Source organism: Klebsiella terrigena (assembly GCF_012029655.1).
Lineage (GTDB): Bacteria > Pseudomonadota > Gammaproteobacteria > Enterobacterales > Enterobacteriaceae > Klebsiella > Klebsiella terrigena.
The window spans coordinates 4515694-4573364 of the sequence record NZ_CP050508.1; the positions used below are offsets into that span (position 1 = coordinate 4515694).

Annotated in this window: 52 protein-coding genes, 1 tRNA gene and 2 pseudogenes (1 of these 55 running past the window's edge); 25 read left to right on the forward strand and 30 right to left on the reverse strand. The window is 52.6% G+C overall.

Annotation, left to right across the window (positions count from 1 at the left end; all coding sequences use genetic code 11):
• The 3 genes in view from HCK03_RS21190 to HCK03_RS21200 are tightly spaced (at most 11 nt apart) and all read right to left on the reverse strand, a layout consistent with a single transcriptional unit that may run on beyond the window.
• On the reverse strand, nt 1-810 hold the 5' portion of the coding sequence (locus HCK03_RS21190) for an aryl-sulfate sulfotransferase (protein WP_167692145.1). 981 nt of this gene lie to the left of the window's left edge; the window shows 810 of its 1791 coding nt (coding positions 1-810); its start codon is at nt 808-810; its stop codon lies off the left edge, out of view.
• Between the two features lie 11 nt (nt 811-821).
• Nucleotides 822-1580 carry an ABC transporter ATP-binding protein gene (locus HCK03_RS21195; RefSeq protein ID WP_167692146.1) on the reverse strand — a complete coding sequence of 253 codons (759 nt, stop codon included), beginning with the start codon at nt 1578-1580 and terminating at the stop codon, nt 822-824.
• Entirely contained in the window at nt 1577-3145 is a 1569-nt protein-coding gene (locus HCK03_RS21200) for an ABC transporter permease (RefSeq protein ID WP_167692147.1), read from the reverse strand. Before HCK03_RS21200 ends, HCK03_RS21195 begins: the two co-directional genes overlap by 4 nt.
• Nucleotides 3146-3368: 223 nt before the next feature.
• Between HCK03_RS21200 and HCK03_RS21205 the strand changes: the two genes are divergently transcribed.
• Nucleotides 3369-4436: an ABC transporter substrate-binding protein gene (locus HCK03_RS21205; protein ID WP_143717154.1), complete on the forward strand. Its 1068-nt coding sequence runs from the start codon at nt 3369-3371 to the stop codon at nt 4434-4436.
• On the opposite strand, the gene HCK03_RS21210 is transcribed toward HCK03_RS21205, so the two are convergent.
• Nucleotides 4433-5377 carry a LysR family transcriptional regulator gene (locus tag HCK03_RS21210; protein WP_076944608.1) on the reverse strand — a complete coding sequence of 315 codons (945 nt, stop codon included), beginning with the start codon at nt 5375-5377 and terminating at the stop codon, nt 4433-4435. The genes HCK03_RS21205 and HCK03_RS21210 overlap by 4 nt on opposite strands.
• A gap of 327 nt (nt 5378-5704) precedes the next feature.
• Here HCK03_RS21210 and HCK03_RS21215 point away from each other — a divergent pair, with 327 nt between their 5' ends.
• On the forward strand, nt 5705-6268 hold the full coding sequence (locus HCK03_RS21215; protein WP_041144216.1) for a C40 family peptidase: 564 nt from the start codon (nt 5705-5707) through the stop codon (nt 6266-6268).
• 86 nt (nt 6269-6354) lie between these two features.
• Here the strand turns inward: HCK03_RS21215 and phoE are convergent, their stop codons facing one another.
• A complete protein-coding gene (gene phoE / locus HCK03_RS21220; RefSeq protein WP_041144215.1) occupies nt 6355-7407 on the reverse strand; it encodes a phosphoporin PhoE in 1053 nt (350 codons plus the stop codon).
• 288 nt (nt 7408-7695) lie between these two features.
• Here phoE and proB point away from each other — a divergent pair, with 288 nt between their 5' ends.
• From proB to ptuB, 7 genes are all read left to right on the forward strand, one after another.
• Nucleotides 7696-8799 (forward strand): glutamate 5-kinase, encoded by a 1104-nt coding sequence (gene proB, locus HCK03_RS21225; RefSeq protein WP_041144214.1) that lies wholly within the window; start codon nt 7696-7698, stop codon nt 8797-8799.
• A 10-nt stretch (nt 8800-8809) separates the two neighbouring features.
• Entirely contained in the window at nt 8810-10063 is a 1254-nt protein-coding gene (gene proA / locus HCK03_RS21230) for a glutamate-5-semialdehyde dehydrogenase (protein WP_167692148.1), read from the forward strand.
• A gap of 115 nt (nt 10064-10178) precedes the next feature.
• Nucleotides 10179-10254: transfer RNA gene (locus tag HCK03_RS21235), tRNA-Thr, on the forward strand.
• Between the two features lie 163 nt (nt 10255-10417).
• Nucleotides 10418-11638: a tyrosine-type recombinase/integrase gene (locus tag HCK03_RS21240; protein ID WP_167692149.1), complete on the forward strand. Its 1221-nt coding sequence runs from the start codon at nt 10418-10420 to the stop codon at nt 11636-11638.
• Nucleotides 11639-11932: 294 nt separating this feature from the next.
• Nucleotides 11933-12946, forward strand: coding sequence for a retron St85 family RNA-directed DNA polymerase (locus HCK03_RS21245; protein WP_167692150.1), 1014 nt, complete (start codon nt 11933-11935; stop codon nt 12944-12946).
• The gene (gene ptuA / locus HCK03_RS21250) at nt 12939-14585 is read left to right on the forward strand and encodes a retron Ec78 anti-phage system effector ATPase PtuA (protein WP_167692151.1); all 1647 of its coding nucleotides are present in this window, start codon (nt 12939-12941) and stop codon (nt 14583-14585) included. The genes HCK03_RS21245 and ptuA overlap by 8 nt, the downstream gene beginning before the upstream one ends.
• Nucleotides 14582-15376 (forward strand): retron Ec78 anti-phage system effector HNH endonuclease PtuB, encoded by a 795-nt coding sequence (gene ptuB / locus HCK03_RS21255; RefSeq protein WP_167692152.1) that lies wholly within the window; start codon nt 14582-14584, stop codon nt 15374-15376. Before ptuA ends, ptuB begins: the two co-directional genes overlap by 4 nt.
• 261 nt (nt 15377-15637) lie before the next feature.
• On the opposite strand, the gene HCK03_RS21260 is transcribed toward ptuB, so the two are convergent.
• Together HCK03_RS21260 and HCK03_RS21265 are read right to left on the reverse strand one after the other, a co-directional pair.
• Entirely contained in the window at nt 15638-18118 is a 2481-nt protein-coding gene (locus HCK03_RS21260; RefSeq protein ID WP_167692153.1) for a DEAD/DEAH box helicase, read from the reverse strand.
• Between the two features lie 3 nt (nt 18119-18121).
• The gene (locus HCK03_RS21265) at nt 18122-19003 is read right to left on the reverse strand and encodes a HamA C-terminal domain-containing protein (RefSeq protein ID WP_167692154.1); all 882 of its coding nucleotides are present in this window, start codon (nt 19001-19003) and stop codon (nt 18122-18124) included.
• A gap of 241 nt (nt 19004-19244) precedes the next feature.
• Here HCK03_RS21265 and arsR point away from each other — a divergent pair, with 241 nt between their 5' ends.
• Both arsR and HCK03_RS21275 read left to right on the forward strand, forming a co-directional pair.
• Nucleotides 19245-19595 (forward strand): As(III)-sensing metalloregulatory transcriptional repressor ArsR, encoded by a 351-nt coding sequence (gene arsR, locus HCK03_RS21270; protein ID WP_131010185.1) that lies wholly within the window; start codon nt 19245-19247, stop codon nt 19593-19595.
• Nucleotides 19596-19642: 47 nt separating this feature from the next.
• Nucleotides 19643-19765, forward strand: a pseudogene (locus HCK03_RS21275) (arsenic metallochaperone ArsD family protein); the annotation flags it as partial.
• Nucleotides 19766-20164: 399 nt separating this feature from the next.
• On the opposite strand, the gene HCK03_RS21280 reads toward HCK03_RS21275, so the two are convergent.
• Complete coding sequence (locus HCK03_RS21280; RefSeq protein ID WP_167692155.1) at nt 20165-21124, reverse strand: NAD-dependent epimerase/dehydratase family protein; 960 nt, start codon at nt 21122-21124, stop codon at nt 20165-20167.
• A gap of 96 nt (nt 21125-21220) precedes the next feature.
• On the opposite strand from HCK03_RS21280, the gene HCK03_RS21285 reads away from it, so the two are divergent.
• Together HCK03_RS21285 and HCK03_RS21290 are read left to right on the forward strand one after the other, a co-directional pair.
• On the forward strand, nt 21221-22132 hold the full coding sequence (locus HCK03_RS21285) for a LysR family transcriptional regulator (RefSeq protein ID WP_134528398.1): 912 nt from the start codon (nt 21221-21223) through the stop codon (nt 22130-22132).
• A gap of 191 nt (nt 22133-22323) precedes the next feature.
• Complete coding sequence (locus HCK03_RS21290) at nt 22324-22815, forward strand: DinB family protein (protein WP_134525291.1); 492 nt, start codon at nt 22324-22326, stop codon at nt 22813-22815.
• Between the two features lie 208 nt (nt 22816-23023).
• Here the strand turns inward: HCK03_RS21290 and HCK03_RS21295 are convergent, their stop codons facing one another.
• Complete coding sequence (locus HCK03_RS21295) at nt 23024-23953, reverse strand: ketopantoate reductase family protein (protein WP_143717160.1); 930 nt, start codon at nt 23951-23953, stop codon at nt 23024-23026.
• An 842-nt stretch (nt 23954-24795) separates the two neighbouring features.
• On the opposite strand from HCK03_RS21295, the gene HCK03_RS21300 reads away from it, so the two are divergent.
• The gene (locus HCK03_RS21300) at nt 24796-25143 is read left to right on the forward strand and encodes a helix-turn-helix domain-containing protein (protein WP_167692156.1); all 348 of its coding nucleotides are present in this window, start codon (nt 24796-24798) and stop codon (nt 25141-25143) included.
• A 785-nt stretch (nt 25144-25928) separates the two neighbouring features.
• Here HCK03_RS21300 and HCK03_RS21305 read toward each other — a convergent pair.
• The 3 genes from HCK03_RS21305 to HCK03_RS21315 form a co-directional block, all read right to left on the reverse strand.
• Nucleotides 25929-29018: an efflux RND transporter permease subunit gene (locus HCK03_RS21305; protein ID WP_167692157.1), complete on the reverse strand. Its 3090-nt coding sequence runs from the start codon at nt 29016-29018 to the stop codon at nt 25929-25931.
• Entirely contained in the window at nt 29015-30121 is a 1107-nt protein-coding gene (locus tag HCK03_RS21310) for an efflux RND transporter periplasmic adaptor subunit (RefSeq protein ID WP_167692158.1), read from the reverse strand. Before HCK03_RS21310 ends, HCK03_RS21305 begins: the two co-directional genes overlap by 4 nt.
• Nucleotides 30122-30195: 74 nt before the next feature.
• Nucleotides 30196-30810, reverse strand: a complete 615-nt coding sequence (locus tag HCK03_RS21315; protein WP_041144206.1) for a TetR/AcrR family transcriptional regulator — start codon at nt 30808-30810, stop codon at nt 30196-30198.
• An 88-nt stretch (nt 30811-30898) separates the two neighbouring features.
• On the opposite strand from HCK03_RS21315, the gene HCK03_RS21320 reads away from it, so the two are divergent.
• From HCK03_RS21320 to HCK03_RS21330, 3 genes are all read left to right on the forward strand, one after another.
• On the forward strand, nt 30899-32356 hold the full coding sequence (locus HCK03_RS21320; RefSeq protein ID WP_041144205.1) for an efflux transporter outer membrane subunit: 1458 nt from the start codon (nt 30899-30901) through the stop codon (nt 32354-32356).
• A gap of 88 nt (nt 32357-32444) precedes the next feature.
• The gene (locus HCK03_RS21325) at nt 32445-32930 is read left to right on the forward strand and encodes an NAD(P)-binding domain-containing protein (protein ID WP_167692159.1); all 486 of its coding nucleotides are present in this window, start codon (nt 32445-32447) and stop codon (nt 32928-32930) included.
• 126 nt (nt 32931-33056) lie between these two features.
• Nucleotides 33057-33842, forward strand: a complete 786-nt coding sequence (locus HCK03_RS21330; protein WP_167692160.1) for an SDR family NAD(P)-dependent oxidoreductase — start codon at nt 33057-33059, stop codon at nt 33840-33842.
• A 209-nt stretch (nt 33843-34051) separates the two neighbouring features.
• Here the strand turns inward: HCK03_RS21330 and HCK03_RS21335 are convergent, their stop codons facing one another.
• Complete coding sequence (locus HCK03_RS21335; protein ID WP_143992457.1) at nt 34052-34285, reverse strand: FCD domain-containing protein; 234 nt, start codon at nt 34283-34285, stop codon at nt 34052-34054.
• 38 nt (nt 34286-34323) lie between these two features.
• Nucleotides 34324-34494: a hypothetical protein gene (locus HCK03_RS21340; RefSeq protein ID WP_167692161.1), complete on the reverse strand. Its 171-nt coding sequence runs from the start codon at nt 34492-34494 to the stop codon at nt 34324-34326.
• Nucleotides 34495-34857: 363 nt separating this feature from the next.
• On the opposite strand from HCK03_RS21340, the gene HCK03_RS21345 reads away from it, so the two are divergent.
• Together HCK03_RS21345 and HCK03_RS21350 are read left to right on the forward strand one after the other, a co-directional pair.
• A complete protein-coding gene (locus tag HCK03_RS21345) occupies nt 34858-36291 on the forward strand; it encodes a glycoside-pentoside-hexuronide (GPH):cation symporter (RefSeq protein WP_167692162.1) in 1434 nt (477 codons plus the stop codon).
• A gap of 67 nt (nt 36292-36358) precedes the next feature.
• Entirely contained in the window at nt 36359-37714 is a 1356-nt protein-coding gene (locus HCK03_RS21350) for a NosD domain-containing protein (protein ID WP_167692163.1), read from the forward strand.
• Nucleotides 37715-37935: 221 nt separating this feature from the next.
• Here the strand turns inward: HCK03_RS21350 and HCK03_RS21355 are convergent, their stop codons facing one another.
• From HCK03_RS21355 to HCK03_RS21375, 6 genes and pseudogenes are all read right to left on the reverse strand, one after another.
• A complete protein-coding gene (locus tag HCK03_RS21355; protein ID WP_041144200.1) occupies nt 37936-38946 on the reverse strand; it encodes a LacI family DNA-binding transcriptional regulator in 1011 nt (336 codons plus the stop codon).
• Nucleotides 38947-39106: 160 nt separating this feature from the next.
• Nucleotides 39107-39325 (reverse strand): DUF7661 family protein, encoded by a 219-nt coding sequence (locus HCK03_RS21360; RefSeq protein ID WP_167692164.1) that lies wholly within the window; start codon nt 39323-39325, stop codon nt 39107-39109.
• 254 nt (nt 39326-39579) lie between these two features.
• Nucleotides 39580-40101 carry an anti-virulence regulator CigR family protein gene (locus tag HCK03_RS21365; RefSeq protein WP_123550950.1) on the reverse strand — a complete coding sequence of 174 codons (522 nt, stop codon included), beginning with the start codon at nt 40099-40101 and terminating at the stop codon, nt 39580-39582.
• A gap of 107 nt (nt 40102-40208) precedes the next feature.
• A pseudogene (locus HCK03_RS26455) lies at nt 40209-40351 on the reverse strand (Bcr/CflA family drug resistance efflux transporter); the annotation flags it as partial.
• Nucleotides 40352-40465: 114 nt separating this feature from the next.
• Entirely contained in the window at nt 40466-40801 is a 336-nt protein-coding gene (locus tag HCK03_RS21370) for a DUF1294 domain-containing protein (protein ID WP_167692165.1), read from the reverse strand.
• Nucleotides 40802-41085: 284 nt separating this feature from the next.
• Nucleotides 41086-41478, reverse strand: a complete 393-nt coding sequence (locus HCK03_RS21375; RefSeq protein ID WP_167692166.1) for a nuclear transport factor 2 family protein — start codon at nt 41476-41478, stop codon at nt 41086-41088.
• Between the two features lie 112 nt (nt 41479-41590).
• Here HCK03_RS21375 and HCK03_RS21380 point away from each other — a divergent pair, with 112 nt between their 5' ends.
• Both HCK03_RS21380 and HCK03_RS21385 read left to right on the forward strand, forming a co-directional pair.
• The gene (locus HCK03_RS21380) at nt 41591-42346 is read left to right on the forward strand and encodes a helix-turn-helix domain-containing protein (protein WP_228283754.1); all 756 of its coding nucleotides are present in this window, start codon (nt 41591-41593) and stop codon (nt 42344-42346) included.
• A 191-nt stretch (nt 42347-42537) separates the two neighbouring features.
• Entirely contained in the window at nt 42538-43587 is a 1050-nt protein-coding gene (locus tag HCK03_RS21385; protein WP_041144194.1) for a LacI family DNA-binding transcriptional regulator, read from the forward strand.
• Nucleotides 43588-43641: 54 nt separating this feature from the next.
• On the opposite strand, the gene HCK03_RS21390 is transcribed toward HCK03_RS21385, so the two are convergent.
• The 5 genes from HCK03_RS21390 to HCK03_RS21410 all read right to left on the reverse strand — a co-directional run bounded on the left by HCK03_RS21390 (nt 43642) and on the right by HCK03_RS21410 (nt 48770).
• The gene (locus tag HCK03_RS21390; RefSeq protein ID WP_041144193.1) at nt 43642-44061 is read right to left on the reverse strand and encodes an RbsD/FucU family protein; all 420 of its coding nucleotides are present in this window, start codon (nt 44059-44061) and stop codon (nt 43642-43644) included.
• A 46-nt stretch (nt 44062-44107) separates the two neighbouring features.
• Nucleotides 44108-44872 carry an SDR family NAD(P)-dependent oxidoreductase gene (locus HCK03_RS21395; RefSeq protein WP_041144192.1) on the reverse strand — a complete coding sequence of 255 codons (765 nt, stop codon included), beginning with the start codon at nt 44870-44872 and terminating at the stop codon, nt 44108-44110.
• A 171-nt stretch (nt 44873-45043) separates the two neighbouring features.
• Nucleotides 45044-46918, reverse strand: a complete 1875-nt coding sequence (locus HCK03_RS21400) for a TRAP transporter large permease (RefSeq protein ID WP_041144191.1) — start codon at nt 46916-46918, stop codon at nt 45044-45046.
• A gap of 74 nt (nt 46919-46992) precedes the next feature.
• Entirely contained in the window at nt 46993-48036 is a 1044-nt protein-coding gene (locus HCK03_RS21405) for a TRAP transporter substrate-binding protein (RefSeq protein WP_041144190.1), read from the reverse strand.
• Between the two features lie 401 nt (nt 48037-48437).
• A complete protein-coding gene (locus HCK03_RS21410; protein ID WP_041144189.1) occupies nt 48438-48770 on the reverse strand; it encodes a nuclear transport factor 2 family protein in 333 nt (110 codons plus the stop codon).
• Between the two features lie 273 nt (nt 48771-49043).
• Between HCK03_RS21410 and glaH the strand changes: the two genes are divergently transcribed.
• The 4 genes from glaH to csiR all read left to right on the forward strand — a co-directional run bounded on the left by glaH (nt 49044) and on the right by csiR (nt 53571).
• Nucleotides 49044-50021: a glutarate dioxygenase GlaH gene (glaH, locus tag HCK03_RS21415; protein ID WP_041144188.1), complete on the forward strand. Its 978-nt coding sequence runs from the start codon at nt 49044-49046 to the stop codon at nt 50019-50021.
• 27 nt (nt 50022-50048) lie between these two features.
• Nucleotides 50049-51317 (forward strand): L-2-hydroxyglutarate oxidase, encoded by a 1269-nt coding sequence (gene lhgO, locus HCK03_RS21420; protein ID WP_167692167.1) that lies wholly within the window; start codon nt 50049-50051, stop codon nt 51315-51317.
• A 23-nt stretch (nt 51318-51340) separates the two neighbouring features.
• Nucleotides 51341-52789: an NADP-dependent succinate-semialdehyde dehydrogenase gene (gabD, locus tag HCK03_RS21425; protein ID WP_167692168.1), complete on the forward strand. Its 1449-nt coding sequence runs from the start codon at nt 51341-51343 to the stop codon at nt 52787-52789.
• Nucleotides 52790-52878: 89 nt separating this feature from the next.
• A complete protein-coding gene (gene csiR / locus HCK03_RS21430) occupies nt 52879-53571 on the forward strand; it encodes a DNA-binding transcriptional regulator CsiR (RefSeq protein WP_115193516.1) in 693 nt (230 codons plus the stop codon).
• A gap of 19 nt (nt 53572-53590) precedes the next feature.
• Here csiR and HCK03_RS21435 read toward each other — a convergent pair whose 3' ends face one another.
• The 5 genes from HCK03_RS21435 to gpt form a co-directional block, all read right to left on the reverse strand.
• Nucleotides 53591-53893, reverse strand: coding sequence for a hypothetical protein (locus HCK03_RS21435; protein ID WP_227503271.1), 303 nt, complete (start codon nt 53891-53893; stop codon nt 53591-53593).
• 255 nt (nt 53894-54148) lie between these two features.
• Nucleotides 54149-54703 carry a type I-F CRISPR-associated endoribonuclease Cas6/Csy4 gene (cas6f, locus tag HCK03_RS21440; protein WP_041144183.1) on the reverse strand — a complete coding sequence of 185 codons (555 nt, stop codon included), beginning with the start codon at nt 54701-54703 and terminating at the stop codon, nt 54149-54151.
• 650 nt (nt 54704-55353) lie between these two features.
• A complete protein-coding gene (crl, locus tag HCK03_RS21445; protein ID WP_041144182.1) occupies nt 55354-55752 on the reverse strand; it encodes a sigma factor-binding protein Crl in 399 nt (132 codons plus the stop codon).
• 57 nt (nt 55753-55809) lie between these two features.
• Nucleotides 55810-57054 carry an esterase FrsA gene (gene frsA / locus HCK03_RS21450; protein WP_115193520.1) on the reverse strand — a complete coding sequence of 415 codons (1245 nt, stop codon included), beginning with the start codon at nt 57052-57054 and terminating at the stop codon, nt 55810-55812.
• A 106-nt stretch (nt 57055-57160) separates the two neighbouring features.
• The gene (gpt, locus tag HCK03_RS21455) at nt 57161-57619 is read right to left on the reverse strand and encodes a xanthine phosphoribosyltransferase (protein ID WP_041144180.1); all 459 of its coding nucleotides are present in this window, start codon (nt 57617-57619) and stop codon (nt 57161-57163) included.
• Nucleotides 57620-57671: the final 52 nt, after the last annotated feature.

A 57671-nucleotide genomic window follows, 5' to 3' on the forward strand; every position in this document is an offset into this window, starting at 1 on the left:
CTCAGGCTTACTGTAATCCGGGCCAAGCTGCCAGACGATACTGCCGCTCTGCTTATCAATGATGGCGATGATGTTGGATTCGCGGGCGTCCCAGATAATATTGTCGGGATGGAAGCGCCGATCCCCGGCGTCATACCACCTGTTTGGCCCCAGCGCCGACATCGAGTTGATATGCATCCAGTCGCCCATTCCGCCGCCGCTGGCGCGCATATTGGGGTTGTTGTACAGCGCGGTGCGCGCCGCATCGTCGAAGCCAAGCTCGTGGAAATGGTCGCTGCAGCGCCACTCCCAGACCACGTTGCCCTGCCAGTCGACTTCAATAATCGTGTCATCCAGCAGCAGCTTGTCGGAGATATCGGCATTCACCAGGTTGGTGTGGGCGAGGATCAGCGTATTTCCCCCCTCCACCTGCGGCTCCAGGCCCGGCGCGTAGTAGCCTACCGGATTGCCGGCGCGCTGGTAATCGTGGTGCGCGCGGGCCATCCAGCGCGTTTCGTTGCCGGGATCGCTGACCTGCTCGTAGCGATCGAACTTCCAGGTCACGTTGCCCTCCCAATCGACCTGGATAAGATCGAGCATATCCTGCATGCCGTAGCGCGGATCGCGCTCGCCGCTGTGGCCGAGTATCGCGCCGCCGGACAGGATCTTATTGGGAAATCCGTGCAGTTCAGGCCATTCGCGTACCACCTGGCCGTTCATATCCACCAGCACCGCGCCGCGCTCGGTAGCCTGGAAAAGGGTGTAGCCGCTCCAGGCGCGCGTGGGATCGTAAACGGTGGCGCCGGTCGGGTAAACGGAAGGATGTCCCATGGTGTTGCTCCTTAAATAACGGTATCAGGCAGAGTGGTAATCAGATTGCGGATCCGCCGGCAGGCGGCGGTAAAAGCGGCCTCTTCGCGCCGACGCGGATGGGGAAGCTCAAGGCTCACCACTTCGCGTATCCGCCCCGGGCGCGGCGACAGCACCACCACCCGGTCGGCCAGCGCGACCGCCTCTTCCACATCGTGGGTCACCAGCAGCGTGGTGGTGCCCGCGCTCCGGTGGATCTGCAGTAGCTCCTGCTGCAGGGTATGGCGCGTCAGGGCATCCAGCGCGCCGAAAGGTTCATCCAGCATCAGAATTTGCGGGCGGCCGACGAGGCCGCGGGCAATCGCCACCCGCTGCGCCATCCCGCCCGAGAGCTGGGCGGGCAGCGCGCTGGCAAACTCGGTGAGCTGGACGCGCGCCAGCATCTCCAGCGCCCGCTGGCGCTTCGCCGCCCGGCTCAGCGGCTCGTCCGCCAGGCCGAGCATCACGTTGTCGATAACGTTGAGCCACGGAAACAGGCGCGGCTCCTGAAACACGATGCCGCGATCTTTGCCGACGCCGGTCACCGGCTCGCCGTGGATACGAATCTCGCCCTGGGTGGCGGACTCAAGCCCGACCAGCATCCGCAGCAGCGTTGATTTACCGCAGCCGCTGCTGCCTACCAGCGCCACCAGCTCGCCGGCGGCGATATCCAGGCTGAAGTTCTGTAGCGCCGTCACCTGCTGCCAGGATTTACGGACGTGGTCAAAAGAGACCAGGGGCAAAGTCGTCATAGCGGCTCCTGTTGGCGCCAGCGGGTGGCGCGAATTTCCAGTAAACGTCCGGCTTTATCCAGCGCTGCACCGGTCATACCGATAAGCACCATGCCGCAGAGAATGGTTGGCATATCCAGCAGCTGCTGGGCATTGATCATCAGGCTGCCGATACCGACGCCGGAGGACATGAAATATTCGGCGCCGATATTGCCAAGCCAGGCGTAAATCACCGCCAGCCGCAGGCCGGCAAACATCCCCGCGGCGGCGCCGGGAAGAATGAGCCTGCGCAGGCGCGTCAGGCCGCTCAGGCGCAGCACCCTGGCAACCTCATCCAGCTGCGGGCTGCGCTGCAAAACGGCCTGCAGGGTGCTAAAGAACATCGGGAAGAAGGAGGCCAGGGCGATAAACACGATTTTGCCGCCGTTGTCGTTGCCGACCCATGCGGTCAGCAGCGGGAGCCAGGCAAACAGGGCGATATGGCGCAGGACGTTAAGCGTCGGGGTAAAGATCGCTCCGGCGCGCGGGCGCAGCGCCAGCAGCAGTCCGCAGAGCAGCCCGCAGCCGATACCCAGCGCGCCGCCGGCAAACGCCCGCCCCAGGCTCGCGAGCATCGCCTGTGCCAGCTCGCCGCTGGCCGCGCCCCGAATAAAGCGCTCGGCCACCGCCAGCGGCGAAGAGAATAACGCGCTATCGATCCAGCCCTGCCCGCTGGCAAGCTGCCACAGCGCCAGCAGCACCAGCGGCAGCTGCAGTGACCGCCAGCTGGCCTGCGGTTTCCAGGCCAGGCGCCCGGCCGCCGGCTGCGGCCAGAATACCAGCCGGGAGCAGGCCCGGTTGGCCGCCCACTCCATCGCCATGCCGCTGAGGCCCACTACCGCAATGGTGACGAAGACGATATCCAGCTGAAACAGCTGGCGGCCCCAGACCATCAGGTAGCCAATCCCTTCGGAAGAAGCCAGCAGCTCAACGACGATCAGCGATACCCAAGCCTGCGAAAGCGCCAGTCGCAGGCCGGTAAACCAGCCCGGCAGGCTCGCCGGGATCACCAGCCAGCGCAGCCGCTGCCAGCGGGAGAAGTTCATGACCCTTGCCGCTTCGCTCAGCGTCAGCGGTACGCCGCTGACCGCCTGCTGGGTGTTGATGGTCATCGGCACCACGGTGGTTTTAACGATAACCGCCAGCTTCAGGCCGTTATCGATGCCGAAGATCACCATAAACAGCGGGATCCAGCCCAGCGTCGGAATTTGCGCCAGGGCGTAAAACAGCGGCTCGATGCGCTGGGCGGCGGACGGAACCAGGCCGAACAGCGCCCCGAGCAGCGTTCCGGCCACGGCCCCCAGCAGCAGGCCGAGAGCCAGATGCCGGAGGCTGAATCCCCACTGCGCCAGCAGATCGCCGCTCAGCAGCGACAGCGCGGTATCGGCCACGACCGACGGCGCGGGCAGGATCTGCTCCGCCATCCAGCCTTCGCGGGCGGCGAGGTACCACAGCAGCAGCAGCAGCGCGGGCAGCAGCCACGGCCAGCCGTTTAGCCTGAATGTCGGCCTGCGCGGGGCGCCTGTTCTTAAGATCGTCTGCGACATATCGGTCCACTTTTGCTGAAGGTATGCCGCTATAAAAACGTTCCTTGCGCCCCGCCGCCATTGCGTTAGGCGAATAATCCCGATGCAGCAAATGCATTTCAGCCTGCCGGGCACGCGGCCCCTGGTTTAGCTTTTTTTCAGCTTTGCTCTGCGCATAAAAGCATTTAACACCCGGCCCTTCGGCTCTTTAGGGTGAGAAAAAAACTCAGGGGAGCAACAACTTATGATGAAAGCATTTTTTAGCCGTACCTTACTGGCGCTGGTTGCCGCCGTGGGCCTGCTGGCCGGCGCGCAGGGCGAGGAGCTGCGCACCATCCGCATCGGCGTGCCGGATCAAAGCGCGGGCAGCAAGCCGTTTATCGAAGGGCCCGTCGGCATGGCGTTTATCCGCCATCAGCTGGAAGCGGTGTTTAAGCCGCAGGGCGTGGAGGTGCAGTGGCAGTTTTTCAAAGGCGCAGGCCCGGCGGTGAATGAAGCGCTGGCCAACCGGCAGCTTGATTTTGTCTACCTCGGCGACCTCGCGGCGATTATCGGCAAAGCTAACGGACTCCCAACGCGCCTGCTGTTGGGCAGCCGCGGCTCCGAATCTTACCTCGCGGCCACCACCGCCTCGGGGATTAAAACGCTCGCCGACCTGAAGGGCAAACGGGTGGCCGTCTATCGCGGTACGGCGGACCAGCTGGCCTTCGATCGCGCCCTCCAAACCGTCGGCCTCAACGAGCGCAGCATGCAGGTGATTAATCTCGACTGGAGCGCCGGCAAAGCCGCGCTGGCGGCCGGCCGCGTCGATGCGGTGTGGGGCGGCGTCTCGCTGCTGGCGCTGCGCGGAGATAAAATAGCGGTGGTGGTGAAGAGCGGCGATTCCGGCCGCCAGAACACCACCCAGGCGGGCTTCCTCGGGACCCAGAACTTTATTGCGGCCTGGCCGCAGGCCACCCAGCAGATTATCGACGTGCTGGTGAAGAACGCCGCTGAAATCAGCGACCCGGCCAACCGGGACGCCTGGGCGGCAGAGATGGCGCAGCAGAGCCAGATCCCGCAGGCGCTGTTCCTGGAGGAGCTGCAGCCGCAGGATCTTAACTTCACCACCTCCCCGCGCATCGACCCGTTCCTCACCGACAGCTTTAGCAGCAGCGTCGGGCAGGCGCAATCCGGCCGCCTGATCCGCAGCGCTTTTGACGTCGGCCAGTGGGCGGACGGGCAGTTTGTCGAACGGGCGCTAAAAACGCAGGGCCTGGAAAAGCGCTGGCCGCAGTACGATGCCAAAGGCCAGGCGCTAAACGGCGCTTAGCCCCTCTCCTCCCGGGCCAGGAGCTGCAGCTGATGCTGGCGGTCGGCGTGCAGGATAACCTCTATCAGCTTTGCCACCAGCGGCGGCTGCGCGGCGTGAACCGGGGAGATAATCGCAAACCGGGTCTGCATCAGCCGCCACTCGTCCGGCAGGTCGCTTAGCTCGAGCTTGACCAGCCGGTGGCTGTGCTGGCACAGCGCGAAGCCGTCTTCGCTGGCGAAGCTTATCGCGTCGGTATGCGCCAGAGTTGAGAGCAGCGCGTAGATATGGTCGCACTGAATCGCCGGGGCAAAGTCCTGCTGCTGGCTGAGGGTCGCTAGCACTTTGCGCACCCCGGGCGGCAAGTACGGCGCGGCAAAAGGATAGCGCAGCATCTCCTGGATAGAGACCGGGCCCCGCTTTGCCAGCGGATGATCGGCGTGGCAAACGAAGAAGCAGCGCTGGGGGCTGAGCGGCTGGACCCGCAGCTGCGGATCCAGTTCGGCCTGCCAGCTGTCGGCCACCACAAAAGGATACTGCTGGGTGGTGAGCGCATGATGCAGGGCAAACCAGTTATCAATCTGAAAGCGCACCCGCACCTGAGGCAGCAGACGGTGAAACTCGCCAACGGCGGCCGGGATCAGCCGCGCGGAGGGCGCCGGGCCGCAGCCAAACGCGACCTCGCCGTTTTGCGCATCATCCGCCTCCCGCAGCTGGCTGCTGAGCTCGACGTTCAGCTCCTGAAACCGCCGGGCGTACGGCAGCAGCTTTTGCCCGTGCAGCGTGAGCGTCGGTAGCCTGCTCTGGCGGTCGAATAGCGGATGACCAACGCTCTGCTCAAGCGCCTGAATGCTGCGGCTGAAGGCCGATTGCGACAGGCACACCGCCTCCGCCGCACGATTAAAGGTGCCGTACTCAACCAACGCCACAAAGTTGCGCAGTTGGCGAAAATCCAGATGCATAGACCCGCCCGTTCTCTCTTTTTAGGCCACAAAAGTACTGGAGGGCGGCCCGGCGGCGCAATGCCGGGATGATGAGGATCTTTCACCTTGCCGCCAGCCGCAATCATCGCGCCCGCAAAGTTTCCATGAAATATTGTTGAATAGTGAAATTATTTATTAATAAATGAGATTGAAAATGTTAACGCCAATATTTCCTGCACCGCCGGTATGACAAATTATGCGCGCGCCTAACGTAAGGTTTCGTAAATATCAGCTAATCCCATTCTGGCAATATGGTGAATACGCTATAAATAATTCCGTTCTATAGCTCACTATGAAAATAATGATATGACGCCAAAGCTTGTGCACGCCTTATTATTTGTTCCTTTTTTGATTTTGGCAGGATGTTCATCCCCGGCTAAGCACCCGAAAACCGCGGCCCACCATGAATATGCCCCCATCGACGGTGGTTCAGATGACCTGATCCCGGTCCTCGCCGCGCTGCACGATCAGATGCATACCTGGCACGGAACGCCCTATGAATGGGGCGGCACCGATCAAAGCGGAGTCGACTGCTCCGGCTTCGTCTGGCGCACGCTGAAGGATCGCTTCAACCTGCCGATGGACAGGGTCACGACCAAAGAGCTGCTGCGAATGGGCGAGCGGGTCAAGCCACAGCAGCTGCGCCCTGGCGACCTCGTGTTCTTCCGCATCAACGGCGGCATGCACGTCGGCTTCTACGACACCAACCACGATTTTCTCCACGCCTCGGCAAGCCAGGGCGTAATGCGCTCCTCGCTGGACAATCCGTACTGGAAGTCGGCTTTCTACCAGGCGCGCCGCCTGCCGAAAGAGTATAACGCCCAGATAACGATGAACGACGATCGCCGGCACCTGGCTAAAAACCGCTAATGCCGAATAAGAAAAAGCCGCTGCGCAAAACGCAGCGGCTTTTTTACCCTCTACCGGCAGCGCTCGCTGGCCGGGGGTCAGGATAATCAGAACTGGTAGGTCATGCCCAGGGCAACGATGTCGTCATCGTTGATCGCCAGCTTGTTATCGCTCTTCAGCTGGTTGATTTTATAATCAACGAAGGCGTTCATGTTTTTGTTGAAGTAGTAGGTCAGGCCGACGTCGATATAGTTGACCAGGTCTTCGCTACCCACGCCTTCGATATCCTTACCTTTAGACAGCACGTAGCCCAGGGACGGACGCAGGCCGAAGTCGAACTGGTACTGTGCCACCGCTTCAAAGTTCTGCGCTTTCGTCGCAAAACCGCCGCTGATCGGGGTCATTTTGCGGGTTTCAGAATACATGGTCGCCAGGTAGATATTGTTGGCGTCATATTTCAGGCCGGTAGCCCAGGCTTCCGCTTTTTTACCCACGCCGCGCGCCAGCTGGTTCTGCGCGTCAGTACGGTCAGAGCTGGTGTAGGCTGCGCTGATGGCGAAATCGCTGCCGCCGAAGTCATAGCTTAAAGATGTGCCGAAGCCGTCGCCGTTCTGTTTCTTGGCTTCGCGACCTTCGTTTTTACCCTGATACTGGAGGGTCAGATCCAGACCATCAACCACGCCGAAGAAGTCGGTATTGCGGTAGGTTGCCAGGCCGCTGGAGCGCTTGGTCATGAAGTTATCGGTCTGTGCGGAAGAGTCGCCGCCGAATTCCGGGAACATATCGGTCCAGGCTTCAACGTCGTACAGCGCGCCGAGGTTACGGCCGTAGTCGAAGGAGCCGAAGTCCTTCAGTTTTACGCCAGCAAACGCCAGACGAGTCTTCTGGGAAGAGTCGCTTTCGGTTTTGTTGCCGGAGAATTCGGATTCCCAGCGACCGTAGCCGGTCAGCTGGTCGTTAATCTGGGTTTCGCCTTTGATGCCGAAACGAACGTAGGTCTGGTCGCCGTCCTTGCTGTCATAGTCGCTAAAATAGTGCATCGCTTTGACTTTGCCGTACACGTCCAGCTTATTGCCGTTTTTGTTGAAAACTTCAGCTGCCTGGGTAGCCGAAGAAGCAATAAGACCCATCATCATTAATGCCAGTGAGCTCTTTTTCATTATTCAGTCCTGGTGATTTATTTATACGCGCTAATCAATTCCGGGCGAACGCCCCGTGAAAACAGGAGGTTTTTTAACGCTCCAGTATTAAAAATTTATGACAATGTGGAACTTTTTATAAAAAAGGGTATTTAAATGTATCCGTCATAAAATTGTCATCATCCCTCTCCAGAATGCCCGATCCCGCGCAATAAAACGGCGCGCTAAAAACGCCGCGGTTGGCAAGCGGCCTGAGTCCTGTTACAACATCACCTCGATATCGATATTCCTTTTGAACGGCAGAGAATCATGAGTGATAGCCAGACGCTGGTGGTAAAACTGGGCACCAGTGTTTTAACGGGCGGATCCCGCCGCCTGAACCGCGCCCATATCGTCGAATTAGTGCGCCAGTGCGCGCAGCTGCACGCCATGGGCCACCGCATTGTTATTGTGACCTCCGGGGCCATCGCCGCCGGTCGTGAACACCTCGGCTACCCGGAACTTCCCGCGACGATTGCGTCGAAACAGCTGCTGGCGGCGGTAGGACAGAGCCGTTTGATCCAGCTGTGGGAACAGCTGTTTTCCATTTATGGTATCCACGTCGGCCAGATGCTGCTGACCCGCGCGGATATGGAAGACCGCGAGCGTTTCCTTAACGCCCGCGACACCCTGCGCGCCCTGCTGGATAACAACATCGTGCCGGTCATTAATGAAAATGACGCCGTGGCCACCGCCGAGATTAAAGTCGGCGATAACGATAATCTTTCGGCGCTGGCCGCTATTCTTGCCGGCGCAGATAAGCTGCTGCTGCTGACGGATCAGCAGGGCCTGTTCACCGCCGACCCGCGCAATAATCCGCAGGCCGAGCTCATTACGGACGTGCACGGTATTGACGACGCCCTGCGCGCAATTGCCGGCGATAGCGTTTCCGGACTCGGCACCGGCGGGATGGGCACCAAGCTGCAGGCCGCCGACGTCGCCTGCCGTGCGGGCATCGATACCATCATTGCCGCGGGCAGCCGTCCTGGGGTAATTGGCGACGTGATGCAGGGCGTATCGGTCGGTACGCGTTTTCACGCGCAGGAGTCGCCGCTGGAGAACCGCAAGCGCTGGATTTTCGGCGCCCCGCCGGCGGGAGAACTCACCGTCGATGCCGGTGCGGTGCAGGCGATTCTGGAACGAGGCAGCTCGCTGCTGCCGAAAGGTATTAAAGTCGTGACCGGCAACTTCTCGCGCGGCGAAGTTATCCGCATCCGCAATAGCGACGGCCGCGACATTGCTCACGGCGTAAGCCGTTACAACAGCGATGCGCTGCGCCTGATTGCCGGCCAGCACTCGCAGCAGATTGACGCGATCCTCGGCTATGAGTATGGCCCGGTCGCCGTCCATCGTGACGATATGATTATCCGTTAAGGAGCTGAAAATGCTGGAACAAATGGGCATAGCTGCCAAGGCGGCCTCTTACAAACTCGCGCTGCTTTCCAGCCGCGAAAAGAACCGGGTGCTGGAGAAGATTGCCGACTATCTGCAGGCCGAGACCGAGACTATTCTGCAGGCTAACACCGAGGATCTGGCGGAAGCTCGCGCCAACGGCCTGAGCGAAGCCATGCTCGATCGCCTGGCGCTCACGCCGGCGCGCCTCGACGGGATAGCCAACGACGTTCGCCAGGTGTGCAGCCTGGCCGATCCGGTGGGTCAGGTCATCGACGGCGGGCTGCTCGACAGCGGCCTGCGTATTGAACGCCGTCGCGTTCCGCTGGGCGTCATCGGCGTTATCTACGAAGCGCGCCCAAACGTCACCGTCGACGTCGCCTCCCTGTGCCTGAAAACCGGCAACGCGGCGATTCTGCGCGGCGGGAAAGAAACCTGGCGTACCAACGCCGCGACGGTGAAGGTCATCCAGCTGGCGCTGGAAGAGTGTGGCCTGCCGGCCGCTGCGGTCCAGGCGATTGAGAGCCCAGACCGGGCGCTGGTCGGCGAGCTGCTGAAGATGGATAAGTATATCGATATGCTGATCCCTCGCGGCGGCGCGGGCCTGCACAAGCTGTGCCGCGAGCAGTCAACGATCCCGGTCATCACCGGCGGCATTGGCGTGTGCCATATCTTTGTTGATGAGTCCGCCGAGATTGAGCCGGCGCTGAAGATCCTCGTCAACGCTAAAACCCAGCGGCCAAGCACCTGCAACACCGTCGAAACCCTGCTGGTGCATGAGAACATCGCCGGGCGTTTCCTGCCTGCGCTGAGCAAGCAGATGGCGGAAAGCGGCGTGACGCTGCACGCTGACGCGCGCTCGCTGCCGGTACTGCAGAACGGCCCGGCGAGCGTAGAGCCGGTGAAGGCCGAGCAGTACGACGACGAGTTTCTGTCGCTGGATCTGAACGTCAAAGTCGTTGCCGACCTCGACGACGCCATTGCGCATATCCGCCAGCACGGTACCCAGCACTCGGATGCCATCCTCACCCGCACCCTGAGCCACGCGAATCGTTTTATCAACGAGGTGGACTCTTCTGCGGTGTACGTGAATGCCTCCACCCGCTTCACCGACGGCGGCCAGTTTGGTCTCGGCGCGGAGGTGGCGGTCAGCACCCAGAAGCTGCACGCGCGCGGCCCGATGGGCCTTGAAGCGTTGACGACCTATAAGTGGATTGGTTTCGGCGACGATACCATTCGTGCTTAAAGCCAGACGGGTGATGCAAAAGTAGCCGGTTGATTCATAAGGCCATTGACGCATCACCCACTTAGTTTTAACCTTTTACCCCGTGATTCACTCCGGTGAACGCGTCCTCTTCAGGGCCGATATAGCTCAGTTGGTAGAGCAGCGCATTCGTAATGCGAAGGTCGTAGGTTCGACTCCTATTATCGGCACCATCTCAAACTATTCCCAAGTCTACCGAAATCACCTTAAAGCCCGTAAAATGCGGCTTCAAGCCCGTATTTTATCTCCTGTTATCAACTGGACTCAACCGGAATCAAGTTACAGTTGGGGGCATAAGTGGGGGCATTCTATGTTCGGTCCAGGGAGATGCCCCCAATGAAGCTAAATGCACGACAGGTAGACGCTGCTAAACCCAGAGAGAAAGCCTACAAGCTGGCAGATGGTGCTGGTTTGTATCTTGAGGTTGTGCCCTCTGGTTCTCGATACTGGCGAATGAAATATCGCTTCAATGGAAAAGAGAAGCGTATGGCTTTTGGTGTTTATCCAGCAGTGTCTCTCGCACAAGCGAGGGCGCTACGTGATGAAGCCAAGAAAAAACTGGCCGAGGGTATCGATCCATCGTTTGCCAAGAAAGAAGAAAAGCTGGTTCGAGATGTGCAGCTCAATAATACGTTTCAGGCAGTGGCGCTTGAATGGCACGGAACGAAGGTGAGCCGGTGGTCAGAAGGCTATGCCTCGGACATTATCGAAGCCTTCAATAAAGATATTTTCCCCTATATTGGCCAACAGCCGGTGAATGAAATCAAACCGCTGGTTCTGCTTAATGTGCTGCGTCGAATGGAAAGCCGTGGCGCGACAGAGAAGGCCAAGAAGGTACGCCAGCGCTGCAGCGAAGTCTTTCGTTACGCCATAGTTACCGGTCGTGCGGAATACAATCCTGCTGCGGATCTTACCAGCGCGATGTCAGGGCATGAATCGAAGCATTACCCCTTCCTGACTGTTGAAGAGTTACCAGACTTCTTTAAAGCCCTATCCAGCTATACAGGAAGCCCGCTAGTTGTTCTTGCCGCTCGGTTGCTGATCCTTACGGGAGTTCGCACCGGCGAGCTTCGAGGTGCTTTCTGGAGTGAGTTTGATCTTGAAAAAGCGGTGTGGGAAATACCTGCAGAGCGCATGAAGATGAAACGGCCTCACCTGGTGCCCCTCTCTACCCAAGCACTAGAGATCGTACAGCAGCTCAAAGTGATGTCTGGGCAATATCCTCTGGTGTTTCCTGGGAGGAATGATCCCCGCAAAACGATGAGCGAAGCGAGTATAAATCAGGTGTTCAAGCGGATTGGATATACGGGGAAGGTAACGGGGCATGGTTTCCGACACACGATGAGTACGATTTTGCATGAGGAAGGGTTCAATACAGCGTGGATTGAAACCCAGCTGGCTCACGTTGATAAGAATGCGATTCGTGGGACGTATAACCATGCGTTGTATTTGGAAGGCAGGAGAGAGATGATGCAGTGGTATGCTGATAATACTGACAGAATTGGAAACCATGATCTCATTGGACTGACAAACTCTCGTCTGGTGAAAGGAAAGTAGACCGTTAATGTACGAAATATGCTGTCACCGTAGTGATTAAGCCGAGAAATCGCTAGTAGGGATGGGCATTGTTAACCTTAAGCATGGCTGATACCATAGCAGTACTCTTTAGCTTAGGCTCAATTCATCGGGCTAGTCGGGCGTTTAGCCAGACTCAAACTTATTGAACGTCATTTTGGTTGCGAAAGTCTCGCAACCAGAGCTCGTTCCTCACTCAGGTTGCGAGACTTTCGCTTCCTTCAGTAAAGAGTACTCACATGCCCCGTTCAGGGGCATGTATATAGGCGTAGGCTAATGAAAAAAATAACAAATTTTTTTGTAACGTCGCCATTCGTTGATGCTTGGCTCCAAACCACTGTGCCATCCGTTGGCGAATTAAGCACGGAACAAAGAGTTGCATGCATCGGACATAACCTTGCTTTAATCACGCGATCTGGTCCAAAAATGTACAAAGTCTACAGTATTCCGAAGCGAAATGGTGGGAAGCGAGTAATAGCCCACCCCGCCGCGATGCTGAAAGCCTTCCAAAGAGACCTGAATCTACATCTTGTTAGCTTGTTACCCGTGCATAATGCAGCGACTGCTTATAGGGTATCTTCGAGTGTAAAAACGAATGCAAAGGCCCACGCCAGCAATCCATATTTATTAAAAATGGATTTGTATAATTTTTTCAATAGTATAGATGTTGATATTTTTGTTGCAGAGTTACGGAGGCATCGAATCACACTGGCAGTGAAAGAGCTATCATTTATTCGGCAGTGTACATTCTGGAGTCCTAGTAAAACCAGCACTGGTCGTCTTATTCTTAGCGTAGGGGCACCCACTTCGCCCTTAATTTCCAATTTTGTCATGTATGAATTTGATAATATTATACATAAAATCTGTGAATCATTATCCGTTACCTATACGCGTTATGCTGATGACCTATTTTTCTCGACAAATGTACAGGATGTTTTGTTCAAAATACCAGATCTTGTGACTTATGTTTTGACAAATACCTATAATGGTAAATTTTCAACAAACCAGACAAAAACTCGATTTTCATCTAAGGCACATAATAGGCATGTTACCGGCGTGACAATCACTAATGAAGGAAGATTGTCTTTAGGTCGACAGCGTAAGCGAATGATTTCTGCTTTAATTCATCAGCATTGCTTAAAGAAAATAAATCTTGTTGAAACAAAGAAATTACAGGGATTGCTTTCTTGGGCATCAAATATTGAACCTACGTTTGTCATCAGTATGCGGAAAAAGTATTCCGATAAAGTTATCCAATCTATTATATCAGGAAATTGGAACGATGACTGAGAACAAAAAAAATAAGATTACACGAACTGCATCAGAAAAATTGGCCGGATCTGAAAGAGGAAATTTAGGCGATCAATATGAAGTTGCTGAGTGGTATGGCAGCGGGCGTTATTCTGTAGAACAGAATGAAAATAAAAAGAAACAACTGTTAGCTAATATAGTTAATCAGTTGGGTAACAGAAGACCGCACTTCAGTAATGTTGATGTTATTAACTTTAGAGGTATCCGTAAACTTCGCAGTCGTATAAAACTTGACCCTAATCTGAATGTTTTCGTTGGTGTAAACGGAAGTGGGAAAACGACCATCTTAGATGGCATGGTGAAAATGGCATCTTGGATCGTCAATGGCATCCGAACAGGTGGTGCCGGTAAGCACATAGAAACTAGTGAGATTAACAATCACCCTACTTCAAGAACATGTGAAATAAGTTCGACACTTTATCTTGATGATAATACAGATTTCTGCATCAAGCTTAATAAAAGCAAAAATAGTGTTGAAAATCAACGCAGTGAACTAGCAGCGTTTCGCAACCTTGCGCTAATGTATCAGTACGTAGATAGCGTGGCAACAGAAACTACCTGCCTACCTTTATTTGCTTATTATTCGGTTTCACGCTCTCAAGAAATAAAAAATGAGCAGTATGATAGTAGTGAACTAACTACATTCAATAAATTAGATGCTTATAATAAATGCTTTGATGAGTATCGAAGCTTTAAAGATTTTATCGATTGGCTCGTTATCCATGATGCCAGTACTGGTTCGAAAAAAAATGATGATTTAATTCTTCTTAATGAACACAAAGCTGTATATGACAATACACTTAAAATTTATGAGTTACTCCCTGAATCATTAAAAAATGAGTCTGAGTTGAGTAACAAGCTAAAAAAAGAGCTTGACACGCAGGCTAGAGAAATTCAACGTCTTAATTCTAAAGTTATTTATTCTGATCCTGAATCCGTTCGTATAGTAAAACATGCAATTAGTTGTTTCTTGGATATAGATAATATTAGATTAGATGTAAGTTCTGAGTCTGTGCGATTGATGCTGGATAAAAATGGTATTTCTATTTCAGCCTCTGCTTTATCTCAAGGGGAAAAAGCACTTTTCTCTCTGGTGAGTGACATTAGTCGTAGACTTGTATTACTCAACCCACAGAAAGGAGTTGATGCGCTAAAAGGATATGGGGTTGTATTTGTGGATGAAATAGAATTACATCTTCACCCTAAATGGCAGCAGCAGGTTGTTTTTAAACTACGTGATGTATTTCCCGGATTACAATTAATTTTGACTACTCATAGTCCACAAGTTGTAACCACTGTACCTCCTGAATGTATCAAAATTCTCAAGACGGATACTTCTGGACTATTAAGCGTCACTGAACCTGAGTTCTCTCTCGGAGCTGAAGCGAAACAGGTGCTTGAAGAAATATTTGCGGTAAACTCACGGCCAGATGAAGCTACTCAAGTTAAGAATCTGGAACGCTATAAGGAATTAGTCCAAGAAGATAAATGGGATACTGAAGAAGCAATAACACTGTGGGGAGACGTAGAAAAATGGGGGCGTAATTGGGATCCCATTATTAGACAATTGCAGATGGATGTTCGTTTGCGTAAATACAGAAGAGATAATAATAAATGAAAATAATCCTTAAGGGTAATGAACCAGATGAGCTACTAGAGTATAAAAGTATTTATCCTGATGATGATTGGAAAAATGGTTTCACACGCAATGCTGGCGCAGAAGCTAATCGAAAGGTAAAACATGCTCTAATTACTGATCAAGGGGGGATCTGTGTCTATTGCGAAATTGATTTAAAAGATGCTGGTGGGCGTGCTCTTAACGATTTTAGGGTTGAACATTTTTATCCGGAGAACCCAGAACCAGGTGAAAAGCGAAACGACAATATTAATTACTCACTTTTCTGGCCAAATCTCTTAGGTTGCTGTACCGGTGGTAATGCTCGATATGTGGTAGATGCGCATAGGCGCTACACTAACCCTGTTTTTTGTTGCGATGTAGATAAATCTAATCATGACTGGACTCAGCTTATTTTAAATCCGATTGATGATATTCCAGCCTTCCCTGCATTATTTTCTTTTGATTTCGCAAATGGGAATATTATGGTGTCGGAGCTATGTCCTGCTGAATTAAGATCTAAAGCTGAACAGTCTATTGATTTATTGAAATTGAATACACCAAAACTTCAAGAGTTCAGGGTTGAAGTTATAACAATATTAACTGAACAGCTATTCCCTGATGGTGATACTGCAATTAATGATGTGGAAATTCAACAACGGATGCAAACATTGGCTCATGCTTATCTTATCCGCGACACTAACAATATGTTGCAACCTTTCTTTACTACTGTTCGTGCATTTCTTGGTACGGCAGCAGAAACTGTTTTGATGCAATATAACTTTAAGGGCTAATACACTTAATACAAACAGTCTCCGAGCTTAGATAAGGCTATTATTGTTCTATCCCTGAATATTATCAGTGTTCGATATAGGATAAGCTTGGTAAAATCACTGCCATACCTTGAATAATTAAGAAAGTTGAATCAACGATATGAGTATGATCGTATTAACTGAATGACGATGGTTATACCTAATTATTTGGTAATGGGAGTCAAGAATAACTCCCATATGATAAATAACTTAATGTAGGTCACATATAAGTCGTAATTCGTATTATAATAAATGAGAAATATGCTGTATTTCCCATTCATTTAACTCATTTTTTATTTTATCTAGTTCCAGATTTTGCAATTTTCGCTCTGTATGAAATTTTCTAATCTTAATGGCTGTTTCCCTAGGAACACCTCTATCACTTAGATATCGAGATATCTCGCTGTACAGACCTAATTCTATTTGCGAGATGATGCTGCTGCTATCACATATGTCAGCAACAGGTTTCAGTAACATAGGCAATCCGAAGCTTACATGTTTCGTTAATTTATCAATTTCTTTATCTAGACTTTCATGCAATTCATTGTTGTAAGTTGGGAATCTACTCTCCAATATTTCACTCAATGAATTCTCTCGTACCCATCCTTCAGCACTTTTTGCTATTCCGAATAAAAATTTATCATCATGAATTTGGCCAATGTATCTTTCGAAGTAATAATTGAAACGGTCTCTCATTATTTTTAACCATGACAAGAAAATATTACACAGATCGACCTTAAATATAGCGGATGGAATATAAACATTAGTTTTTTTAATGAATAGATATAATTCATTTAAATCAAATGGATCCCAGTATCTATTTTGCAAAATAATTTCTCGAGGTACAGAAATATTCCCAAGACCTGAGATGATTTTTTTAACATATGAATCGTCTAAAAATATACCGACGTTATTTAATCTTGATAAGGCATCAGACCCATGCCTGAAACACATTTGGCGGATATATGTAATAATGCTCTTAGAGTTATTTGTAGATACTAAAGAGGAATTATCTAATTTCTCATTAATGTAATCAATATCTCTCAAGTACAAATCATGATAGCCTGTCTTGATTTCTTTATATTCATTTGAGAATAATGTCTCATTTTCTTCTCTATGCGATTCAAATGAGTTTTCATCTAAGACAATTGTTCTGCCGACAAAATCTGTAAGTAACCGACCAGCTCTTCCTCTTAGGTTTGCAAATTCATAGGGGGATAACTTCGCGGAAGTTTCTCCTTTTCGCACAAATAAATTAGGGTTTCTTATGATTATATTTTTCGCTGGTAGATTTACACCTTGCATTAATGTTGTAGTGCAAAAGAGATTTTTTATGTAGCACTTTGACACAGCATGTTCAATACTTTTACGGACGTGCATTGGAATTCTACTAGTGTGGTAGGCTATACCATAGCTAACAAACTCTGCAAGTTCATAGTGCTTATGAACGGAATTTTTAAGATATGATGAAAGACTTTCTAACTTAGTAGTGGAAATTAGAGGGGAAACTTCGCAGTATTCTTTTGCCGATTTTCGAGCTTGCCTTGTTGTTGGTGAGAAGATTATATTGCTATCATCATTTAGTTTTTTTAGTATACCATGTAAATAAGAATTAAATGCTGAATTGTATTGCGATGCTCCCATGCCTTTTATTAAGTTTATATTATTTATTGGAAGCGAAATAGGCCGTAATGAAAATGGTGAGTACTGATTGATGTAATATATATCGCTTTCTTGTGATACAGAGTATGTGAGACTTAATACTGGGGGCACATCTGTTTTTTTCTCTTCAGATATTTCACCAAAGATATCAAAACTCAAACCACCAATGTTTTTCAAGCGTGGGCCACTGAGAATTATCTTTTCAACTTGTATATCAGTTCTTACATCCATTAAGACATCATAGAGGATTTTCGCTCTGTCATTATTATCGTTGTCTGCACGTTCTATATTCTGAATTTCATCAACTATTAACAAGTCTAAGCTGTCAATATTTTTTTGTGAAAAAACAGATATTGCCCTTTCTTGCGTTAACACATAGACAAAGTTTTCTCTTCCTTCCTCAAATGAATTTAGTATATCAATTTTTTTAATTTTATGGATTTTGAAGAGATTGGAAAGATCTGTAGTAACTTGGCTTATTAAACTTAAAGTAGGTACAACATAAACAATTTTTGTTGCACCTTTTCCTAATAATTGAATTGTCTTTAAGTACAACAAAAATGATTTACCTGCCGATGTTGGAGCGGAAATACCAATTATTTTGTTATTATCTATCGCGTCCCAAAGATCATGCTGGAATTCTGTTAGGATATAATCATTGCCATTAATTGTTATTTTGTTTTTTAATTCATCTGCAACAATTTTTAATTTATCAAAGTAACTTCCATAATAGGAGTAAATACCATGATTTTTTAATGACTCATCCATCATTTTATTGCTGGGTGAAAACCCAATGTAAGATAGTGTTGGGGATATGATCTGTCTTAAAGTATCTTTATCCTCCTCATGGCAATGCGTCCAAATTAAAGAGACAGTTATCATTGCTAGCTGTCTATTATCATCGTCGATAGCACTGTTTGCAATTCTGTTCAAAAATCTCAGTGCACTTAGTAATAGCTCTCTATCTAATTTCTTCCTCTCGCCATCTATTAAATTTAGGCGAATTGCGAAATCCCTTAATTCGAAAGATAATAAATTCATAATTACAGACTTATCATTCATAACTTATCCTTCGAAATTGCTTAATAGATTAGATAACGACCATGATGGGAAAACGATGTAATGTATTCTGCTAATGTATGCAATGTTAAAGTTAGAATATAAGTTTTTATTTACGTTATTCCATCTATCCGTTACACATTCCTCAATTTTTTTTCTTATCTCTGGTGCGCTAGGTGCCGTTGTGTTTTTATTTTCTTCATAGACAATCAGACAAACAAGTTCAAAAACGGGGTCTTTTAATTTTCCTTTTAATAAATTGTCTGCAATAGATTGTAACTCTGGCTCTATAAAATCATCATATCTATAAAGCAATAATTCATTTTCTATGTTCTGAATTGAATTCAATATGCTGTTTACAGATGAAGTAAGTGCCTCGTTAAATTTATACTTTGATTCATAACATTTTGACTCCCCCAAAAAAAATATTTGATTACTGCCATTGTCAAGATAGTGTATAGCATCAGCGCCGTGCCGTTCTAATCCTGGATTTGTCGTTATTGGCATTTTTCTCAATAGCGGAGCTGCTTTAAAAAAGTGTTGTATAAAATTAAATAATAAGAGTTCACCATACTGTCCTTGTGGGCAGCCTTTTCTAAATTTCAGTGTCATTACTTCATGAAGATAGCTTATTGCATTTTGGGCGTCTTGGTTCCTCGATTCCAACTCTTTGTTTAGAATTGTACTGTACCTTTTTTTTGAATATACCCAGCTTGATGCCGTACTTTTTAATTCTCGAATAAATGAATCTCTTCGCTCACTCAAATCCAAATAATTGATGGCTACGCCACGATGCGATTTTGCCGCCGGATTTTGAATTGTTTGTTGAAACCAATGCAAATGGTTCATGAGATCATCTGTATTGGATAAATTTACAGTAGTGGTCATATCATAGTCCCTTACGGAGATAATTCCTTGAAATTAATACCTTATAAAGAGCATGTAAATAGCTGTGGCGCATTTTTATTCAGTAACTCGTTACAAAAAAGATACCAATCTCATCGTGTTGCTCATAGTTTATGATGTACTTACTTTAAGATTTAGATTTTGTTCATATTAGATTTTCCATATGTGATATTATTTATTTGGTAATGTTGATTATAAATAACTGATTGAAAAGGAATAAAAAATGACATTGTTCTCCTTACAGCTCTTCAAAAACCTCTCCGATGAAACTCGTCTAGGGATCGTACTGCTCCTCAGAGAGATGGGAGAACTGTGCGTGTGTGACCTTTGCACTGCGCTAGAACAGTCACAGCCCAAGATCTCCCGCCACCTGGCAATGCTCCGGGAAAGTGGTCTATTGCTGGATCGCAAACAGGGCAAGTGGGTTCACTACCGCTTATCCCCGCATATTCCTTCTTGGGCCGCTCAGGTGATTGAGCAGGCCTGGTTAAGCCAACAGGACGACGTACAGGCCATCGCCCGTAAGCTGGCATCGGCAAACTGCTCTGGTAGCGGTAAGGCTGTTTGTATCTAAAAAATTTGCCTGGACATATATGATTTTTCGAATGCGATGTGTTTGGAATGAAAACGTTAACGGTGTTTGACCCGGCGATGTGCTACAGTACCGGCGTATGTGGCTCAGATGTCGATCAGGTTCTGGTTGATTTCTCTATTGATGTGCAGTGGCTGAAAGGACGTGGCGTAAGTAATATTGTTCTTAGCCGATCACGGCTGTGAGGGGATGGAGATCTGCGAAGATTTCCACGATACGTGAAGAATTTGATGAGATTAACGACTCGATGAAAGTCTCATCGAGTCGCATGAAAAACAAGGTGGGGGCACAAAAGGGGGCATTTATAAAAATAAAACAACAAAATAGTTATATTTATCAAAGTATATATGTGTTGTGTTATGTTCCTATTATCCCTCAAATAGTTACAGAAAACACTCTCCTTAAAAGCCTCGTCGGGGTTACGCCAGGGTTACTTTTTCCCCCGCAACCAACGCACTTAAGCTCACTGTTCTTACCGCTGAACCAGGGCATCAAACTGTCATACACAGTTCAGGATAGAAGCCCCCACGCTGAGTGACCTGCCCCCAGGATTAGATACAACCGAGACCCTCTAATGTCATCTGGACAGCTTCATCAAGAGGGGTATGAGGCTCGGCACCTAAAAAATTGACGAGTTTCGAATTGTCCAGGCGGACCGATTGGCGCCACAGGTACCGCATCTCCAAAAGTTCGCGTAAGGTTGGGTTGAAAGGTGCTGCCATGTACATGAACCACCAAGGAAATGATTGTATTTTGGCAACACCTCCATAGTTTGCGGTGGTGCGCTGAATCGCTCTTGCCATCTCTCTGCCATCGGGATCCCAATGACCTTGCATATGGAAGCGCGCAAAGGGATCAAGTTCCTTGCGTCGAGCTAGCAACGCAGCAATAGTTTCTGCTATATCAGGTAAATAAGCCCACTGATGACCTGTTTCAGGTGAACCGGGGTTGGTAATTACACCTGGCAGCTTGCCGGGCTTGATCAAACCCTGAGAAAACCAGTTATTGCAGGCGTGTGGACCGAAAAAGTCCCCCGCGCGGACAATTAATACCCGTCCGCCACGCTGTGTATAGGCCTCAAGTTCTTTCTCCATTTGTACCCTGATCGCCCCTTTCTTTGTGACCGGCATCTGCTGAGCATCCTCTCGCAGTAGCGGAAAGGCATCAGGACCATAGTTGTAAACGGTACCAGGAAGAACGATTAAGGCGCCATTTCGTTCTGCTGCGCCGATCGTGTTGCGCAGCATAGGCAATACAAGATGCTTCCAGTTTCGGTAGCCAGGCGGATTGACAGCGTGAACGATCACGCTACAGTCTGTTGCCGCAGCGGCGACTTGCTCTGCGTCGAGCGCATCGCCCCCTATCCACTGGATGTCACCATTTTGTTCGCTTCCATGAAGTCCTCGCTTTAGCGCACGTACGTCCCATTTTTCCCGAATGAGTCGGCGAGCAGTTTCACCACCAATACCGCCGGTTGCCCCAAGTATTAAGACCTTCCCTCTGGTTTCCATAGTGTTTGCCTCTTTGCTGATTTGAGATTGACAGCGTACGTACAGGCAGAGATAAATGGAATTGCATATCATAATAGAGCGGCTATACAAATTTGTATGAATACATCTATTCCATGGGAGTGGTACCGGACATTTTTGGCTGTGCTAAGGGAAGGGTCGCTTTCTGGCGCATCGCGTATGCTTTCTATTACGCAACCAACGGCAGGGCGACACATCGCTGCACTGGAGTCTGCCCTTGACCAGGTGCTGTTCACGCGTTCGCAAACTGGTTTGCTGGCGACTGATACTGCTCTGGCACTGAGGGTTCACGCAGAAGCGATGGAGAGCACGGCTAATACGCTGGAGCGCACGGCCGCTAACTTTAGTCATAACAGCACGTCCATTCGTGGGGTAGTACGTGTCTCCGCCAGTGACATCATCGGCGTTGAAGTACTGCCGCCACTCATTGCCCGGCTCAGGGAGTCGCACCCGCAAATAACTATTGAATTAGTTCTCTCCAACCGGGTTCAGGATTTATTGCATAGGGAAGCAGATATAGCTGTGCGCATGACGACGCCAGTACAGGAGCAGCTTATTGCACGGTGCGTTGGCAGTATTGAACTCGGTCTACATGCATCTACTTCCTATCTCGCACGGCATGGCACTCCAGAAAGTACCGAAGATCTGCTGAAGCATGCACTGGTTGGTTTCGATCAGAATACGCCGTTCATCCGTAAGGTATTGAAAAAATACCCTCAGTTAAACCGAGAGTCCTTTTCCATGCGCACCGACAGCGACGTGGCTCAGCTGAATCTTATTCGCGCCGGTGCTGGCATTGGCATATGTCAGGTTCAGCTTGCAAATGGATATCGTCCACTACAGAGGTTACTTCCAGATTTCTTTTCTTTAAATCTTGATACATGGCTCGTCATGCATGAAGACCTGCGCAATAGTCGCTGCTGCAAATTGGTTTTCGATACTCTGACAAAGGGATTAGAGGAATATATCGGCCAGATCCAGAGACAGTGAATCGCCACGGGGAAAATTGTCACTTGAACGTTGCCTGTCGACTCCCACGTTTTCTCAGACAAGGCGTCTGCTTTTAGCCTACAGCAGAGCTAGCAGGCTTGCTGTCTGTCTGCTTCGTGCCAGAAGCGGAAGCCAGTAGAGAGCCCTACATGTTACTGATATGATCATAAAATAGATAAAAGAGGTGATGCATGGGTACTGACACGATAGTTACGCTGTTTAGATACAAGCGCTGGATAGATATTGAAACTCTACAAGCGATTAAAAGAATTGATGCGTCTGCTAATGCAGAAAAACGCCATCTGACGCTCAGATTGATGAATCACATACATGTGGTTGATATGATCTTCAGAGCTAACATTACCGGTCAGAAGCATTCCTATACTGCACTGAACACACCAGAAACCCCTTCTGCTGATGAACTTCTGATAAAGATGACGGAATGTACAGACTGGTATATTCAACATCTCAATTCTATGTCCCCCACTGACCTTGCTGAAACAATTAAATTCCAATTTGTCGATGGCGGACCTGGTGAGATGAAGGCGGTCGATATGCTCAATCATGTGCTATTTCACGGGACATACCATCGCGGCGCTGTAGGTTGGCTACTTTCAGAAAGTGGTGTCACCCCACCCAAGGACGTCCTGACTGTTTTTCTCAGAGATCATAACCACGAATAAACGAGTGACAGGGTCATGTAAATTTAAAAACCCATTGGCCCTTTAAGCAACAACTTAAGTGCATAAATGAATGGCAAGGAGTGCCCGCTTCTCGCGGTGAGTTCAACGGGTCGATGCAACGCTATTCTTAATCAAAGAGATGCTCCCATTGCAGGCGTTGTTGCCGGTAGCACCCGCTTGAAGCCCAACATACGGTCCGCCTCGGCTTTTACGAGGTGGTTGCGTGTTGGCGCTCGTAGGCCTGTAGGTTGCAGTAGGCAATGCGCGTCAATGGGAGATCGATTCCATGGCGCTCGGCGCGCTCAATGAGGTCACCGACGATGGCCTGCGCCTCCAGACGCGATGCGTTCTGACTGATGTCGCGCATCATGGAGGCAGCCCAGGTCGAGCGAGGGTCCAACAGGCGTGCCTCCAGAGCAAGGACCTCGTCGGCGGTTGGCGCCTGCTTTTCGGCGGTCGCAACGGCGCAGCACTCTCTTATCGCCTGCCGCATCAGGAACTCGCCATCGCGTGAGGCGAGAATGTCCCCCACCGTAGCACGCATGAGGCAGGTCATCATCGCGCCAGCCGCAAGCATCATCCACTTGTTCCATAACGCATGATTTACATCCGGCGATAGCGTACGCAGGCCGGGCGATTGAGCCAACAAGCTCAGACATTGCCGGGCGGGGCCAGAAGCCTTGGGTGTTCGCGATCCAACAATGACAACATCCGAATTGCCCAAATGCCGTATGACCCCAGCCTGATCCAGCTTGACCGCAATGTATGCGATACCGCCCAGCACGCGGTCTGGACCAAAGAGCGCATCCAGTTGGTCATAGACTGACATGCCATTGATAAAGGGCAGAAGGGCCGTATTCATGCCCATGGCGGGAATGATGTCACGCAACGTAGCATCCAGGTCGTAGGCTTTGCAGCTCAGGACAATCAGGTCATAAACGGGGGTTAGCTCATCACGAGTGAGGGCCGCGACAGGGCCGTTGAAATCCCCCAACTCGCTACGAACCTGCAACCCGTTAGATGCCAGTATCGCGGCCCGTCCGGGTCTAACCAGGAAAGTGACATCGGCACCAGCCTGCAGGAGCCGCGCGCCGTAGTAACCGCCGATTGCACCGGCACCCACAACAAGAATCTTCATAATTAACTCCCGTATCAGATAAAGCAGGCGTTCGTCGCTGCCAAACAACGACAGGCAGGTTTCGGGCCTCATTCGAGGCGGCATATACCCGGCCTCATTTGCCTCTGGCTCATCGGGTACAGGAAATATAGGGCATTCACTAAAACACCTCCAGCGGCCGCCGTTCTGGTCAAGTGTTCCGGCCTGTTACCAGGCCGCTTGCATGGCGACGGCCCGGTCGCGGTGTGTCCGGTACAATCAACACTCTAAAGTGCGCTATGTGGTAATTAACCCTACACATCATCACAGAGAAAATCGCGTGACCATATTGATTATAGGTCACAAGCTATCATGTATCATGAAATACATCCAGGCCGTACTACCACCACTGCGGGGATCTAAACTAACATACTGAAAAAGAAGATATAGATCGCTTTTTAGAAGCTGAACGACTCCCCGAACTAACCATCTGCCGGTCAGCGTCACGAGAAATACGGTTCACGGACTTCATAAAGTGAAAGGTATGCCGGTGATTTCAGCCGTTAAATTGGCCATCACTCGCCTGATAAGCGTGAGCAAACTGACAAAGGTAACAAAAAAACCGGAACGCAGGACATAGCAATAAAATAAATTATTTTATAATAAATTCATGCAATTATGATTTTTTCTGGTGCTTTTTGGTGATGAGTAGCTTATTTAAGCTATAACGTGGTTGACAACGCAGTGACCAATGAACAAAATAGTTACATGTTTTTACGCTAGTTGAAAAATTAAAACTGCTGTAAATATTTATAATGCATTGGCCAGACTCACTGAAGAGAAATAAAGATTTTAAAATTTCTCTTCAGCCAGTAGGAAAAATCATGATAAACAAAAAAGAAATAATAGACGATCTGATTGTATGGATAGAAGGTAATATTGAAAATCGTCTTGATATTGATACTCTGGCAAAAAAATCCGGGTATTCAAAATGGCACCTGCAAAGAGTGTTTTATACTTGTACCGGAACAAACATTGGTAACTTCATAAGAGAAATGAAATTGTCACATGCGGCGAATCTGCTTTTGAAAACAGAAGAGCCAATAATAAGCCTGGCCCTAAAGTACGGCTTTGAGTCACAACAATCCTTCACCAGATCTTTCACCAGAAAATACGGCATCCCACCGAATAAATACAGAAAAAACGGACACCTAAATACAAAACAAGCATAAGCACTGGCGGTTTTATATTTTAATATAAATTGCACAGCATTTAGTACCTCAGCCGGCCAGGCATACCTCTAACACATCCCTGATTTTCATATGAACCGCTCTGCTTTCAACTGATAAACCTCAACTTTTATGATGATTCTTGTCATAAGATTTCTCAGAAAATATGAATGCATGACTTATTTAAATTATCCCTTAAAAAAGAAAAATGAATTCTTTTAACAACACACCGCTGAAGTGCCGTTATATTATCACTGCCATAAAAACATGGGCTATGCTGTGATGGTCCTTACCCGAAAAAAAAACCACTGCCAGTGGCGACAGTGGTTAATAGCTTACCTTTTATTATATACAACACATCAATTACAATAATACCATTCTTCCAGGTCAATGTTTGCCAGCAAATGCTATTTTAAACATTGCATTTAAATAATGCAGGTTTAATGGTTATTGGCCTGCCATCATTTCCGGATGACATTCAGCAGAGCACAAACGTTAACCCTTAAAAAACAACAATCATCACAACCCCAGGTAATAAACCTCCAGCGCATCAACTTATAAAAGTCAATCTCCAGAAGGTTTTATCGTTTACTCTTCATGAAGACGATGTATTTCCCGTGATTATGCAGGGGTAACCGCTGCACCATAATTCAGGTGCAGACTGCACAAATGTCACAAAAACAAAAACGGCATCATGATGAGAGTCATCGTAAAATCCTCATCATTCGGTCCACGTTTTCAGGGCCGCCGGAATGTAGTCTGGCGGCCCTTCCTTTAGTATGTCACGGTCAAACCGCAGCCAGCGGCTCCGCAGGTTTCTGTTCATCAGGACGTATCCTGAACCAGATGGCATACATCGCGGGCAGGAACACCAACGTAATGATGGTGCCGCCAAACGTCCCGCCAATCAGGGTATAGGCCAGCGTTCCCCAGAACACCGAGTGCGTCAGCGGAATAAACGCCAGTATGGCGGCCATCGCCGTTAGCAGCACCGGCCGGGCACGCTGCACCGTCGCCTCCACCACCGCATGGAAAGGTGCCAGCCCCTCCTGCTCATTGTGATGGATCTGCCCTATCAGGATCAGGGTGTTACGCATCAGAATGCCCGACAGCGCGATCAGCCCCACCAGGGTATTGATGCCAAAAGGCTGGTTGAAGAGCAGCAGGGTTGGCACCACCCCAATCAGCCCCAGCGGCGCGGTGAGGAAGACCATCACCATCGCCGCCATCGACCGTACCTGCAGGATGATAATTAACAACGTGATGGCAATCATGATAGGGAACAGCGGAACCATCGCTTTGGTGGCTTTCCCCGACTCTTCAATTGAACCCGCCTGCTCGATGCGGTATCCGGACGGTAGCGTATCGATGACCGGCTGCAGCGCCTTGGTGATGGCGGTGGAAACATCCGGCGGCTGCAGATTTTCGGCAATGTCTCCCCTCACGGTAATGGTTGGGGTGCGATCGCGACGGCGCATAACCGGATCTTCCATTTGCACCTCGACCTCTCCGATCTGAGACAGCGGAACGCGCTGACCGGCAGAACCCACCAGGGTGAAGCCGGCTATTTTTGCCGGGTCAAGCCGGATATCGCCCGCCGCGCGCCCCATGACCTGCACCGAACGGATATCTTCCCGTACCGAGGTGATCGGAATGCCTGAAAGCAGGAACTGAAGCTGCTGCGCGGCCGCATTCGATGTCAGCCCCACCGCCTGCAGACGATCCTGATCGAGCGTGAAGTGCAGCGCCGGTACCCGCGGGCCCCAGTCGGTGTTGACGGTTCTCATCATCGGGCTGGCCTGCATCACCTTTTCGACCCTATCCGCAATTTCACGCAGCGTGGAGGGATCCGGCCCCATAACACGATACGCCACCGGATAGGGCGAATACGGACCAAACACCAGCTGGGTCACGCGCAGGCGCGCTTCAGGCGCCAGCCCGCCAGCCGCGGCTTCACGCAGTCTGAACTTGAGCGCCTCGCGTGCTTGCGGATTGTCCGTCAGCACCACAATTTTCGCAAAAGAGGGATCGGGTAGCTCAGGCGCCATGGCCAGAAAGAAGCGCGGCGACCCCTGACCGATGTAGGAGGTGACGATTTTTGCCTCTTTCTGCTTGCTCAGCCATGCTTCGATTTTCGCCGCCGTGGCGCTGGTCTGCTCAATGGATGTGCCATAAGGCATCTGCACTTCCACCAGCACTTCCGGGCGATCGGAGGTGGGGAAAAACTGTTTTTTCACCAGCCCCATGCCGAGTATCGCCAGCGTAAAGACGGCAATCACGGTACCGGCTACCATCCACTTGCGGGCGATAACCCGGGTCAGCAGTCGGCGAAAGCGGTTGTAATGAAGGGTGTTGTAGATAGCGGCGTGTCCGCCCTCAACCTTCCTGATGTTGGGCAGCATCTTCACGCCCAGATAAGGCGTAAACACCACCGCCACAATCCATGAAGCAATCAGGGCGATACCGACAATCCAGAACATGTTGCTGGTATATTCCCCGGCGGTGGACTGGGCAAAACCGTTGGGCATGAAACCGACGGCGGTGACCAGCGTACCGGCGAGCATCGGGGCGGCGGTGTGGCTCCAGGCATAGGCCGAGGCTTTGATGCGGTCGTAGCCCTCTTCCATTTTCACCACCATCATTTCGATGGCGATAATGGCGTCATCGACCAGCAGCCCGAGCGCAAGGATCAGCGAGCCCAGGGTGATACGGTCAAAGTTTTTGCCGGAAGCCTCCATCACCACAAAAACGATAGCCAGGGTCAACGGCACGGCGGCGGCGACCACGACGCCCACGCGCCAGCCCATGCTGACAAAACAGACCACCATCACCACCAGCAGCGCGACGAAGAATTTAATCATGAACTCGTCAACGGCGGAGCTGATGTTGACGGACTGGTCGGTCACCTTGGTCAGGGTCATGCCGAGCGGCATACTTTCATTGATTTTGGCCGTTTCCGCATCCAGCGCCTTCCCCAGATCCAGACCGTTCCAGCCGTCACGCATCACGATGCCCAGCAGCAGCGCCGCTTCACCCTGGTTGCGGATCAGGAAGGTTGCCGGGTCTTCGTAGCCCCGCTCCACGGTTGCCACGTCCGATAGCTGCAGGGTCCTGCCCTGGGCAACAATGGGGGTTTTGCGGATTTTCTCCAGCTTGTCAAAGGCGCCATCCAGGCGGATAAAGACCTGCGGCCCTTTGGTATCAATCGAACCGGCGGGCGTCAGCACGTTCTGGCTGTTGAGGGCGGAGAAAATATCCTGAGGCGAAACGCCCAGCGTCGCCAGCCGGTCATGGGAGAAGGAGACAAAGATGCGCTCGGCCTGTTCGCCGATAATATTGACCTTTTTGACCCCCGGCACGTGCAAAATTCGCTGGCGCAACGATTCCGCATCGCGGACCAGCAGCCGCTGCGGCTCCCCTTTCGCCTTCAGCGCAAAGAGCGCGAAGGTCACGTCGGAGAATTCGTCATTGACCATCGGCCCGATCACGCCTGCCGGCAGGTTTTGGGCCTCATCGCCGAGCTTCTTGCGCGCCTGATAGAACTCTTCCTGCACCTGTGAAGGCGGCGTGCTGTCCTGCAGTGACAGCATGGTAAAAGCCAGACCGGGACGGGTGTAAGTTTCGGTGCGGTCATACCACTTGAGCTCCTGCATGCGCTTTTCCAGCGGTTCCGCGACCTGATCCTGCATCTCCTGCGCGGTGGCGCCCGGCCAGGCAGAAATAATCGTCATCTGCTTGACGGTAAACGGGGGGTCTTCTGCCCGCCCCAGCTCGAAGAACGCCAGGATCCCGGCCACGGTAATCAGGATAATAAGGAACAGCGTAATTGAGCGCTCGCGAACGGCCAGCGCTGAGAGATTGAATTTTCCCTCGCTCATGGTCGACTCCCGGCGACGCTGGCATCGCCCTGGGCCGTACGTACGGCCTCACCGTCATGCAGCAAATGCGCCCCGAGAGCGACCACCAGTTCACCAGCCTGGAGGTTACCGGAGACCTGCGCCACATCATCACCCAATCCCAGCACCTGCACAGGCCGCCACGAGACTTTGGCGGGCTGACCTGAAATCTCCCAGACCCCCGGCCCTTTGCCCGGATCGTAGATGGCAGCGAGTGGCACCTGCATCACCTGGCCCGGTAATTTATCGTCGGCAATATGCAGCGTCACGGTCGAACCCAGCGGCGCGCTCGCCAGCGCCCCTTCAAGCACGTATCTCGCTTCGAAGGTACGGGTGACGGAGTCCGCGGCATCGGAAAGGAGGCGCAGCTTTGCCGGAACCGGCTGTTTGTCCGTGCCGTACAGCGTTGCCATGGCCGCGCTTCCGACGGCCGGACGTAGCGTCTCTGGCAGCTGCACGATGGCCTCGCGCTGGCCTGCTCTGGCCAGGCGAACCACCGCCTGACCGGCGCTGACCACCTGGCCGGGCTCCGCCAGCGTATCCATGACCACGCCGTCGGCGTCGGCCAGCAGCACGGCGTAGCCCGTCGCGTTTTGCGCCACGTTCGCCTGCGCCTGCGCCGCGCTGAGCTCAGCTTTGGCGGTATCGGCGGCGGCCTTTATCTGGTCGTAGGCCGATGCAGAAACGGCGCCCGTTGCGACCAGGCCGCGGTAGCGCGCTTCATCCGCAGTGGCTTGTTTTGCGCGGGCTCGGGCAGCCGTGACGGCCTGCTGCTGTGCCTGTGCCTGCAGGCTCAGGTCAACGGGATCCAGGCGCATTAGCGGCTGGCCGCGCTTGACGGTCTGGCCGGTATCGACCAGGCGTTCAAGGATTTTGCCCTGCACTCTGAAACCGAGATCGCTTTGCACCCGGGCGACAACAACGCCGGTGAACGCGCGGGAGACATCCACCGCACTCATTACGGTCGCAGACCTTACCAGAGGAGGCTGAGTACGGGGATCGTCAGTGCCGGAAGAGTCACCGCAGGCCACGAGAGCAAGCGGTAACAGGCATACGGCAAGAGGGGCAAATTTGAACCTGAGCATGGGGTTCCTTAATCATTTAACAGGACAGTATCCCCATACTCTTTCATGTGACCAAATAAGTCAATGGTCACCTATCAGGGTGATAAACTTCTTAGAATTAATGATGACAGCAGTACGGCCGCAGAGGATGCGGTATCGAGGTTAAATTGCAGTTGTACAGGGCAAATATAAGGCTGCATGACCAGACAGATGGCATCACTGGTCTCATCCAGCGGGGTTTTTCGTTCAAACTCCCCTGACTGCCGGCCTTCCTGAATGATTTGCTGTATCAACTGACGCAGGTGCTCCTGATGTCCATTGGCGGAAGGCCAGCGTTCCCGGGAAGCAACGGCAGCAATGTCATAAAGTTTGCGATCGTGGAAAAACAGATCGCTGCCGGCTTCCGTCAGGGCCTGAAATAGACGCCTCAATTTTTCTGACGCTGTAGGCACATCGGCGATCGCGTTATTAACAATCTCAGAGACTTTCGCCAGCCTGTTGGCACAAATCACTTCTCCAATAGCCTGTTTGGAATCGAAAAATTTATAGATATAGGCTTTTGAAAACCCGATGGCTTTCGCCAGATCGGACACGGTGGTTTTTTCGTAGCCGAAATGCCCGAAGTGCTCCGTGGCGGCTTCAACAATCTGGTCGCGGACGCTGTGGTCCGAAGGACCCCGTGGGGGATGTACAGGTGTATGTTTAGTCATTTTTTCAGCTTAGCTCAGAAGACCTCGATTGACAACATGTGACCATTTGGTAATGTAGTCACAAATCAAAATTGACTCAAGGCATATTATGTTCCTTCCGCGTACTTTTGTCCTGGCCGTAACGAGCGGCTTACTGACGAGCTGTGCCGTCGGGCCGGATTATCATCGCCCGGATACGCCACTTCCAGAGCACTATCAGGCTCAGTCTGCCGTTGAGCAGAGAAGTGCATCCCGACCCGCCAGTTTTAATGTGTGGTGGGACGGATTTGATGATCCCCTGCTAAGTCAGTTGGTTTCAGACGCCCTCGCGCAGAATCTCGATCTTGCCCAGGCGACCGCCCGCATGGACCAGGCCCGCGCCGGACTGGGCGCGGCTACTGCCGCGTTGTTGCCGTCCGGAAACATCAGCGGGCAAGCGACGCGCGCGTATCAGTCGACTGAAACCCCGTTGGGTCAGGTTCTCAGCGCAACGCCGGATTATAATCGCTACGGCAACAGCTATGAAGCCGATCTCAACGCAAGCTGGGAGATTGACGTATTTGGTGGTCTGCGCCGCGGTCGTCAGGCTGCACTGGCTGACTACCAGGCCTCTGAAGCGGGTGTCGCCGCGACCCGTCTCGCCGTCGCGGCCCAGACGGCTGATATCTATATCACCCTGCGTGGATTACAAACCCGACTGGCCATCGTGGACAAACAGGTCAGTACGCAGCAAGCGCTGCTGGAAAAGGTACAACTCCTCCATGCTAAAGGGCTGGCTCCGGAGTATCAGGTTCGCCAGACCGAAGGCGCGCTGGCACAAGTTCAGGCAACCGTGCCGGTTCTCCGGACAGGGCTTGATACCGCGATGAACGCTCTCGATGTCATGCTCGGCACGCCTCCCGGCACCCATCGCACTGAGTTAGCACTGCCAGGGGCCATTCCGCAGGCCCCGCAAATAACCTCAACGGGAACACCCGCCGACCTGCTGCGCCGCAGGCCAGACATTATCGTGGCAGAACGCCATCTCGCTGCCTCAAGCGCACGCATCGGCGTGGCGGTCAGCGAGTATTATCCAAAATTCTCGCTCAGCGCATTGCTCGGCAGCGCAACGGCAGTATCGAGCGGCAACCTTTTTTCCGCAGATGCCAGCCAGTCGGCTGGCGTTCTCGGTCTACGCTGGCGGCTCTTCGATTTCGGTCGTATCAACGCCCAGATAGACCAGGCGAAGGGCCAGGAACAGGAAGCCCTCGCCGCCTATCGCCTGTCGGTACTACGCGCCACCGAAGATGTCGAAAATGCCTTCTCCGCCCTGATCAATAGTGAAATACAGGCAGCAACGTTGATTAAAGGTGAATCCGCCCTGGCCAGCGCCCGCCAGTCGTCTTTCATCGCTTTCCGGCAGGGAACAGCCAGCCTGATAGACGTCCTTCACAACGATGAAACCCTTTTACAGTCTTCCGACGCCCGTGCGCAGGCCCAGACAGAAGCTGCCCGCGCCGCTGTCGCTACGTTCAGAGCGCTCGGAGGAGGCTGGCAGCCACCAGAAACGGCGCCAAAGACTTCATAAACCAGGTTCCGGGTTCTAACGCGGAAAGACATGACGAATCTTTTACCACTCATAGCATCACATAACCGTTTTGATAACCGGGGGACGGATGAAAAGAATAGGCATTCTGGGCGTTGATGCGTTAACCGAAAAACTGATCAGAGGATTCTTTCAGGCAGCGCCTGACGCCCAGGTATTTCTGTTCCCGGCAAACAGTGAGCGAGCCCAAAGGCTGGCAAGAGAATTTCCCTGCTGGACCCAGGACAATCACCAGGCGGTCATTGATGAAGTGGATGTTATTATTATTAGCGTTGCCCCTGATACCTTAAATGAACTCGCGGGCAGTGTGCAGTTGCGCTATTCCCAAACCTTGATTTCTCTTGTCCCGGGTATTCAGTCTCGAGCCCTCCGCGTCATGTTTCAGCATTCAGACTGCGTCAGATTACAGATGGCATATAGCGACGAAATAAACAAATCTGCGGTCATACTGACCTCAACGAATGAAGAAATTCAGCGTCTGTTTTCCCCATTTGGCCCACTCTTAGTAGTGGCCGAAGAATCGGACTTTGATTCGTCAATCGGAGGCACTATATGAGCGATGATTTTTATCAAAAATAGCGAAACATCGGAATTGTTAAATTCTGAAAATTTATCACCTGCACCTCCTGATAAGTTTAACGGCTTTCGACATGCTGCATAAATAACGAACGGAGTAATTAATATGACTACAAAAAATAATGAATGGATACTCATCACTGGGGCTTCAGGCGGGTTTGGTGAAGAGTTCGCGCGTCAATATGCTGCTCAGGGAAAATCACTTATCCTTGTAGCCCGGCGACTTGATAAGCTCGAGTCGCTGGCTAATGAACTACGCGCGAGTTTTAATATTGACGTAATCGTTGAACAGGTGGATCTTTCCGATATTACCGCCATCAGCGAGCTGCACAACCGCTTGCATGAGCGGAATATCATCGTTGATATCTTAATTAATAATGCCGGTCATGGGTTACAGGGTAGCTTTTTGGATCAATCAGTGGATGATTCGCTTGGCATGATCAATCTGGACATCGCCAGCCTGACGGTAATAACCCGGCTTTTTGCAGCAGATATGCGTGCCAGACGTAAAGGATCTATTCTGATGGTCGCCAGTCTGTTGTCATATCAGGGAGTAAAGAGTTTTGCCGTTTATTCTGCAGCGAAAGCTTATGTTCTTCGGTTTTCTGAAGCGTTGCATAGTGAGCTGAAAAGCGAGGGTGTCACTGTCACCGCACTATGTCCGGGCATGTCTGACACTGGGTTCGCCGCAGCCGCCAAACAGAAACTGACTCCCGCTTTAAAAGGGATAATGATGCCGCCTCAACCTGTCGTGCTGGCAGGCATCCAGGCGCTTAAAGCCGGGAAAATGAGCGTCGTTCCGGGTATGGGGAATAAGGCGATGGCATTTCTCATCTGGGCTACACCACGCTGGCTACATCAGGCCATTATGGCCCGCATAATGGGCGTATAAACTGTAAACCTGCAGACGGAACCAGTCTGTTCTGTCTCAAGTGGATATAAGTCGAATCAAAGTACTGCGCCGGCCAGTCCCAAGCCGGAGTTCCACAGCACGGTGGGTGACAACGTAAGCTCGTCAGGATGGACGACAGCGAAGCCCGGCATGTTCTGCTCTACATACGGTTTGAAGTAAGTGTGACCTCAGACCGTATTGACTCTTATTTAAACTCCGAAGGCTTTAGGCGAGCGAGCTTTACGGCACCGCAAAGTTATGGTGCTGGCTCCATTGTGGGCATCCTTGATATGTAGGGTAATCAACTCGACCGCCCTTTCCTCCTGTCGGCGCTCGATAGCCTCCAGAAGTTCGGCATGCTCTTCATAGGTTTGTGCGATGCGCGCTTCATACTCGAAATCGAGGCGGCGCATCATACGGATCCTGTCGGTGATATTGGTCATGGCTGTTTAACATTCACCCCGCCCGGATATCCGAGATGCTAAATATCACGTTGCGCTGTGTATCGCTGCAACCTCCTTATCCAGGCAGCATCAGGCAGGCTATTTCTGATTATAACTGGATCATATTCGATACCAGGTTCAGCTTGCGGAACAATAGAACGATAAAGCACGCTAAGAAGATAATTTATTCCAATAATGGAATTGGACATCCACCGTTCCTCCTCCCTAATATCGTTCTGACAGCGAACATAGATAAGTCCGTATCCCCTTTGACAAACAAATTTTCAGATAAAATGAGAGCATTAGTCATTGTTTCATGTAACAAAAAGACATGTGTCCTGGCTTACATTTTTCTCTTTCATCACCATTTATAGTGGGCTCACTTTGTAAGTGTGAAGAGTTTAATCAGAAAAGCTTAATAAAAGTGAGGCTTCTGGCTGGGCTGTCCTGCAGATTTAGAATAACCCCAAATAATGGTGGGATAGATAACATCTCCATCTTTAATCTTCGTTAGCGCAGGCTGTAATGGCCGGTGCTGTGTATTCCTGACAGTGCAATAAAGAGGTGTGCTTATGTCTGCTTCAGTTATTGAAAAGCAGAGCGCTTATGAAAAGCTGAGCCTGAGAGAGAAGGTCGGCTACGGCATGGGTGACGCAGGATCTTGTATGATTTGGAGCGTGCTGGCGCTTTATCTGACCTGGTTTTATACCGATGTCTACGGCTTAGATGCCGGAGTCGTCGGAACATTATTCCTGGTCATCCGTATTTTCGATGCTTTTATCGATCCGCTCATGGGCGCCGTGTGCGACCGCACCAAAAGCAGATGGGGTAAATTCCGGCCATGGCTGCTGTGGATGGCATTGCCGTTTGGCCTGGGAGCTGCGGTGATGTTTACTACGCCAGACCTGAGTATGGACGGAAAAATTCTCTATGCCTGGGTTACTTACCTGGTTATGTCAATGATCTACACCGCGATAAATATTCCCTATTGCTCGGTTGCGGGTGTGATTACGCTTAACCAAAAAGAGCGCATGGGCTGCCTTTCATGGCGCTTCTTCTTAAACGGCCTGGCAACGCTTATCGTCTCTTCTGCTATCTTGCCCCTTACCGACTGGTTGGGCGATGGAAACCGCGCATCCGGTTTCCAGATGACGATGATGATCATGGGAGGAGCGGCCACCTTAATGTTTCTATTTTGCTTCTCCAGCATTAAGGAGCGCGTTGTTTCGGTGAAAGCAAATGACTCGCTATGGCGAGATCTGAAAGATATCGCCAAAAATGACCAATGGGTGCTGATGATTTCAATCACCTTCCTAAACGTCTTTCCGGCCTTTATTCGCGGTGCAGTCACTATCTATTACGCCAGCTATGTGATGCACGCCTCAGTCGGGTTTATCACTTTCTTTCTGGCACTTGGCGTGGCCTGCAATATGCTGGGCAGCGCCATTGCTAAACCACTAACCGATCGTTTCGATAAAATTAAGCTATTCCGCATTATTAATATCATTCTCGGTATTCTGTCGTTCGCATTGTGGTTTGTCGATCCGGCATCGCTAACGCCGCTGTTAACACTGTTTATCATCATTAATATTCTGCATTTAATCCAGTCAGGTCCTATTCTGTGGGCCATGATGTCCGATGTTGACGACTACGGCGACTGGAAGTTTGGTAAACGCCTGACCGGTATCTCCTTCGCAGGCAACCTTTTTATGCTGAAAATGGGGCTAGCGGTAGCGGGTGCGATCGTTGCCTGGATCCTGTCGTACACCGGCTATATAGCCAATAAGCCGCAACAAAATCCACAGACGATTCAGGGCATAATTATGATGTTCTCGTTATTACCCATGGTCAGCTATTTCATCAGTGCATTTATGGTGCGTTACTTCAAACTAAATAACGCCTTCATCGAAAAAATAAAAGTCGATCTTGCAAAACGCGAACTGGAAAACGGGCAAAATAAAGCACCTGAATTTACTGATACACCAACCAGACAACCTGCACATTAATTTTTAAGAATATTCAGTCAGCGAGTTGGTATCGACTTTACATTAATCATTACGGAGTATTAAAACAATGGCCAGCGAAAATTATTATGATGTCACAGAATGGAATATCGGCAATCCGTATCAGGATATCGGCGAAGTCATCAACAGTATCATCACCAACATTAAAGCAAGGCAAACTGATGTTGATATTAATGATGGAGGAAAACCCGGCGCGGTCATTTATATTCCACCAGGAGATTACCATCTGACGACTCAGGTGGTGGTTGACATCAGTTGCCTTAAAATAATGGGCTCAGGCCACGGTTTCACGTCTTCGAGCATCCGTTTTAATACGCCAGAAAGTGACGTAGCAAACTGGCATGAAGTGTGGCCGGGAGGCAGCCGCATTCTGGTAGATCTTTCTCCGACCGCTGGGGATGAGGAATATACGGGCGCTGCGTTTTATGTTCAACGGGATGGAGACCCACGTATCAGCTCGGTTGAGTTTGCTGATTTTTGTATCGACGGTTTGCATTTTGTCGATGATGGCTCAGGGCACAACGATCCAGAGAATACCTACACCAATGGAAAAACAGGTATTTATATCGCAAGTGCTCAGGACTCATTCAGGATAACCGGCATGGGTATCGTGTATTTAGAACACGGAGTGACCAGTTATCATGCCGATGCGTTGTCGATACATAATAACTTCATTGCCGAATGCGGCAACTGTATTGAACTCAGGGGGTCAGGACAGGCTTCAAAAATCACCGACAACCTGATAGGTGCTGGATATAAAGGCTATTCAATTTATGCACAAAACTTTGGTGGCCTGTTAGTGGCGGCAAACAACGTATTCCCCCGGGGTTCCAGCAGTATCCATTTTTCCGGCGTGGTACGTTCTACGATTACCAGTAATCGGCTCCACTCATTTTATCCGGGAATGCTGGTTCTCGATGATAACAGCTCCGAAAACCTGGTTTCTGCGAATCATTTCTTACGCGAGCGTGAGCCCTGGGGGCCAATGCAACCTTACGATAATGGTTTAGATGATCTATATGGTCTGCTGTATATTAGCGGGAATAATAACTCAGTTATTGCCAACCATATCTCAGAAACTATTGATGCACAGTACATTAAGCCGTCCGGTGCCAGGCCTGTCATATTGCGTATTGTCTCAGGCAACGGGAACTATATTTCGGACAATCATATTGTCCCCACGACTGTAACCTCTGAAACGAAAACCGTGGCGGCGAACTCCTGCTTCCACGCACAGGTTGGCTCTTTGCTGACGATCAATGCATTGCAGTCACTTGATGTGGTCATGGTGAAGGTAGAGGCAGAATCGCAGCAAAACACGATTCTGGACTCTGGTTGTGATGCACAGGTTGCCATCGACAGAACGCTCAATGCATTCAGAGCCACCCCGGTACCGGGGATATAAGCATCATTATTTCATGACGAATGGTCATTTTAAAATGGGTGCAGAAGGAACACCCATTTTATCCCACCCTGCCAGACATTCGTTAATGGATGAAAATGATGGCAATTAAAAAAGTAAAACTGACTCCTGGCACTATATTTCCCCTGGTGTTTTAGCTGCTAATCCTCCCGCACTACATTGAATCGCCAGGTGAATAAAGCCGCTAAACCAAAGGTGCGTAACTATATTTTTGTTACTGTCATATCCAGACTGCTGCTACGAACAATAAGCCGGGTAGTTAATGCTATTGCGTCAATATGTTCTTTCTTTTCAGTACTGTTGATTAACTCAAACGCCAGCTTGCCCATTTCAGTAATGGGCTGAGCAATACTGGTAATATTCATCATTTGTGCAATTATCGTATTATCGAAACTTGCCACGGCGATATCCCCAGGAATATTAACCCCTCTAAGCCTGAGTCTTTCGATGACATAACTTGCAGCGACATCGTTATAAATAAACAGACAGTTTATTCTTTTCTCAAGAGAGATAATGTTATCAACGATATTATCCAGTGAGTGGATATGCCCACGGTTAATTTCGCCATCACCTTTTGGTATCCAGTAGCCATGCTGTTTTTCGACCTTATAACCGTAGCTGACGGCTTTCTTACAAAAAGCGGACATCTTGCGATTGTCCACGCCATCCTGGCCGATAAAGCCGGGTCGGGTACGACCGATATCAAAAAAATGCTCGGCGATGGTCTCGGCCCCACGCTCCTGGTTGTTCGAAACCGAATTAAAGAAACGGGAGGTTTGTGTCACCACGGCAGTATGAATACCGGTGCTCAGCAACCACTCAGACAAAGAAGACTCCGCCTCAGTTGGAACCCAAATCAGCGCCTCAATTCCCATGCTGACTAGCGTTTTCACCAGCTGCTTGTCATGAAAAGGTTGGTTTTGATGAGTTTTAACCAGCACAGACTTCCCCACGTAGCGAGCCTCCTCTTCGAGAGAGGCCAGCAACTCGCAAAAATGCGGGTTAATCAAATTAGGTACCACCACACCTATTAATCCAGAACATTTTCCACTGAGCTGTACGGCGTTTCTGTTTGGAACGTAACAGAGAAAATCCATCGCCTCATGCACTGCACGGCGAGTTTCCATGGTAACGCTCGCATGATTATTAATCACCCGGGATACGGTGGCGGTTGAAACACCCGCCTTAGTTGCTACATCTCTGATTGAAGCCATGGTTCGCATGTTACCGATTACATTAGTGACACGCAGTGTAAAAACAGTGTCTGATAAAAAATGTCGGGCAGATCTCATGTTATGTTGTTACATGAATTCACGGCCACGATCACAGATAGTAGCCTGGACTGAACCCACGACGGGCCTGACGCCGCCTGTGTTATTCAATCCGCCTCACCTCGGGATGCTTTTCCGTCGCGGCCTCGTGAAAAATATCATCCAGCCAGCCGGGAATCTCGGTTTCGGTAAGATCGTCGGGAATAATGACTTCATACAGGCGGGGAAACTTTCGCTCCGTCAGGTCAGCACGAAATATCAGCCAGCGCTCACCTTCACGCTGAACCCCTATATGTCGGCCAAATACATCATAAATCAGCATCATTACCTTCTTTTAGCCCCCGCGATTGACCCCTTCTTTTTCTACCTTAGCTGAATCACCCTGCAAAACGAAGACGTTCGTTTTAGCGAACTGAACGGTAAGACGCGCCGCCACGCCTCAATGCACTCCTCGCTCAACGCTGTCGGGGATATTTCGAGAGGCAGGCGAGTGTCGGGAGCAGACAAAGAACATGATTAATGAACCAGGGGCATAAAAAAGCCCCGCAGATGCGGGGCTTACGGAAACAGGATGTCTTAATCGAAAACACCGTTAATGATGGAAGTCACAATGGCCGTGCTTAAAGCAACAAGCACCAAATCATCGCCAACGGCTCGCCATTCGTAGCCCGGGTAATATGGCAAATCGTTAATCATTGATACTGGTAATGTTTTCTTTGCAATACCTGGAGGTAATGGTTTACCTCGCACGACATTTTTAGCGATACCCGGCGGGAGCGCCTTATAGCCGACAAGACCATAATTTACCGCATATGAGCGAGCACGAGAGAAGCTGATATCGGCGTCGACATGGTCTGGTTTACCGTAGTTCTTGCGCTTCCCATGAGCCTCATTAGATTTTTCGTTACTTTGACCTTTATTCCCGTGGTCCGAACTTTTTCCGCTGTTGCCATGGTTACCACTGTTACCGTGATTAGCGCCACCATTGCCTTGCCCACCACCATTACCATTACCTGGGTTTGCAAAAACCGGTGAGGCGAGGACCGCCAGAGAGATAACCGCCGCCAGTGCAGTTTTAAGAGTGCGACGCTTAAACATGATATTCATTCCTGTAGTGTAGAAACACACTTTGAAGATATGCCAGAGCTATAAACCTAACAATCTCATGATTTCTTATTTCTAAATATTTTCCCATGGACGGCTTAATCTTGCGCCATGACGGGCATGGCGGGGAGATAAGGGTTGGTTGATAAGGACGTGACCGCCATTAATGGGCTGAGAATAAGTACTAAGGCAAGCGTGGTTTTTTAGCCGGCGCTGACCGCGTTCGTGCCTGTGTACTCAGCATGATGATCCGTCCGAATATAATGAGATAGACGCATGTTAACCGGTTTGTGCCTGCGGATAATGGCAGGCAGGAGGATAGGCATTATGAGCAGCATTCATGAATGCTTCGCTGGCATCAGAACAGGAAGACGCGATATATCACCGCCATTACCCCAACGTTCAATATTACGCTGATAAAAAAATGACGCCGAAAGGGCTGCTTTTGCGTCTTATGGCGAAAGAGCTGCTGGCCCACTATCGCCCCCGGCCATCCGCCCACCAGCCCAAAAATAAGCAACGTCATTTCCGGGACTCTGCGCCAGGCCCTGCGGGCCGCCATTTTATCGACGCCATAAATCGCCAGCGTCAGCGCGTTAACAAGTAAGAACCATATAGCCAAAGGATGGGGAAGAAATAAGCAGCCCAGCGCCGCTAAGCCGAGAAGAAGATAACAAAAGCGATTGAGGTTCATTGGCGAGGCGTAACATTTATAAGCTGAAACAGGAGAGTCACTATACCCCTTCCCGCTCAGAAGCGGTAAGGCACAATGTTCGACACGTGACTTTCGATCTGCGGTTAATCACCAGGCACGTGATGTTTACTTGCGGTACAGGCTTCCTTGACCCGAGCGCGCCCTTCTGCTCCCCATCCTGCAGAGGTATGCCAACATGATGAAATACGTAGTCAATTTCAGGCTTCATGATAAATACCCTCTTCATACAAAACGCAATATGAAAAGCCGCCCTGGCCGCCTCACTAACCGCGGCTGCCTAAATCGCGATCCTCCCGTTCCCCAACGAGAAGGTGAGTAAGCTCATCGCAGCGCAGGATGCGCCCGGATGCCAGGGTAAAACGCGCCATCACCGCAATTTCGCTCCGCTGGCCGCTCTTTTTATCCACTTTGACATGGTGATGAGTGAACACCGTATTCCCATCGCCGACAATGGCCAAAACCGAGAGGCTCATTCTGCTCGTCAGCGTTTTTAATAACGCCATATGCCCGACAAATCCTCGGTAGTCGAGGCGCTTGCCATCCACCTGCTGCTGATAGTCAGGGGAGAAATAGCGGGCAATCTTTTCCTCCTCATGCTGAGGGTTCGTAATGATTTCGCGCAGGGCATCAATAACGATCTGGGTTTCTTTGCTCATTTGCTTCCTTAATGGGTGTATGTCGTCGCGCAACGCCGGGTTGAATGAAGGTTAGAGGATCGCGGCCGTGGTACGATAACCGTATTCAGACATGATATACGGCCAATCAGCCATGATGATGCGCATCGAAACCTTTGATTATCAGCGAGGCCACGTCACCGAGTGGCACGAGCATGACGGCGGTCAGTTCTACTGGCTTACAAGCGGCATCATGGTCGTTGAGACCGAGCAGGCGCAGTGGACGGTCACGCCGGGCTCCGTGGGATGGTTTCCCGCCGGCCTTCGCCACAGGGCCCAGGTGCCGGGCCAGCTCAGCGGGACAAGCCTCTACCTTCACGCATCGACCGGCGCGGGGCTGCCGCTAACGCCCGGGATCTACGGTACCGATAGCTTCATTCAGGCCCTGCTGGAGCGCCTGTGCGCCGGTCCCCGGCCGGGCTTTCCTGCAGATTATTCGCCCAGCCTGCTGTCGCTGCTGGCGGCTGAAATCGCCAATGCGGTCGAGCTTCCGCTGCAGCTGCTTTTGCCGACCGATCGCCGCGCGCGTAACGTTGCCGACCAGCTGCTCGCCCATCCGGACAGCCCGCTGACCCAGACGCAGCTGGCCCAGCGCTGGGGCCTCAGCGTTCGCTCTCTCAGCCGCCTGTTCCGCGAACAAACCGGCCTGAGCTTTTGCCAGTGGCGACAGCAGGCGAAGGTGGTCACGTCGCTCCAGTGGGTGCTGGCGGGGGAGCCGATCGCTGAGGTCGCCGCGCGCAGCGGCTACGCCAACGTCAGCGCCTTTATCGAGGTATTTCGCGAACGCTTTGGTCGCACGCCCGGCCAGCTTCAGCTCGCCAGCGCTAAATCCTCCCTCGCCGGCGGCTAGCGCTCGCTCGTCCCGGCGGGATAGTGCCGCGAAAAAGCCGGCTAACGCCCCGGTTTAGCGGCGGTATTACGCCATTGACAGCGCTAACTGTAACGTTACACTAAACCGCTGTAGTTTATGAATCCCATCAAAAAAGCGATGCTGAAGGCGACGAAGACTCTGCCATTCACAAATTGCTGCAAAGGAGATGTATGGCAAACATTCGTGATGTCGCAAAGCACGCCGGCGTGTCGGTGAGTACCGTATCCAACGTGCTCAACGGGCGCACCGATCAGATGCGCGTTGAAACCCTGGCGCGTATCCAGCACAGCATGCAGGCGCTGAACTACCTGCCGAATCGGGTCGCCCAGCAGCTAAAAACGGGGCAGGCAAAAATGATCGGCCTGCTGGTGCCTTCGATCGTTAACCCCAGCTTTGCCTCGCTGGTGCGCGAAGTGGATCTGGCGGCGAAAAAACGCTTCTATCGGGTGCTGATCGGCAATACCTATCGGCAGATCGAAGAAGAAGAGGCCTTTATTGCCGATATGTTTGCCCACGGCGTGCGCGGGATCATCGTCGCCGCCTGCGACATTGAAAAGCCGCATTTTGCCCAGGCCGCCGCGCAGGGCATGATGATGGTCAACTATGACAGCCGGATGCCCACCGGGGCTGAATCCGGCGGCCTGGCGCTCGACAGCGTCTCAATGGATAACATCGAAGCAGGCCGCATGGCCGCCGAGCATCTTATCGCCCGCGGATGTCGGCGCCTGATCTTTACCACCGTCGCCGGCATGACCTCCAGCCGGGCGCACAAAATTGAAGGCTTTCTTAGCGCGGTGCGCCGCCACGGTCTCTATTACGACGGGATGATTGTCGAAGAGCAAACCATGGCGGCCTACGGCGACACGGAAATGACCGAGCTGGGCCGCTCGCTGGCGAAAAAGATCTGCCAGCAGTCGCAGCGTCCTGACGGGGTGGTCGCCATTAACGACGCGCTGGGCATTGGGCTGATGGCCGGCCTGCACGAGGCCGGGATCAGCGTCCCCGGGGAGATCTCGATTATCGGCATTGATAATATCCCGCTCTCCGGGCTGGTTTATCCCGGGCTGACCTCCATCATGCCGCCGCTGGCAGAGATGGCCGAGGTGATGGTCGAGCGGTTAATTGAGCGGATAGAGAACCCGACGCTTTCGCCGGCCGAGTTTCTGTTCCCTCCCGCGCTGGTCCGTCGGCAATCGGTACGCGAGGCGCCCGCGTCCTGAAGCAGGCGCGTTCCGTTGCGGTAAAAGAGAAGCGCCCGGGGCGCTTCTCTTTTTTCATACCAGCGTCGGCCCGACGGTGAGCAGAATATTGGCAAAGCGTCGGGTTTCGCCAGACGCGATGGCCAACAGCGTATCCGATGATTTTGCCTGTGCGTAAAAGGCGTTGCGCTCAATATATTCAAGCTCGGTCGTCTGCGTCAGAACGTGGCGATATTCGCGCGCAATAGTGTTATCAAACTCGGGCGGGCTGGCCATCAGCGTCGCTTTTTCAACGCTAATATAGCCAAGAATTTTTTGCAGGATCGTCACGCTGCCAATTAAGCCGGGAGAAAAGTTCAGGTACACAATCCGTGCCTGCGCTGCGCTGTTGGTCAAAATAGAATAATTAGCATCGGCAATAAGAATATTGGCCTTATGCCCGCACAGCGCCAGCGCCTGGAGTAAATCAGGATGGATAATATCGGATTTAATCATCAATACGCTCTCGTAATACGGGCGGCGTTAACCGCCCGGCTTTCCGCTATGCCCGGTAAATACCGCCGTTTATGTCAATTGTCGCCCCGGAAATAAAGCCATCGTATTCGGAGGCAAGGAAACAGATGGCTCTCGCGACATCCTCCGGCGTGCCCGCCCGGCCCAGCGGGATCTCCTGGACCGTGCGATCGGCAGATTCCTGGGTGGTGTGCTGGTTATGGAAACGCGTTCCCAGAATCAGGCCCGGGGCGACCGCGTTGACCCGAATGCCAAACTCCCCCAGCTCGGCGGCAAGCGATCGCGTCCACGTCAGCACCGCGCCTTTCGTCGTAGAGTAGACCAGCGAACCCGAGTGCCCGCCGGAGCGCCCGGCCAGCGAGGCCAGATTGACGATGCTGGCGCCGTTCGCGGCGCTCTTCAGCCACGGCAGCGCCTGCTGGGTCACGTTGAGCATGGTGGTCATATTGACGTCAATAACGGTCCGCCAGAAGTGGGCGTCAATCTCGCCGAGCCACTTGCGCCCGATGATGCCGCCGACGTTGTTGATCAAAATATCGATACCGCCTAAAAACTCTGCCGCCTCCGCCACACAGCGGGCGGCGTCCGCCTCATCGGTTAAATCGGCACGGCCGCAGGCCGCTTTGCGCCCTTTTTGTTCGGCAATCGCCATCAGCTCTTTGGGCCCCTCTTCGCCGCTGAAATAGTGAATATAAATATCGCATCCCGCCTCAATTAATTTTCTTGCGGTCTCTTTTCCAATACCCTGTTCAGCACCGGTAATAAATACTTTTTTTGCCGTTAACAATCCCATTTCAGACTCCTGTTATTCAGACTCATCGCACCAGAAAATAATATTTATCGCCTCGGGCAATTTTGGAACGTGGACGTCCCTGCCCCCAGGCATAGTCAATTTCAGCTTGCGGATAATTATTTCGGCGGCATAGCAACGGTGCCGCCACCTTGTACTCGATTAACGCAACGCTTAGTAACCCGCCAGACCCGGCAGCCAGGTGGTTAACGGTGGCACCATCGCCACGATAATGATGCCGACCAGAACCACCGCCAGGTATTTCGCCATCGGCCGGATCACGTGCTTCATCTCCACGCCGCAGATGGCACAGGTGGTATATAAGCCCAGCCCAATGGGCGGTGAAAATAGCCCAAAGCCCATTGCCAGAATCATAATGATGCCGAAATGCAGCGGATTGAATCCAAGCTGCACGGCAATCGGCACCAGGATCGGGGCAAAGATAATCAGGGCCGGCGCGCCTTCCAGCACCGCGCCGAAAATAATCAAAATCACGATGGTGAGCAGCAGGAACAGCCAGGCCCCCTGCTCAACGCCAATACCGACTAGCAGCCCGGCGATTTGCTGCGGGATCATCTGTATGGTCAGCGCATAGGAGAGGCTGGTGGCGCAGGCGACGATAAACAGCAGCACCCCGGACATCGCGGCGATATCAATAAACATCTTCACCGTGGCCTTAAACGTCAGCTCGCGAAAAGCCAGCCGGCCGACCACGATGGCGTAGATCACCGCAAAGGCGGAGATCTCGGTTGAGGTGGCGATCCCCATCATCACGCCGCGGCCGATCATAAAGATCATCACCAGCCCAACGGCGGCGCCAAGATAGAGCTGAGCGCGCGGGCGCAGCACGGGATAGGCCTCGCTGACGTTAATTTTGCCGCCAAAGCGGTTGGCGGCAATCATCAGCAGCACCAGCAGACAGGCCGCGGGCACCAGGCCGGCAATAAACAGCGCCCCGATTGAGATATTGGCTACAAAGCCCATCACGATCAGGTTTACGCACGGTGGAATGGTTTCTGCCATCACCGCCGAGGCGGCGAAAACGCCGGCAGCCTCCTCTCCGTCCTGCTTCGCCCGTCGTACCGCCGGCATCAGCACGCCGCCCACCGCGGCGACGTCCGCCAGCTTGGAGCCTGAAATGCCCGAGAAGAAAGCCATCGACAGGACGGTGGTCATGTTTAAGCCGCCGCGAAAGCGCCCCATTCCCCGCACGATAAGCTCCACGAGGCGCGTGGACATGCCGTTGATCTCCATCGCCGCGCCGGCGAGCAAAAAGAAGGGGATCGCCAGCAGGACAAAGTGATCGACCCCGGCCGCAACCTGCTGGGAGAAGAAGACAAACGGCAGCGACGGATCGCAGATAAAGAACACCATCGCCGACATGCCGAGGGTGAAGGCGATCGGCACGCCGGCGAGAATACCGAGGACGAAGCAGATAAGCATCAGCCCCGCCGCCGCGCTGGCCGGGTCGGCCATCAGCGACAGCTTGACGTAGCCAAGCGCGGCGAGCGCGAGGATCCCGGCGCCGCTGAGCAGCACGACCCTGGCGCGTTCACGTAAGGCCAGCTCCAGCGCGGCGACCATCATCACCAGCGAGCCAATCAGCACCGGGATCACGTAGATGACCTGCGGTAAACCGGTTTCGGTGGTCTGCACCCGCGCGGCCTGAACCAGGTCATAGCTGGAGACGACCAGCCCGACGGAAACCAGGAACAGGATCCAGCGGCTGGCGTGCACCACGTACGGCCGAACGTGCTGCGGCAGAAAGCGCAGGAACAAATCGACGCCGATATGCCCCCCTCTTGCCGTTGACGTTGCGACGCCAAAAAAGACCAGCGCAATCATCAGCGCCCGCGCTACCTCTTCCGCCCAGTGAATCGGGGAGTGCAGCGCATAGCGCCAGATAACGGAGGCGAAAACCACCAGCACGTTGATAAACAGCACCAGCGCCCCGGCCCAGGCGGTCAGGGTCGTCAAAAATCGACTTAGCCTGCCGAGTAGCGCCAGCGCGACGCACTCATCCTTTGCTTTAATAGAGATATCAGCCATCTTGAACTCTCTGTGTAAGGTCATGGATATCATCACAGGCTCGCCGCGAAGGGCGGGCGAGCCGACGCTCCCCGCTACTGCTGGCTCTCCGGCGCCGCGGCGGTAATCTCATCAACGATAGGTTTCATATCCGGGTACTGGCCAAGGAATGCCTGCCACACCGGCTGCACCTGCTGATAGAAATAGCGGCGATCGGTTTCGCGGAAGGTTACGCCCTTCGCTTCGAGGTTCTTAATGGCCTCCTGCTCTTTTTTACCGGCCTGCAGGCGTTCGTAGTCGGTCGCCTCTTTTGCCGCGGCCAGCACCTCGCCGCGCAGCTCCGCCGGGATCTGCTCGAAGCTTTTCTTGTTCATGGCGATCATCAGCGGGTTGTAGCTATGGCGGGTCAGAGTGCCATTTTTGACAATTTCATAATATTTACTCGAGTAGATCGTCGGGGCGTCGTGCTCTACGCCGTCAATCACCCCCATCTGCAGGCTCGAATAGACTTCTCCTCCCGGCATCGGAATCGCCACCGCCCCCATATGGTTCAGGGTGGCGATAAAGTTGGGCACCGGCAAAACGCGGATTTTGAGATTTTTTAAATCTTCAGGTTTTTCAATAACCTTCTTGGTGTAAATATTGCGCGCGCCGAGGTTATAGCCGTAACCCAGCACCATCACGTTAGCCTTATTCATCATTAAAGCCGCCAGCTTTTCACCTGCTTTGCCGTCGAGTGTTTTGCCGACCTGCGCGTAATCTTTAAATAAGTAGCCGAGATCCAGGACGCCAATTTCAGGGACCAGCGTGGCCCAAATGGAGGTCCCGGAGATCATCATATTAATTGCGCCAATGCGTACTTGCTGGGTGGCGTCCGCCTCTTTCCCCAGCATGCCGTTGGGAAAATAGTTCAGCTTGATCTGCCCTTTCAGTTTTTCATTGTTATTCAGGTTTTCCTGAAAGCGGCTGAACCAGATGTAGTGGGCCGAGGATTCATCCGCGGGCAGCGAAGAGTAGACCCGAAAATTAAGCGCCGCGTGGGCCAAAGAGGTCACGGCGCTGCCGGCTAACAGGGCCGTGCCCAAACATGCAACGGCAAAAATACGACTTACTGAACAAAACGGTTTCATTTTCATCATCGTTATCCTTTCACGTCCCGTTGAGATAGATGTCACCCTCTCAGGCCTTGCTGAATCGGCGGGGGAGTTAAACAAAAAAGTAGCTTCACGCTTCTACTGTAACGTTTTAGTGTAACGTTACAGAAACTATCCGGCGCCCTGGCTAAAAGCAAGGTGCTTAACGGGTTCCTGGCGGATGAGATGTGATTTTTGTGGCGGACATCGCTAATTTGCGCCCGGGTGTTACACAGTGAAAAGCAGGTCGTGGCTGTTTAGTCACTGTTTAGCGCAGAGGGGGAGGAAGGGAGAGAGTGTGGCGCCGCGACGGCCCGGCGCCAGCGGCAGAGCGTTTGGCCCCACCGCGCCGGCGGCTATCCGCTGGCGAAAATAGCGCGGCTGGCTCTCCTCACCGGCGAGGAGCGTCAGGCGGCAAAGTAAAACCAGGCGGTCTTAATAAGCTGATTCTCAACCTCAAAAACCGCCATACTCTCAATCGGCTCCGCGGAGAGTCCGTAAATCAGCTCGTGGTCGAAAACCTTATTGCCGAGAACGGTACGGAAAATAAGCTCCGCCCGCAGTTCAGCAACGTTAAAACGCTGGTTGACGTAAAACTCCCTTAACGCCGGAATGCCGATCATCGTGGGGCTTTCCGCTGGCATGCGGTACGCTTTGAAATCTTCGGAAAAGCAGGCAATAAATTGATTAATATCGTGGGCGTTGTAGGCCTTAAACTGCTTCTCCACCGGGCATTCCATGACGCTTTCCTTTCCACTATAAGTAATTATAAATGCACAATAACTGAATTTTTATTCAAATACCAACCCCTATTTTTGTCACTTATACCCGCCAGCGCTCTTCTTCACGGCCAATGACCCCGCTGCACAAACGGCTCTCTTTTAATGCCCCGGATCACAAAAAATAAACAATCCGCGCAATAAATGCGCACCTTTTAAAAATGTAGATATTTTTAAGTTATGGCGACGAAATTAATAGCGCCGCGCCAGACCCTACCGCGAGGATCGATTCTGATGAATACGTTCACTGCCGTAAAACCTCATCCCGACGATAGTGCCCGCAGCGACGGCGGGTTCACCATCTCCCCCTCGGCCCACTCGCCGCGGCTGCTGGAGCTCACCTTTTCCGCGCAGACTGCCCGCCTGTTTATGCAGCAGGCCGCGCAGTGGCCGGTGCAGGCGCTGGAATATAAATCCTTCCTGCGCTTTAAAATCGCCAGGGTCCTCGACGATCTCTGCGCCGGCCAGCTGCAGCCGCTGCTGTACGACACCTTGCTGGATCGCCGTCAGGGGGCGCTGCTGATCGGCGCGGAAGGAATCGATAGCGTGGCCCAGGCCGATGAGATGGTGAAGCTGGCAACGGCGGTTGCCCATCTGATTGGCCGCTCCAACTACGACGCCATGAGCGGCCAATACTACGCCCGCTTTGTGGTGACTAACGTCGATAGTTCAGACAGCTACCTGCGACAGCCGCATCGCGTCATGGAGCTGCATAACGACGGAACCTACGTCGAAGAGATCACCGACTACGTGCTGATGATGAAAATCGACGAGCAGCATATGCAGGGCGGAAACTCCCTGCTGCTGCATCTTGACGACTGGGAGCATCTGGAGCGCTATTTCAGCCATCCGCTGGCCCGTCGCCCAATGCGCTGGGCCGCGCCGCCGAGCAAAAACGTCAGCCACGACGTCTTCCACCCGGTATTCGACGTCGACCGCCAGGGCCGTCCGGTGATGCGCTATATCGATCAGTTCGTGCAGCCAAAAGATTTTGCCGAAGGCATCTGGCTAAGCGACCTGTCCGATGCCCTGGAAAACAGCCAGAACATCCTCTCCGTTCCGGTGCCGGTGGGCAAACTGCTGTTGATTAACAATCTGTTCTGGCTGCACGGCCGCGACCGCTTTACCGCGCATCCGGATCTGCGCCGGGAGCTGATGCGCCAGCGCGGCTACATCAGCGATGCCGACCACCGCTGCCGGCCCCATCAGTAAGCGCTAACAGTCGAAGGAACCGCGTGGATGTATGATTTTGTGATTATTGGCGGCGGCATTATCGGTATGTCGACCGCCATGCAGCTGCGGGAGGTCTACCCGGACGCCAGAGTTGTGCTGCTGGAGAAAGAGTCCGCGCCGGCCTGTCATCAGACCGGTCGCAATAGCGGCGTGATTCATGCCGGAGTCTACTACACTCCCGGGAGCCTCAAAGCGCAGTTCTGCCTTGCCGGCAATCGGGCGACCAAAGCCTTTTGCCAGCGGCACGGCATCCGCTATGACGTCTGCGGAAAAATGCTGGTCGCCACCTCGCCGCTGGAGATGGCGCGGATGCGGGCGCTGTGGGATCGCACCGCGGCCAACGGCCTGCAGCGCGAATGGCTTAGCGCGGAGGCGCTGCGCGAGCGGGAACCGAATATTACCGGCACCGGCGCCATTTTTGTCCCCGCCAGCGGGATTGTCAGCTATCGCGAAGTTACCGAGGCGATGGCGAAAACCTTCGTCGCCGGCGGCGGGGAAATTGCCTACGCCGCCGAGGTCAGCGCCCTGAAAGAGCACGCCGCCGGCGTGGTCGTCTACACTAAACAGGGACAGGAGTTTGAAGCCGCCACCTTAGTGAGCTGTAGCGGCCTGATGGCCGACAGGGTGGTCAAAATGCTCGGCGTCGATCCCGGTTTTATTGTCTGCCCGTTTCGTGGGGAGTATTTCCGCCTGGCGCCTCAGCATAACCAGATAGTGAATCATCTGATCTACCCGATACCCGACCCGGCAATGCCGTTTCTCGGGGTCCACCTCACCCGCATGATTGACGGCAGCGTGACCGTGGGCCCGAATGCGGTGCTCGCCCTGAAGCGTGAAGGCTATCGCAAACGCGATTTTTCACTCTCCGATACGCTGGAAATCCTCGGTTCGCCCGCTATTCGTCGCGTGCTGCAGGGCAACCTGCGATCGGGCTTAGGCGAAATGAAAAACTCCCTGTGCAAAGGCGGCTATTTGCGGCTGGTACAAAAGTACTGCCCGAGCCTCGCTCTGCAGGATCTCCAGCCGTGGCCTGCGGGCGTCCGCGCACAGGCGGTTTCTCCGCACGGCAGGCTGATCGACGATTTTCTGTTCGTCACCACCGCGCGCTCCATTCATACCTGCAATGCGCCCTCCCCGGCGGCCACATCGGCTCTGCCCATCGGGGCGCATATCGTCGGCAAAGTACAGGCGCTGCTCGCCCGCCAGCACAACCCCGGCCGCAGCCTGCGCGCCGCCCGTAGCGCCGACGCCGTGCTTGCCGAATACACCCGTTAAACGCTTTGAAACAGGACACTATCATGCAACTCAACGACCCAACTTTGTTTCGCCAGCAGGCATTTATCGACGGCCAGTGGCGCGATGCCCTCAGCGGGGAGGTGATTACGGTCACCAATCCGGCCAACGACAAGCGGCTGGGCAGCGTGCCGAAAATGGGCGCCGAAGAGACCCACGAGGCCATTGATGCCGCCAACCGCGCGCTCCCAGCCTGGCGGGCGCTAACGGCTAAAGAGCGGGCCGCGATCCTGCGCCGCTGGTTCGATCTTATCATGGCGAACCAGGACGACCTCGCCCGCTTAATGACCCTGGAGCAGGGGAAACCGCTGGCGGAAGCTAAGGGCGAAATCGGCTACGCCGCCTCGTTTATCGAATGGTTTGCCGAAGAAGGTAAGCGCGTCTACGGCGACACCATTCCCGGCCATCAGGCGGATAAGCGCCTGATCGTTATCAAGCAGCCGATTGGCGTCACCGCCGCCATCACCCCGTGGAACTTCCCTGCCGCCATGATCACCCGCAAAGCCGGCCCGGCGCTGGCCGCAGGCTGCACCATGGTGCTCAAACCCGCCAGCCAGACCCCCTTCTCCGCCCTCGCGCTGGCCGAGCTGGCGCAGCGCGCCGGGATCCCCGACGGCGTTTTCAGCGTGGTGACAGGATCCGCCGGCGCGGTCGGCAACGCGCTGACCAGCAACCCGCTGGTGCGCAAGCTATCGTTTACCGGCTCGACGGAGATTGGCCGTCAGCTGATGGCGCAGTGCGCGCAAGATATTAAGAAAGTCTCCCTCGAGCTCGGCGGCAACGCGCCCTTTATCGTGTTCGACGATGCCGATCTCGATAAAGCGGTTGAAGGCGCGCTGGCCTCCAAGTTCCGCAACGCCGGGCAGACCTGCGTTTGCGCCAATCGCCTGTACGTGCAGGAGGGCGTTTACGACCGCTTTGCCGAAAAGCTGCAGCAGGCGGTAGAAAAGCTGCGGCTCGGCGATGGCCTGCAAAGCGGCGTCACCACCGGGCCGCTGATTGATGACAAAGCGGTCGCCAAGGTGCAGGAGCATATTGCCGATGCCCTCGCCAAAGGCGCGCGCATCATGACCGGCGGCAAGGTGCACGAGCTGGGCGGCAACTTCTTCCAGCCGACGATCCTGCTGGACGTTCCCGATAGCGCTAAGGTTGCTAAAGAGGAGACCTTCGGCCCGCTGGCCCCGCTGTTCCGCTTTAAAGATGAGGCGGACGTTATCCGTCAGGCTAACGATACCGAATTCGGTCTCGCGGCCTATTTCTATGCCCGCGATCTGAGCCGCGTCTTCCGCGTTGGCGAGGCGCTGGAGTACGGGATTGTCGGGATCAACACCGGCCTCATCTCCAATGAGGTTGCGCCTTTTGGCGGCGTCAAAGCCTCGGGGCTCGGCCGCGAGGGCTCGAAGTATGGCATCGACGATTACTTAGAGATCAAATATATGTGCATTGGTCTGTAGGGTTACGCCCGACGTTGATGCCGTCAATACCACTCGAATACGCCCGTCCCGGCGCAAAAAGGCCGGGATAGCCGCTCAGGAGTAAGCCCATGACCGCCACCTCCCAGCCGACGGCCATCGACGGATACCGCTGGCTCAAAAGCGACATTATTCGCGGCCTGTATCAGCCCGATGAGAAGCTGCGTATGAGCCTGTTAACCGCGCGCTATGCGCTTGGCGTCGGGCCGCTGCGCGAAGCGCTCTCCCGGCTGGTTGCCGAGCGCCTGGTCACCGTGGTTAATCAAAAAGGCTATCGGGTTGCCTCGATGTCGCAGCAGGAGCTGCTCGATATCTTCGACGCCAGGGCTCATATGGAGGCAATGCTGGTGCGTCTCGCCATTGAGCGCGGCGACGACGAGTGGGAGGCCGAGCTGCTCGCGAGGGCGCATCTGCTCAATAAGCTGGAGTCCAGCGATGCCAGCGAGCAGCTGCTGGACGAGTGGGACAGGCGTCATCAGGCGTTCCATTCCGCCATCGTTGCCGGCTGCGGTTCACAGTATCTGCTGCAAATGCGCGAACGCCTTTTCGACCTCGCCGCGCGCTACCGTTTTATCTGGCTGCGCACGACCGTGCTGTCGGTGGCCATGCTGGAAGATAAGCAGCGCCAGCATCGAAGGCTAACCGAGGCGATTCTGGCGCGCGACGCCCCGCTTGCCGGTGAGCTGATGCGCCAGCATCTGCTGACGCCTATTCCGGTCATTCAACGGGCAATGGCGGGAAAACTTCAGCAGAAAGCCTCCTGACGAGGCGCTGCCGGAGGGCTTATTTGGCCGGTTTCTTATAGAAAGGCAGCTGCGTAATCGGGTAGGTGTAGGTCTCCTGAACGACGCATCGATCGGGGGTCGCCATGCCGGAGTAGAAGAAAAAGTACTCGTTACTATCGGGGAAAAAGACCAGATCGTCGCCGTTTTGAAAGCTGGTGATGCGAAAAGGCACGTGGCTTTTCGTCTGCGCCTGCTTCATGCCCGAGGCGACCTGGAAATGATCCCCCCACTTCATGGTGGAGAGCTTGTAGTGGAAGCGGGAGATGGTCACGCTTTGCCGCAGCGAGCAGGATAGTTTCACTGCGGTGCCGGCCCATGCTGGTGAGAGAAATAAGCCAATCAGGCTTGTTAGCAATATGAATTTCATGAAGATCTTATAATTTAAGGGGCTATTTTTCTAACGGTATCACGTATCGCTCCATCAGGCATTCCCGGCGGCCACATTCGCCAGGCGGACCTGGATTCCAGGAATTATCCTGGTCTTAATCGCGCGAATACCCGAAAGGCAATGAGCGCAGCGGAAAATTTCGGCGATGGCGCCCCACCGCCGGACTCTTCAAAAGAAGGGGACCGTTGCGGTGGAGCTCAGCCCGTAATGGTTAAACGTCCCCTCCGTTGGCGTATCGCTTAAGTCGCCTGCGGCAATAAACATGCGGAAGCTTCGACCCAGGGCCTGATTCTTTATCCAGATATAGGGTAAATCGGAAGTCGGCGTCGCGACCTGACGCCTGTGCCCGGTCGGCGCATCGGCTGAGATAGCGCCGCGGCGCTTCATATAGCGCTTCATGCGCTGGTGCGGCGTTTTAAGCTGCACGCGCCGGTAATGACGATACTGGACGTTATCGGGTACCGGCGTCGCCGGACCAATCCAGATATAATGTGATAAATCATTAAGTAATACCCGAAGCCTGAGATTTTCCAGCCCGTACCGCTGCCCATGTAGCCTAATCACATTCCCCGGCGTTTGCTTAAATGCCGGCAGGCTTAAGCCAATATCCCCATGCCTGTGGGCGCTTAGCGCAACAAATAGTTTTTCAAACAGCGCGGAAAGGAGGGACGGCAGAGAGCGTGATTGTCGTGGAATAAGTTTAATTTCAATATAATAATCCATCGGCTATTTCTCCTTAATACATTGCCGCCATCCTTACCCATACAAAAAACAATGCCGTTGATACAAATCAAATTAGCAAAAGGTAAGGAAATAACCGCGTGGCGGTTGCAGTGGGGTTTAACCTGGCTAATTTCATCGCGTAAAATCAATGAAATAACGCACCGAAATAATAATCACGCCGGCGTTATTATTCCGCCGGGGTGACTATTACATGATGTGAATAACAGGCTATTGAGTGACGGACTATTTATTGTGCGCGATCCCTCGCTTTATATTTCTCCCGATGGCCTGGACATTGCCCTGTAGTCCCTTACCCTTTGACTGCGGCAAGATAAAGCCCGGCCTGGCGCTGAAGAAAAGAGTAAAACAAACTGTCGATGGCGCTGAGAGTAAAATCTAAAATATTTACGGGTAACGTTAGTCTCTATTCTGTCTGTGGCGCACTATTTTTCTGCTGGCCTGGAGGGTAGCGCTGATTATGATGGGGCGCGCAAAAGTGACCGACCGGACTGAAGTGACGGGGATAGCATCGCGCTCTCCCCGCTTCCCGGCCTCTCAGGACTTACAATTAGTAAAAAAATTTCTACGTAAAAAAATGTCCACGCCGTAGGGCATGGACATTTTCGCTCGATTGAGTCTACGGACGGGCATCAGGCTCTCAGCCTGACCGGCTCGCTAAAGTCATCAGCCGGTTCAAGCTTGAGGCTGAACGTTGCCAGCAGCGCGTTGGCCCTGGTGTGGAAATCACGGAGCGTTTTTTCAAGCCGTTCGCTAACTTCAGGATCGTCGATATCCACCGACTGCCATACCCCTTCTTTATCGAACAAACCAAACTGATAGCTGTACGTGAAGCGCGATGCCTGTGCTTCCATCTCCATCCACCAACCCCAAAACTCTCGTTTTTCCGGCGCCGGTTTAACGTTGACGCAAACTGCCAGGCAATCGAAAAAGAAGCGGTTGTCTTCACACTGCTCTTCGCGGATATAGGGGCCAAGAGCCGTGAATTTCTTAATCAGCTTACTCTTCAGGTGTCCACTCGGTAACGTCATTGCGATCTCCTTTAGTGATGCAACTGTTTTACCAAATCAATAAAATTTAGCAATATATTAACCAAATCTATGATTGATCCACCGGCTAATCTGTCGCAATGCGTGATCAAAACTGCGATAAATCGGCTTCGATGGGATCTCGAGCAGCTTGCCATCGGCAGATGACGAGGTAATTAAACGCGACTCCTCTTCCGGGCTGAAAGGATCGTTTTTCCAGTAGCCGGAGAACATCGGCGTCGGGCAGCGGCGCCCCAGAAGCCCCTGGGTTTTTAACGAGTAGCGGTTCAGCTCAATGCGCAGCGCTTCGTCAGAGGCGTCGTGCATGCCCAGGCGCGACGCCAGCACGTCAAGATACATTTCAGGGACGCGCCCCTGGTGCAGAGGATCGACCAGCAGGCTGTGCACCACCGGCCCCAGACAGGCAACGGCCTTCAGGCGCTGTGACTCAAGATAGCCGAGCCGGACGGCAATATTGGCACCAAAGCGGAAGCCGAACGCCGCGACCCGGGTATGGTCGACCCACGGAACGTTTTCCAGATGCCGCAGCGCGTGCTGGTGCAGCAGGCTGGTGTCCTGGGTCAGCGTCCATTTCGATGAAAAGCCGATGGAAGGCAGATCGAGGGTCAGCATCGCTATCCCCAGCGGGGCAAAATAGTCCTCATACAGGCTGTAGTAATCGGTCTGCAGCGAGTCCAGGCCGCCGCACATCATGATCACCGGGAACGGGCCCTCACCTTTTGGCAGATGTAAAAACCCGCTGACCGGCGCGCCGCCGGGTATCGGGAATTCGATCTCGCGTAGCTCGCCGGGCAGACGCTGAGCGGCCTCTTCATAGGCCCGGTTGGCCAGCGCCTGCGCCTGATCGGCAAGCTCATCGCCTTTAATGTGCGGATAGGCGGCAATGCTGTAGAGGTTGGAGGCGTGCAGCCAGTGGCGGCCACTGAGCTCAAGGTCCGTTTCCTGACCCGCCATTTGCTGCCAAATCATGGCCTGTTTAGCCCATTCGAAAATCCAGTTGCCGCCGCGATACCCCACGACGGTGTCGTATAGCTCAGGGTTGGTGCGCTCCGCATCGCTCATGACGATGCGCGCCTGCACGTCGAGGATCTCCTGCGGCGTCACGCCGCGACGGATCCACATCAGGCGATTGATCAGACGATACCAATGATCGACGTTGCTGCCATCAAGCGCGGAGTGGATCGGCTGCTGCGAACCGGACGCAAACCGGCGCACCAGCGTCGACGTTTCTGGGTGTTTGAATCGAGGTTTAAACAGCGTTTCGCTAAGGTTAGCCTGTGACATGTGCAGTCTCCATCGTGTTGCCACTCCTGCTATTGTAACCTGCTAACAGGCAAAAAAAACCACGCCCGGCAAAACCGGGCGTGGTAAATAGCACTTGCCTTGAAAATTAACGACCTGAGATAGGCGGTACGAAGACCACGCCCATATCCCACGGCTGTTCAATCCATGTTTCCTGCGGAATATCAACAACATAATCGTCAACCAGCGGACGACCGGCCGGCTTAGCGAAAATAGTGACGAAGTGTGCTTTTGGATACATTTCGCGAATGGCTACCGCGGTGCCGCCGGTATCAACCAGGTCATCAATAACGATGAACCCTTCACCATCACCTTCAGCACGCTTAAGGACGGTCAGCTCACGCTGGTTATCGTGGTCATAGCTAGAAATGCAAACGGTATCAACATGACGAATACCCAGCTCACGCGCCAGCAGCGCGCCCGGTACCAGACCACCGCGGCTAACGGCAATAATGCCTTTCCATTGTTCAGAAGGCATCAGGCGACTTGCCAGTTTGCGGGCGTGAATCTGCAACATGTCCCAGGTGACGACGTATTTTTCGCTCATGTGAAGTGTCCCAGCCTGTGTAATACGGCTTAAATGATGTTCGAGGGGGAAA

Coding starts and splice junctions, on each gene's coding strand:
- HCK03_RS21315 (WP_041144206.1), bottom strand. CDS start 30,810: ATGACTAAACATACACCTGTACATCCCCCACGGGGTCCTTCGGACCAC.
- gabD (WP_167692168.1), top strand. CDS start 51,341: ATGCAACTCAACGACCCAACTTTGTTTCGCCAGCAGGCATTTATCGAC.
- HCK03_RS21380 (WP_228283754.1), top strand. CDS start 41,591: ATGATGATGCGCATCGAAACCTTTGATTATCAGCGAGGCCACGTCACC.
- csiR (WP_115193516.1), top strand. CDS start 52,879: ATGACCGCCACCTCCCAGCCGACGGCCATCGACGGATACCGCTGGCTC.
- HCK03_RS21265 (WP_167692154.1), bottom strand. CDS start 19,003: ATGACCACTACTGTAAATTTATCCAATACAGATGATCTCATGAACCAT.
- HCK03_RS21300 (WP_167692156.1), top strand. CDS start 24,796: ATGATAAACAAAAAAGAAATAATAGACGATCTGATTGTATGGATAGAA.
- HCK03_RS21385 (WP_041144194.1), top strand. CDS start 42,538: ATGGCAAACATTCGTGATGTCGCAAAGCACGCCGGCGTGTCGGTGAGT.
- HCK03_RS21375 (WP_167692166.1), bottom strand. CDS start 41,478: ATGAGCAAAGAAACCCAGATCGTTATTGATGCCCTGCGCGAAATCATT.
- HCK03_RS21395 (WP_041144192.1), bottom strand. CDS start 44,872: ATGGGATTGTTAACGGCAAAAAAAGTATTTATTACCGGTGCTGAACAG.
- HCK03_RS21345 (WP_167692162.1), top strand. CDS start 34,858: ATGTCTGCTTCAGTTATTGAAAAGCAGAGCGCTTATGAAAAGCTGAGC.
- arsR (WP_131010185.1), top strand. CDS start 19,245: ATGACATTGTTCTCCTTACAGCTCTTCAAAAACCTCTCCGATGAAACT.
- crl (WP_041144182.1), bottom strand. CDS start 55,752: ATGACGTTACCGAGTGGACACCTGAAGAGTAAGCTGATTAAGAAATTC.
- ptuA (WP_167692151.1), top strand. CDS start 12,939: ATGACTGAGAACAAAAAAAATAAGATTACACGAACTGCATCAGAAAAA.
- glaH (WP_041144188.1), top strand. CDS start 49,044: ATGAATACGTTCACTGCCGTAAAACCTCATCCCGACGATAGTGCCCGC.
- HCK03_RS21290 (WP_134525291.1), top strand. CDS start 22,324: ATGGGTACTGACACGATAGTTACGCTGTTTAGATACAAGCGCTGGATA.
- cas6f (WP_041144183.1), bottom strand. CDS start 54,703: ATGGATTATTATATTGAAATTAAACTTATTCCACGACAATCACGCTCT.
- HCK03_RS21350 (WP_167692163.1), top strand. CDS start 36,359: ATGGCCAGCGAAAATTATTATGATGTCACAGAATGGAATATCGGCAAT.
- HCK03_RS21260 (WP_167692153.1), bottom strand. CDS start 18,118: ATGAATGATAAGTCTGTAATTATGAATTTATTATCTTTCGAATTAAGG.
- HCK03_RS21360 (WP_167692164.1), bottom strand. CDS start 39,325: ATGCTGATTTATGATGTATTTGGCCGACATATAGGGGTTCAGCGTGAA.
- gpt (WP_041144180.1), bottom strand. CDS start 57,619: ATGAGCGAAAAATACGTCGTCACCTGGGACATGTTGCAGATTCACGCC.
- HCK03_RS21195 (WP_167692146.1), bottom strand. CDS start 1,580: ATGACGACTTTGCCCCTGGTCTCTTTTGACCACGTCCGTAAATCCTGG.
- HCK03_RS21365 (WP_123550950.1), bottom strand. CDS start 40,101: ATGTTTAAGCGTCGCACTCTTAAAACTGCACTGGCGGCGGTTATCTCT.
- HCK03_RS21320 (WP_041144205.1), top strand. CDS start 30,899: ATGTTCCTTCCGCGTACTTTTGTCCTGGCCGTAACGAGCGGCTTACTG.
- HCK03_RS21205 (WP_143717154.1), top strand. CDS start 3,369: ATGATGAAAGCATTTTTTAGCCGTACCTTACTGGCGCTGGTTGCCGCC.
- HCK03_RS21240 (WP_167692149.1), top strand. CDS start 10,418: ATGAAGCTAAATGCACGACAGGTAGACGCTGCTAAACCCAGAGAGAAA.
- HCK03_RS21305 (WP_167692157.1), bottom strand. CDS start 29,018: ATGAGCGAGGGAAAATTCAATCTCTCAGCGCTGGCCGTTCGCGAGCGC.
- proB (WP_041144214.1), top strand. CDS start 7,696: ATGAGTGATAGCCAGACGCTGGTGGTAAAACTGGGCACCAGTGTTTTA.
- lhgO (WP_167692167.1), top strand. CDS start 50,049: ATGTATGATTTTGTGATTATTGGCGGCGGCATTATCGGTATGTCGACC.
- HCK03_RS21400 (WP_041144191.1), bottom strand. CDS start 46,918: ATGGCTGATATCTCTATTAAAGCAAAGGATGAGTGCGTCGCGCTGGCG.
- HCK03_RS21295 (WP_143717160.1), bottom strand. CDS start 23,953: ATGAAGATTCTTGTTGTGGGTGCCGGTGCAATCGGCGGTTACTACGGC.
- HCK03_RS21285 (WP_134528398.1), top strand. CDS start 21,221: ATGAATACATCTATTCCATGGGAGTGGTACCGGACATTTTTGGCTGTG.
- HCK03_RS21335 (WP_143992457.1), bottom strand. CDS start 34,285: ATGACCAATATCACCGACAGGATCCGTATGATGCGCCGCCTCGATTTC.
- HCK03_RS21340 (WP_167692161.1), bottom strand. CDS start 34,494: ATGTCCAATTCCATTATTGGAATAAATTATCTTCTTAGCGTGCTTTAT.
- ptuB (WP_167692152.1), top strand. CDS start 14,582: ATGAAAATAATCCTTAAGGGTAATGAACCAGATGAGCTACTAGAGTAT.
- frsA (WP_115193520.1), bottom strand. CDS start 57,054: ATGTCACAGGCTAACCTTAGCGAAACGCTGTTTAAACCTCGATTCAAA.
- phoE (WP_041144215.1), bottom strand. CDS start 7,407: ATGAAAAAGAGCTCACTGGCATTAATGATGATGGGTCTTATTGCTTCT.
- HCK03_RS21390 (WP_041144193.1), bottom strand. CDS start 44,061: ATGATTAAATCCGATATTATCCATCCTGATTTACTCCAGGCGCTGGCG.
- HCK03_RS21410 (WP_041144189.1), bottom strand. CDS start 48,770: ATGGAATGCCCGGTGGAGAAGCAGTTTAAGGCCTACAACGCCCACGAT.
- HCK03_RS21215 (WP_041144216.1), top strand. CDS start 5,705: ATGACGCCAAAGCTTGTGCACGCCTTATTATTTGTTCCTTTTTTGATT.
- HCK03_RS21280 (WP_167692155.1), bottom strand. CDS start 21,124: ATGGAAACCAGAGGGAAGGTCTTAATACTTGGGGCAACCGGCGGTATT.
- HCK03_RS21310 (WP_167692158.1), bottom strand. CDS start 30,121: ATGCTCAGGTTCAAATTTGCCCCTCTTGCCGTATGCCTGTTACCGCTT.
- HCK03_RS21355 (WP_041144200.1), bottom strand. CDS start 38,946: ATGGCTTCAATCAGAGATGTAGCAACTAAGGCGGGTGTTTCAACCGCC.
- HCK03_RS21325 (WP_167692159.1), top strand. CDS start 32,445: ATGAAAAGAATAGGCATTCTGGGCGTTGATGCGTTAACCGAAAAACTG.
- proA (WP_167692148.1), top strand. CDS start 8,810: ATGCTGGAACAAATGGGCATAGCTGCCAAGGCGGCCTCTTACAAACTC.
- HCK03_RS21200 (WP_167692147.1), bottom strand. CDS start 3,145: ATGTCGCAGACGATCTTAAGAACAGGCGCCCCGCGCAGGCCGACATTC.
- HCK03_RS21330 (WP_167692160.1), top strand. CDS start 33,057: ATGACTACAAAAAATAATGAATGGATACTCATCACTGGGGCTTCAGGC.
- HCK03_RS21245 (WP_167692150.1), top strand. CDS start 11,933: ATGAAAAAAATAACAAATTTTTTTGTAACGTCGCCATTCGTTGATGCT.
- HCK03_RS21405 (WP_041144190.1), bottom strand. CDS start 48,036: ATGATGAAAATGAAACCGTTTTGTTCAGTAAGTCGTATTTTTGCCGTT.
- HCK03_RS21210 (WP_076944608.1), bottom strand. CDS start 5,377: ATGCATCTGGATTTTCGCCAACTGCGCAACTTTGTGGCGTTGGTTGAG.
- HCK03_RS21370 (WP_167692165.1), bottom strand. CDS start 40,801: ATGAACCTCAATCGCTTTTGTTATCTTCTTCTCGGCTTAGCGGCGCTG.